This is a genomic window from Plantactinospora sp. A48, from assembly GCF_055793945.1.
On the sequence record NZ_JBTIXF010000006.1, the window covers coordinates 114,300 to 162,693 of the forward strand.

The 48,394-nt window shown below is 70.9% G+C and carries 24 protein-coding genes and 4 pseudogenes (1 of these 28 running past the window's edge); 21 read left to right on the forward strand and 7 right to left on the reverse strand.

What is annotated here, in order from left to right; all coding sequences use genetic code 11:
- Window positions 1–46, forward strand: the 3' end of a protein-coding gene (locus ACXN5W_RS05585) for a TIR-like protein FxsC (protein ID WP_473157059.1). 1,214 nt of this gene lie to the left of the window's left edge; the window shows 46 of its 1,260 coding nt (coding positions 1,215–1,260); its start codon lies beyond the left edge, outside the window; its stop codon occupies window positions 44–46.
- Window positions 30–3,905 (forward strand): FxSxx-COOH system tetratricopeptide repeat protein, encoded by a 3,876-nt coding sequence (fxsT, locus tag ACXN5W_RS05590; protein ID WP_473157060.1) that lies wholly within the window; start codon window positions 30–32, stop codon window positions 3,903–3,905. Before ACXN5W_RS05585 ends, fxsT begins: the two co-directional genes overlap by 17 nt.
- 60 nt (window positions 3,906–3,965) lie before the next feature.
- Here fxsT and ACXN5W_RS05595 read toward each other — a convergent pair whose 3' ends face one another.
- Window positions 3,966–4,883, reverse strand: coding sequence for an alpha/beta fold hydrolase (locus ACXN5W_RS05595; protein WP_473157061.1), 918 nt, complete (start codon window positions 4,881–4,883; stop codon window positions 3,966–3,968).
- 234 nt (window positions 4,884–5,117) lie between these two features.
- Here ACXN5W_RS05595 and miaB point away from each other — a divergent pair, with 234 nt between their 5' ends.
- Window positions 5,118–6,641, forward strand: a complete 1,524-nt coding sequence (gene miaB / locus ACXN5W_RS05600; protein ID WP_473157086.1) for a tRNA (N6-isopentenyl adenosine(37)-C2)-methylthiotransferase MiaB — start codon at window positions 5,118–5,120, stop codon at window positions 6,639–6,641.
- 55 nt (window positions 6,642–6,696) lie between these two features.
- On the opposite strand, the gene ACXN5W_RS05605 is transcribed toward miaB, so the two are convergent.
- The gene (locus ACXN5W_RS05605) at window positions 6,697–8,346 is read right to left on the reverse strand and encodes a cellulase family glycosylhydrolase (protein WP_473157087.1); all 1,650 of its coding nucleotides are present in this window, start codon (window positions 8,344–8,346) and stop codon (window positions 6,697–6,699) included.
- 78 nt (window positions 8,347–8,424) lie between these two features.
- Window positions 8,425–9,462, reverse strand: coding sequence for a LysR family transcriptional regulator (locus ACXN5W_RS05610; protein ID WP_473157062.1), 1,038 nt, complete (start codon window positions 9,460–9,462; stop codon window positions 8,425–8,427).
- 84 nt (window positions 9,463–9,546) lie between these two features.
- Between ACXN5W_RS05610 and ACXN5W_RS05615 the strand changes: the two genes are divergently transcribed.
- A complete protein-coding gene (locus tag ACXN5W_RS05615) occupies window positions 9,547–10,515 on the forward strand; it encodes a threonine ammonia-lyase (RefSeq protein WP_473157063.1) in 969 nt (322 codons plus the stop codon).
- A gap of 185 nt (window positions 10,516–10,700) precedes the next feature.
- On the opposite strand, the gene ACXN5W_RS05620 is transcribed toward ACXN5W_RS05615, so the two are convergent.
- Window positions 10,701–11,909 carry a DUF349 domain-containing protein gene (locus ACXN5W_RS05620; protein WP_473157064.1) on the reverse strand — a complete coding sequence of 403 codons (1,209 nt, stop codon included), beginning with the start codon at window positions 11,907–11,909 and terminating at the stop codon, window positions 10,701–10,703.
- Window positions 11,910–12,268: 359 nt separating this feature from the next.
- On the opposite strand from ACXN5W_RS05620, the gene ACXN5W_RS05625 reads away from it, so the two are divergent.
- From ACXN5W_RS05625 to dapF, 3 genes are all read left to right on the forward strand, one after another.
- On the forward strand, window positions 12,269–13,120 hold the full coding sequence (locus tag ACXN5W_RS05625) for a class III extradiol dioxygenase subunit B-like domain-containing protein (RefSeq protein WP_473157065.1): 852 nt from the start codon (window positions 12,269–12,271) through the stop codon (window positions 13,118–13,120).
- The gene (gene miaA / locus ACXN5W_RS05630) at window positions 13,117–14,028 is read left to right on the forward strand and encodes a tRNA (adenosine(37)-N6)-dimethylallyltransferase MiaA (protein ID WP_473157066.1); all 912 of its coding nucleotides are present in this window, start codon (window positions 13,117–13,119) and stop codon (window positions 14,026–14,028) included. Before ACXN5W_RS05625 ends, miaA begins: the two co-directional genes overlap by 4 nt.
- Window positions 14,029–14,234: 206 nt before the next feature.
- Window positions 14,235–15,215, forward strand: coding sequence for a diaminopimelate epimerase (gene dapF, locus ACXN5W_RS05635; RefSeq protein ID WP_473157067.1), 981 nt, complete (start codon window positions 14,235–14,237; stop codon window positions 15,213–15,215).
- Window positions 15,216–15,232: 17 nt separating this feature from the next.
- Here dapF and ACXN5W_RS05640 read toward each other — a convergent pair whose 3' ends face one another.
- On the reverse strand, window positions 15,233–16,711 hold the full coding sequence (locus ACXN5W_RS05640) for an NAD-dependent malic enzyme (protein WP_473157068.1): 1,479 nt from the start codon (window positions 16,709–16,711) through the stop codon (window positions 15,233–15,235).
- A 182-nt stretch (window positions 16,712–16,893) separates the two neighbouring features.
- Here ACXN5W_RS05640 and hflX point away from each other — a divergent pair.
- Both hflX and ACXN5W_RS05650 read left to right on the forward strand, forming a co-directional pair.
- A pseudogene (gene hflX / locus ACXN5W_RS05645) lies at window positions 16,894–18,321 on the forward strand (GTPase HflX); the annotation flags it as partial.
- Window positions 18,322–18,515: 194 nt separating this feature from the next.
- A complete protein-coding gene (locus ACXN5W_RS05650) occupies window positions 18,516–19,472 on the forward strand; it encodes a hypothetical protein (protein WP_473157069.1) in 957 nt (318 codons plus the stop codon).
- A 74-nt stretch (window positions 19,473–19,546) separates the two neighbouring features.
- Here ACXN5W_RS05650 and lexA read toward each other — a convergent pair whose 3' ends face one another.
- Window positions 19,547–20,341, reverse strand: a complete 795-nt coding sequence (lexA, locus tag ACXN5W_RS05655) for a transcriptional repressor LexA (RefSeq protein ID WP_473157070.1) — start codon at window positions 20,339–20,341, stop codon at window positions 19,547–19,549.
- Between the two features lie 260 nt (window positions 20,342–20,601).
- On the opposite strand from lexA, the gene ACXN5W_RS05660 reads away from it, so the two are divergent.
- The 12 genes and pseudogenes from ACXN5W_RS05660 to ACXN5W_RS05715 all read left to right on the forward strand — a co-directional run bounded on the left by ACXN5W_RS05660 (window position 20,602) and on the right by ACXN5W_RS05715 (window position 46,695).
- Window positions 20,602–21,282: a LysM peptidoglycan-binding domain-containing protein gene (locus tag ACXN5W_RS05660; RefSeq protein WP_473157071.1), complete on the forward strand. Its 681-nt coding sequence runs from the start codon at window positions 20,602–20,604 to the stop codon at window positions 21,280–21,282.
- Between the two features lie 337 nt (window positions 21,283–21,619).
- Window positions 21,620–22,072, forward strand: a pseudogene (gene nrdR / locus ACXN5W_RS05665) (transcriptional regulator NrdR); the annotation flags it as partial.
- Window positions 22,073–22,273: 201 nt separating this feature from the next.
- Window positions 22,274–25,195, forward strand: coding sequence for a vitamin B12-dependent ribonucleotide reductase (locus ACXN5W_RS05670; RefSeq protein ID WP_473157072.1), 2,922 nt, complete (start codon window positions 22,274–22,276; stop codon window positions 25,193–25,195).
- Window positions 25,196–25,309: 114 nt separating this feature from the next.
- Window positions 25,310–26,185: a barstar family protein gene (locus tag ACXN5W_RS05675; RefSeq protein ID WP_473157073.1), complete on the forward strand. Its 876-nt coding sequence runs from the start codon at window positions 25,310–25,312 to the stop codon at window positions 26,183–26,185.
- Window positions 26,186–26,566: 381 nt separating this feature from the next.
- The gene (locus tag ACXN5W_RS05680; RefSeq protein WP_473157074.1) at window positions 26,567–27,127 is read left to right on the forward strand and encodes a hypothetical protein; all 561 of its coding nucleotides are present in this window, start codon (window positions 26,567–26,569) and stop codon (window positions 27,125–27,127) included.
- Window positions 27,115–30,690: a S8 family serine peptidase gene (locus ACXN5W_RS05685; RefSeq protein ID WP_473157075.1), complete on the forward strand. Its 3,576-nt coding sequence runs from the start codon at window positions 27,115–27,117 to the stop codon at window positions 30,688–30,690. Before ACXN5W_RS05680 ends, ACXN5W_RS05685 begins: the two co-directional genes overlap by 13 nt.
- A 159-nt stretch (window positions 30,691–30,849) precedes the next feature.
- The gene (locus tag ACXN5W_RS05690; RefSeq protein WP_473157076.1) at window positions 30,850–31,830 is read left to right on the forward strand and encodes a DUF2332 domain-containing protein; all 981 of its coding nucleotides are present in this window, start codon (window positions 30,850–30,852) and stop codon (window positions 31,828–31,830) included.
- A 102-nt stretch (window positions 31,831–31,932) separates the two neighbouring features.
- A complete protein-coding gene (locus ACXN5W_RS05695) occupies window positions 31,933–33,795 on the forward strand; it encodes a LamG domain-containing protein (RefSeq protein ID WP_473157077.1) in 1,863 nt (620 codons plus the stop codon).
- Between the two features lie 187 nt (window positions 33,796–33,982).
- Window positions 33,983–37,588 carry a LamG domain-containing protein gene (locus ACXN5W_RS05700; protein ID WP_473157078.1) on the forward strand — a complete coding sequence of 1,202 codons (3,606 nt, stop codon included), beginning with the start codon at window positions 33,983–33,985 and terminating at the stop codon, window positions 37,586–37,588.
- Window positions 37,589–37,672: 84 nt separating this feature from the next.
- Window positions 37,673–44,653: a polymorphic toxin-type HINT domain-containing protein gene (locus ACXN5W_RS05705; RefSeq protein ID WP_473157079.1), complete on the forward strand. Its 6,981-nt coding sequence runs from the start codon at window positions 37,673–37,675 to the stop codon at window positions 44,651–44,653.
- Complete coding sequence (locus ACXN5W_RS05710) at window positions 44,565–45,020, forward strand: HEAT repeat domain-containing protein (RefSeq protein WP_473157080.1); 456 nt, start codon at window positions 44,565–44,567, stop codon at window positions 45,018–45,020. The genes ACXN5W_RS05705 and ACXN5W_RS05710 overlap by 89 nt, the downstream gene beginning before the upstream one ends.
- 280 nt (window positions 45,021–45,300) lie before the next feature.
- Window positions 45,301–46,695, forward strand: a pseudogene (locus ACXN5W_RS05715) (IS1380 family transposase).
- Window positions 46,696–47,025: 330 nt separating this feature from the next.
- Here the strand turns inward: ACXN5W_RS05715 and ACXN5W_RS05720 are convergent.
- Window positions 47,026–48,253, reverse strand: a pseudogene (locus ACXN5W_RS05720) (IS4 family transposase).
- Window positions 48,254–48,394: the final 141 nt, after the last annotated feature.

Consider the following 48,394-nt stretch of genomic DNA (forward strand, 5'->3'; position numbering starts at 1 on the left):
GCCGTTTCCCGAACCGGGAGGGAGGACCGATGGCCACCAAGCGTGAAGGCCAGGTCGTCACGTTCTATTCGTTCAAGGGCGGCACGGGTCGGACCATGGCGGTGGCCAACGTCGCCTGGATCCTCGCCGCCAGCGGCAAACGGGTCCTGGTCGCCGACTGGGACCTGGAATCGCCGGGCCTGCACCGGTTCTTCGCCCCGTTCCTCAACCTGGACGCCATCGAGGGCACCGGCGGGGTGATCGACCTGATCCGGGACTACGAGTGGGAGGCGGCCCGCGAGCGGGAGCTGGACCGTCCGACGCAACGCCCGGAGGGGTGGATCGAGCGGTACGCCCGGGTGGAGCTGCACGCCTTCTCGTTGCGCTGGGACTTCCCCGGCGGTGGCGGGCTCGACTTCCTGTCCGCCGGCCGGCAGAACACCGACTACGCGGTGACGGTCGGCGGGCTCGACTGGGACACCTTCTACAACCGGCTCGGCGGTGCGGAGTTCTTCGACGCGCTGCGGGCCGACATGAAGAAGAACTACGACTACACGCTCATCGACAGCCGGACCGGGCTGAGCGACGTGGCCGACATCTGCACGCTGCACCTGCCGGACACGCTTGTGGACTGTTTCACCCTGAGCGACCAGGGCATCGACGGCGCCGCCCGGGTGGCCCGCTCGGTGCGGGACCGCTACAAGCTGCGGGACATCCGGATCCTGCCGGTGCCCATGCGGGTCGACCAGGCCGAGAAGGAGAAGGCCGAGGCCGGCCGGGCGTTGGCGATGCGGCGGTTCGCCGGACTGCCCAGCGGACTGTCCGATGCGGACCGGCGACGGTACTGGGCGGCGGTCGAGGTGCCGTACCGGCCGTTCTACGCCTACGAGGAGACGCTGGCCACCTTCGGCGACCCACCGGGCTCGCGCACCTCGCTGCTGGCCGCGTTCGAGACGCTGACCGGGTTCATCACGAACGGTGAGATCACCACGCTGCCGCCGATGGACGAGACGCAGCGGCTGCGCGAGAAGGCCCGGTTCGAGCGCCGCGCCGAGGTCGCCGACGACGACCTCGTGCTGCGGTACGCGCCCGAGGACGCGCTGTGGGCTGAGTGGATCGAACGGGTGCTGGTCTCGGCCGGCGTCCGGATCGCCTCCCCACCGCCCCGCGGCGACACCCCCGAGGACACCGTCCGGCCCGCGCAGACCCTGACCGTCGTCTCGCCCCACTACCTCGGGGTCAGCACGGACGCGCTGCCGCCCCGGGACCCGGCCGGGCAGACCGTCCCGCTCGCCGTCTACGTGGCGGACCTGCGGCCGCTGGCCGAGTTCCCGGCGCACGCCTCGGCGTTCCTGGCCGGGCTCTCCGCGACCGCCGCCGCCGACCGGTTGCTGCGGCTGGTCGGCCGGCCCGGCCCGGCGCCGCTGAGCCAGGCACCCGGGCACGGCATGCGCTATCCGGGCACCGAGCCGGCGGTGTTCAAGGCGCCCGTCCGCAACGCCCGGTTCACCGGTCGGGAGGACGACCTGGCCCAGCTGCGTACGCAGTTGCAGTCCAGCGGCAGTGCGGTGGTGCTGCCGGTGGCGTTGCAGGGGATGGGCGGGGTGGGCAAGACCCAGCTTGCCCTGGAGTACGTCCACCGGTTCAAGGCCGCGTACGACCTGGTGTGGTGGATCGCCGCGGACCCACCGGAGTTCGTCGACACCTCGCTGGCGGACCTCGGCACCCGGCTGGACGTCACGATCGAGCCGAGCCTGCCGGACACCGTCCGGGCGGTGTTGCAGGCGTTGCACCGCAACGAGCCGTACGAGCGGTGGCTGCTGATCTACGACAACGCCGAGGAGATCGACCGGGTGGCGCCGTTCCTGCCGCAGGGCGGCGGACACGTGCTGCTGACCTCCCGCAACCGGGCCTGGGGCGACCACGCCCAACCGATCCCGGTCGACGTCTTCGACCGGGCGGAGAGCGTGGCGCACCTGCGGCGGCGGGTCAGCGAGATCAGCGTCGAGGAGGCCGACCGGGTGGCCGAGGCGCTGGGTGACCTGCCGATCGCGGTGGCCGCGGCCGGTGCCTGGCTGGCCGACACCGGAACGCCGGTGACCGATTACCTCCAGCAGATCGAGCGGCACGGACCCAGCGCCCTGTCCGTCGAGGCCACCTGGGACCTGTCGATCAACCGGCTGGCCGAGCAGGCGCCGGCGGCGTACCGGCTGCTGCAACTGTGCTCGGTGCTCGCGCCGGAGATCTCCCTCGACCTGCTCTACAGCGACGAGATGGCCGACCAACTGGTCTCCATCGACCCGTCGGTCTCGGAACGGCTGGTCCGCGGCGCCCTGGTGCAGCAGATCAACCGGCTGGCGCTGCTCAAACTGGATGTGCAGGGCGGCCAGATCCAGATCCACCGGCTGTTGCAGGCGGTGGTGCGCGACCGGATGACCGCCGCCGAGGTGGACGCCGCCCGGCACCAGGTCCACCTGGTGCTCGCCGCGTCCCGCCCGTCCGGCGAGGTCGACAACCCGGAGACCTGGCGCCGGTTCCGGGTGCTGTGGCCGCACCTGGAGGTCTCCCGCGCGGTGGCCTGCCCGGACGAGGGGGTCCGGCAGCTGCTCATCGACCGCGTGCGTTACCTCTGGCGACGCGGCGGCCTGGCCCAGGGCGAGGAGTTCAGCCGCCGGGTGGAGGCGCGCTGGGAGACGCTGCTGACCGAGACGAGCGACCCGCTGGACGTGACCGCCCTGCGTCGCCAGTTGCTGCACCTACGCAACCACCGGGGCAACCTGATGCGCGACCAGGCCCGCTACGAGGAGGCGCGGGAACTCGACCAGGCCGTCCTGAACGATCAGCGGGAACTGCTCGGCGTCCGGCACCCGCACACGCTGATGACCTCCGGCAGCCTCGCCGCCGACCTGCGGGCGCTCGGCCGGTTCGCCGAGGCGATGGAGCGGGACCGGGTCACCTACGCCGCCTGGTCCGAGGTGTTCGGTGAGGACCATCCCCGTACCCTCGCGGCGGCCAACAACTTGGCCGCCTCGTACCGGGTGATGGGAGACTTCCGGGCGGCCCGCGCCCGGGACGAGGAGGTGCTGCAACGCCGCCGCATCGTGCTCGGCCCGAACAACCCGTACACCCTGCACTCGGCGTCGATGCTCGGTCGGGACCTGCGCGAGGCCGGCGAGTACGAGAAGTCCGTGGAACTGCTGCGGACCGTCTACGACAGCTACTGCGAGGTGCTCGGGCCGGACGCGGGCGCCTCGTTGATCGCCCTGGCCAACCTCGCGGTGTCGGTCCGGGTCGCCGGGCGGCCGGGGGAGGCGGCTCCGCTGCTGGACGCGGCGTACGAGGCGCTGCGGGACCGGTTCGGCGCGGGCAGCCCGGACACCCTGGCCAGCCGGCTGAGCCGCTCGGCGAACCTGCTGGCGGTCAACGACATCGACCGGGCGGAGAGCGAGGCGAGGGCGGTCTCCGACTCGTACGAGTCGGCCCTCGGCCCGGACCACCCGCACACACTGGTGTGCGTGAACAACCTGTCGGCCATCTACCGGGCGGCGGACCAGCCGTCCATGGCGCGCCGGCTGGCGTTGCGGGCCGCCGAGGGCTTCGGCGCGACCCTCGGGCCGGATCACCCGTACACGCTGGCGGCCGGCACGAACCTCGCGGTCTGCCTGCTCGAGTCCGGTGAGGTGGCCGCGTCCCGGGTGATGTTCGAGGATCTGGTGGCCCGGCTGACCGCCTCGCGCGGCCCGGACCACCCGGACACCATCCGGTGCCTGGCCAACCTGGAACTCGCCGACCGGGCCTCCGGCATCGCCGACGCCCACCAGGCGATCGACCGGCTGGCCACCGTGATCGGGCCGGACCATCCGAGCGTGACCACCCTGCGCAAGGGCTCCGCCGCGCACCGGACGCTGGACCCGCACCCGTACTGACCGACCTCCGGCCCGCCCTGCGTCGGGCGGGCCGGCACGGCCCCGGCGGGCCGGGGGCGGTCAGATCGGCTCGGCGGTGGCCACCGGAGCCGACTCGGTGAGCCAGTTGAGGATGTCGGGCAGGATCACCACGGCGTCGAAGTGCGCCTTGCCGGGCTGCACCTCGATGGTCGCGCCGGGGATCTGCCGGGCCAGCCACTGGGTGTGCCGGACCGGGGAGAAGTAGTCGTCCGCGCCGTGCCAGAGCAGCACCGGCAGCCCGATGGTGGAGACCGGGAAGTTCCACGGCCGGCGGAAGGCCAGCACGTCGTCGATCCAGCCGTACGGGCCCTGCCGCAGCGCCTCGGCGTGGGTGCGTTGCAACTGCCGGCGGATCGCCGCGTTGGCGATCACCGGACGGTCCGCGTCGGCCAGGTCCGCGTCGAGCTGGTCGAGCAGCATCGGCCCGTCGGGGTTCCGGGTCATCGCCTCCACCCGGGAGATCAGGCTGTCCACCAGCTCCTGCGGGCGGGTGTCCGCGGTGGTGTACTCGTCGACGTTCGACGGCGCCATGCCCTCGTACCAGTCCAGGCCCGGCGCGTCGGCGGGGGCGAGGCCGACCAGCACGGCGGCCCGGGTCACCCGGTCCGGCAGCAGGGCCGCGCAGGCCAGCGCGTGCGGGCCGCCGCCCGACCGGCCGACCACGGCGAACCGGTCGATACCCAGCGCGTTGGCGATGGCGGCGGTGTCGGCGGCCGCGTCGGCGACCGTGCGGCCGGGGTGCCGGTCCGAGCCGCCGTAGCCCGGCCGGTCGTAACAGATCAACCGAACGCCGAGCCGGTAGAGGACGACCCCACGGGGCTTGGGGCCGCTGCGGCTGCCCGGTGTGCCGTGCATGAGGAAGACGGCCGGGCCGTCCGACGCTCCGGTGATCTCGACCGCCAGACGCCTGCCGTCCGGTGTCGTCACCACCTGATGGGCGGCCTGCTTCAGCGTCACCGTCGCGCCCTCCCGCGAGTCTGGCGTGTGCTTGCCCCGGGGAGAGCCGTGCGGCCCACCGCAACGCCCATCGGTAGCGTAATGGTTCGGAAGGCCACAACCTCCTCCGGGACACGGTCGCCCAATGTGCAGCGTACCGCCCGTCGGGACTTCGCCATAAGGGCCCGGGGAATCGCCGTGGTCGGGTTCCGCACTACGGGCACTACGCTGGGCGGGTTGACGGAAGGGGCGGGAATACCGGTGGCAAGGACCTACAACGTCGTCACGTACGGCTGCCAGATGAACGTGCACGACTCCGAGCGGATCTCCGGTCTGCTGGAGGACGCCGGGTACGTCCGGGCGGCCACCGCGGAGGACTCCGACATCGTCGTGTTCAACACCTGCGCGGTACGCGAGAACGCGGACAACCGGCTGTACGGGAACCTGGGCCACCTGCGGCCGGCGAAGACCAGGCGGCCGGACATGCAGATCGCGGTGGGCGGTTGCCTGGCGCAGAAGGACCGGGGCGAGATCGTCAAACGGGCGCCCTGGGTCGATGTCGTTTTCGGCACCCACAACATCGGCTCGCTGCCGGTGCTGCTGGAGCGGGCCCGGCACAACGCGCGGGCCGAGGTGGAGATCCTGGAGTCGCTGGAGGTCTTCCCGTCCACGCTGCCGACCCGCCGCGAGTCCACGTACGCGGGTTGGGTGTCGATCTCGGTCGGCTGCAACAACACCTGCACCTTCTGCATCGTGCCCTCGCTGCGGGGTCGCGAGCAGGACCGCCGGCCCGGTGACATCCTGGCCGAGGTCCGAGCGCTGGTCGCCGAGGGCGTGTTGGAGATCACTCTGCTCGGCCAGAACGTCAACTCGTACGGGGTGGCCTTCGGCGATGCCGGCGAACCGAGCGGCAACCGCCGGGGCGGCCGGTCCGCCTTCGCCGAGTTGCTGCGTGCCTGCGGCGAGGTGGACGGGCTGGAACGGGTCCGGTTCACCAGTCCGCACCCGCGGGACTTCACCGACGACGTGATCGCGGCGATGGCCGAGACGCCGAACGTGTGCCACTCGCTGCACATGCCGTTGCAGTCGGGCTCCGACGACGTGCTGCGGGCGATGCGCCGGTCGTACCGCTCCGACAGGTACCTGGGGATCATCGAGAAGGTCCGGGCGGCGATGCCCGACGCGGCGATCACCACCGACATCATCGTCGGCTTCCCCGGCGAGACCGAGGCGGATTTCGAGCGCACCCTGGACGTCGTCCGGGCCGCCCGGTTCGCCTCGGCGTTCACCTTCCAGTACTCGAAACGACCGGGTACCCCCGCCGCGACCATGCCCGACCAACTGCCCAAGCAGGTGGTGCAGGAGCGGTACGAGCGGCTGCTGGCCTGCGTCGAGGAGATCACCTGGGCGGAGAACCGCAAGCTGGTCGGACAGACCGTCGAGGTGCTGGTCGCGGTCGGCGAGGGTCGCAAGGACGACCGGACCGGGCGGCTGTCCGGGCGGGCCCGGGACGGTCGGCTGGTGCATTTCGCCGCGGGTGACCTGGCCGGGCAGATCCGGCCCGGCGACATCGTGCACACGGAGATCACCTACGCGGCTCCGCACCACCTGAACGCCGACGGAACGCCTGTCGCGCACCGCCGGACCCGGGCCGGAGACGCCGCCGAGGCCGGGCGGAACCCGCGTACCAAGGGGGTGGCACTCGGACTGCCCACGGTCGGCGTCCCGCCGGCGGCCCTGGCCCCCGCACCCCCCGGCACCAGCGCCTGCCACCAGTGAAAGGAAGGGCCCCTTCCTATGCAAAAAGCGATAAGAAGGGGCCCTTCCTTTCAGGTCAGCAGGCGGTGCCGGAGAGCTTCACCGAGCCCGGTGCGCTGGCGGTGCCGTTGGCGGTGAAGCCGACGGTGACCGACGCGCCGGCCGCGAGCGACGGCGCGTAGGTCGGCGCCGCCGCCGTCACGGTCGTTCCGGACTGGGTGACGGTGGCGTTCCAGCCGTTGACCAGGGTCACCCCGGAGGGCCAGGTCCAGGTGACAGACCACGGGTTGACCGCGGAGCTACCCGAGTTCTTCACGGTCAGCTCGCCCTGGAACCCGCCCTGCCAGGCGTTGACCTGCTTGTAGCTGGCGGTGCAGCCGCCGGTCGGACCACCCGTGGGACCGCCGGTCGGGCCGCCCGTCGGACCTCCGGTGGGGCCACCCGTCGGGCCGCCGGTGGGGCCGCCGGTGGGGCCACCCGTCGGGCCGCTCGTCGGTCCGCCGCCGGCCGGCGGGATCAGGTACGGCTGCAGAACGGACTGCTTGTTCTGGTCCACCGTGATCCAGTCGTCCTTCAGGATGCCGCCGGTGTCACCCGAGTCGGGGTTCCAGGACCAGTAGGTGAAGGACATCCCGTTCACGCCGCTGCCGGTGTAGGCCAGCAGGTTCTGCAACCACACCTTGTCCTTCGGGTCCTGCAGGGTGCTGCCGAACTCACCCATCATGATCGGGGCGATGTTCTGCTTGTAGAGGTAGCCCCAGTACTTGTCCCAGATCGCCGGCATGTTCGCCGGGAACGACGGGTCGTCGAACCACTTCTGGTGGTAGACCGACAACGCGTACTCGTGGGGCGAGTAGACCAGCCGGTTCGCCACGTTCAGCCGGACGGGGTACTGGCCGGCCTTGGACAGGTTGCCGCCCCACCAGCCGCAGTCCTCGTCGTTGCTCGGGTCGTTGTCCCAGACGTTGGACTCGCCGCCGCTCGGGCAGCTCACGCCCTCGACGAAGATCAGCCAGTTCGGCTGGACCGACAGGATGGCGTTGCCGGCCCGCTCGGCGGCCAGCCGCCAGTCCCGGGTCTGGTCCCCGCAGCCCCAGCACGAGCCGGTGGCGGCCGGGTTGGTGCCCGAGGCGTGCGGCTCGTTGTGCAGGTCCGCGCCGATCACCGTGGTGTTGCCGGCGTAGTGCTGGGCCAGCATCTTCCAGTCGGCGATCCAGGTGCTCTCCGGTACGCCGGAGGTGTACCAGAGCGCGGTCTGGCCGGCCGACGTCGGCCGGTGCCGGTCCAGGATGATCCGCATCCCCTTCTGGCCCGCGTAGCCCACGACCTTGTCGAGGATCTGCATCGGGCTGAGCCCGATCAGGTCCGGGTTGACGAAGTCGTTGATGCTGGTGGCCTGCGCACCCGGCTTGAGCGCGTCGTCGGAGAAGGGCACCCGGATCGTGTTGTAGCCCAGCTGCGCCATCTGGTCGAGCTGACCCCGCCAGGTGTTGCTGGACCACAGGCCGTGGAAGGTCCTGTTGTCGGTCTCCATGCCGAACCAGTTGAGGCCGGTCAGCCGTACGGTGGCACCGGTGCTGTCGACGATCTTGTTGCCGCTGGTGTGCAGGTATCCGGTGCCGGTGCCGACGGTGGCGGCGACGGCCGGTCCGGCCGCCGGTGCGACGATCGCGGCGAGCGCGCCGCCGGTGGCGGCCAGCGCCGCGGCGAGCAGGCCGGCGAGCATCGCCGACCGATGGTTGCGGGACATTGCCTCGAACTCCGTTTCAGGGATGCGATGCCCGGACCGAGCTTGAATCGGCGATCACCCACGTACGGAACGCCGCGACGGGGTGCCCTGTGATCTGATCCCCGGTTCGCGTGCTGTTCCGCTGCCCCTGCTCCGGGCCCCATTCTGATCGCCGTCGATGCCGGCGTCAACGGTTGCGTCCGGCGTGCCGCCCCGGCGCGGGGCGTCGGCGGTCGGAATCCGCCGGGCCGCGGCGACCAGATGGCGCAGCAGCGCGGCGGTGGCCGGCGGATCCGGTGGGGCACCGAGGACCGCGGCGCTCACCGCTCGGTCCCCGCCGGGCAGCCGGGCGGCACGCACCGCCGGATTGTGATGCGCCGCCAGGGCCAGCGCGGGCAGCGTGGTCACCCCGAGGCCCGCCGCCACCAGCGCCTGCACGGCCACGTAGTCGTCGGTGGTGAACGCCACGGCCGGGGTGAAGCCGGCCGATGCGCACTGCCGGACGAGGTGTTCCCGGCAGCGCTCGCAACCGGCGATCCACCGGTCTCCGGCGTGGTCGGCGAGCCGGGGCGGTTCCGTACCGCTCTCGCGGGTGACCAGGTACAGCGGCTCGATCAGCAACTCCGTCCGGCGCACGTCGGCCATGTCAGGCGGTGAACCGGGGTAGGTGAAGGTGAGCGCCACGTCCACCTCGCCGGCGCGCAGCGCGCGTACCGCGTCCGGCGGCTCGGCCTCGACGAAGGTCAGCTCCACCTCGGGGTGCTCGGCGGCGAAGGTCGCCGCGGCGGCCGGGACGAAGGTGCCCAGCGCCGAGGGGAACGCGGCCAGCCGGACCCGGCCGGCGCGCAGCCCGGCGTGCGCGGCCAGCTCCGCCGCGGCGGCGTCGAGGCGACCCAGGATCTCCTCGGCCCGTTCGGCCAGCAGCGCGCCGGCGGGGGTCAGCCGGACACCCCGCCCCACCCGTTGGAGCAGCGGGACGCCGGTCTCCGCCTCCAACCGGGCCAGGTGGTGGCTCACCGAGGGTTGGGCGTAGCGCAGCTCCCGGGCCGCCGCCGTGACCGACCCGAGCCGGGCGACCGTGGCCAGTACCCGCAACCGGGTCACGTCGAGCATCCAGCCAATATATAGACGGCGTCTATGATCGACGACGAACATTGGCATTGGACCGATGGGTTCTTTCCGACCAGCATCATCGGCATGGAGTCCGTCACCTTCGCCGACGTGCTGCGGGCACGTCGGCTGCTCGCGCCGCAACTGCCGCCGACGCCGATGTGGAGCTACCCGGCGCTCAACGCCGTGACCGGCGCCACCGTCCACGTCAAGCACGAGAACGTCCAGCCGGTCGGGGCGTTCAAGGTACGGGGTGGGCTGAACCTGCTCGCCGGGCTGACCGACGCGGACCGGGCGCGGGGCGTGGTGAGCTACTCGACCGGCAACCACGCACAGTCGCTCGCGTACGCCAGCTCCGTGTACCAGGCCCGGTGCCAGCTGGTGATGCCGGCCGGGGCGAACCCGGCGAAGGTCCGGGCCGCCCGCGCCCTGGGCGCCGAGGTCGTCCTGCACGGCGCCGACCTCGCCGACGCGCGGGGTGAGGCCGAACGGCTGGCCCGGACCGGGGGATCGTTGCTGGTGAGCCCCGGGGGGAGCCCGGCGCTGATCGCCGGGGTCGGTACCGCGTACCTGGAGATCATCGAAGCGGTGCCGGACCTGGACGCCGTCATCGTGCCGGTGGGCAGCGGCACGGGCGCCGCGGCGGCCTGCCTGGTGATCGGAGCGACCAATCCGGACTGCCGGGTCATCGCCGTGCAGTCGGCCGCGTCACCGGCCGCGCACGACTCCTGGCGGTTGGGTCGGTGCGTGGACCGACCCGACCAGACCCGGGTCGAGGGCCTGGCCACCGGGTCCGGTTTCGAACTGCCGCAACGGCTGATGCGGACCGGGCTGGCCGACTTCCGGCTGGTCACGGACGAGGCGATCACGACGGCCCAGCGGCTGTACGCCAGCCACGCGCACACCCTCGCCGAGGGCGCCGGCGCCGCGTCGCTGGCGGCGCTGCTCGACCTGCGGACCGAGCTGGCCGGGCGCACGGTCGCACTCGTCTGCACGGGTGGGAACGCGAACCCGGCCGAGCTCGCGGCGCTCGGCCGGGCCGAGAACGCCGGCTGACAGGTACCAGCCGGTGCACGGGGGGCCGCCGGCGCGTCTCGCCCGCCCGGGCGGCGCGTCGGCGGCGCACCCGGCGACACCATCGGGCTGGGCGGGCTGGGCTCAGCAGATCGGAAGGCGCGGCCGGCGACAGGACCCGGCGGGAGCAGCGCCCTCCTACCGCCGAGCCCTACCGCCGCCGGCGCTCAGCTGCTCTGTTCGGCCAGCCGGAGGAACTGCCGCTTCGACTCCAGGGCGCGCTCCGCCTCGCGGATCCGCTTGGCGTCCCCGGCCGTCTGAGCCCGGGCCAGCCGCTGCTCGGCCTCGGCCACCTGGTCGCGCATCTGCGCCAGCAGCGGGTTGGCCGACGGCTCGGTACGGCGCCAGGCCGAGTCCATGGCCTGACGTACCTTGTCGTCCACCGCCCGCAGCCGGCGGTCCAGGCCGGCGGCTGCCTCCCGCGGTACGCGCCCCGCCTCGTGCCACTGACCCTGGATCTCCCGCAGCCGGTTCTGCGCGCCGCGCGGGTCGGCCTCGACGTCCAGCGCCTCGGCCTCGGCCAGCAGCGCCTGCTTGCGGTCCAGGTTCGCGCGCTGCTCGCTGTCCCGGGCCGAGAAGACCTCACTGCGTCGGCTGAAGAACGCGTCCTGGGCACCCCGGAACCGATCCCACAGCCGCTGCTCGGCCTCCTTCGAGGCGCGCGGCGCGGCCTTCCACTGCACCATCAGGTCCTTGAGCTGGCCGGCGGCCGGACCCCAGTCGGTCGACTCGGCCAGCGCCTCGGCCTGGGCGACGAGGTCCTCCTTGACCGTCTGCGCCTGCTTGCGCTGGGCGTCCAGGCTGGCGAAGTGCGCGCCCCGCCTGCGGGTGAAGCCGTCGCGGGCGGCGGCGAACCGCTTCCACAACTCGCCGTCGGTCTTCTTGTCGACCCCGCGGATGGTCTTCCACTCGTCGAGGATCTCCTTGAGCCGGTCACCGGCGGTCTTCCAGCCGGTCGACTCGGCGGCCAGCTTCTCGGCCTCCTCCACCAGCGCCGTCTTGCGGGCCAGGGCCTCCGCTCGCGCCGCGTCCTTGGCGGCCCGGGCCTCGCCGGCCTTCTCCTCGGCCAGCGTGCCCAGCTTGTCCAGCCGGGCGGCCAGCGTGTCGATGTCGCCCACCACGTGCGCCTCGTCCAGCGTGGTGCGGATCCGGCGGAACGTGGACAGGGAGTGGGCCGGATCGGCGGCCCCCGAGTTCAGCCGGGCCTCGGTCAGATCGACCTCGGTGACCAGGTCGGCGAACCGGCGGGCGAAGTGCGCGAGCCCTTCCTCAGGCGAGCCCGCCTGCCAGGATCCGACCACCCGTTCCCCGTCGGTCGTCTTGACGTAGACGGTGCCGTCCGCGTCCACCCGTCCGAAGGCAGTCCAGTCAGTCATGTGCCCATCCTCGTTCTCCCGGAGCCGCCGCCCACCGGCGGGGCGCCGCCACAGCGCAGCCTTGTTGCACGGAAGTTTCCACCCGGCATTGTCACAGGTGTCACCCCGTTCCCGTCGAGCGCCTGTCGCCGACCGTGACCATATGGTGTCCTACGTCCGTTCGGGCGCACTGGACGCGCCACCGAACGCCCAGCCGAAGGCGATTTCCGCCAAGCTATTTCGTGACGATGGCGATGGTTGTACCCGATGGACGGAATTAGCGGCATGAATACCTGAAATCGACGTTGTCGGGCCGTGGTGTCCACCGGACCGGGTTTCGCGGCCGGGCCGGTGGCCGACCGACGAGCGCCCGATACGGTATGGGCGTGTCCCTGGTCGCCGCCGCGGTCTGTCCCCATCCGCCCATGATCGTGCCGGAACTGGCCGGCTCGGCCGCGACCGAGTTGGCCGGGCTGCGCGCCGCGTGCGACGCCACGCTCCGCCGGCTGCTGGACTCCGGTGCCCGGCGGCTCGTGGTGGTGGGCTCCGCCGACCGCACCGCCGAGCTTCCACCGCCGTACCGTGGCTCGTTCGCCCCCTGGGGGCTGGCGGTGCCGGTCGCCTGGGGGACCTCGCCGGCCGACACCGACCCGGCCGTCGCCGAACCGACCACCGCGCCGGCCGTCGCTGAACCGACCACCGCGCCGGCCGTCGCTGCCCCAACCGCCGCCGACCCGAGCGCCGCCGAACCGAGCGCTGCCGAACCGAGCGTCGCCGTCGAGTTGCCGCTGAGCCTGCTGGTCGGCGCCTGGTTGCTGGCCCGGACCGGGACCGATGATCCCCCGCCGACCAGGATGGTGGGGGTCGGGCGGGACGAACCGGCCGAGCGCTGCGCCGCGCTCGGTGCCCGGCTCGGCGGGGCCGAGCCGTGGGCGCTGCTGGCGCTGGGTGACGGCTCAGCGTGTCGGGACGAGCGGGCACCCGGATACCACGATCCCCGGTCGGTCGGGTACGACGACGGGGTGGCCGCGGCCCTGTCCGGCGCGGACGCCCGCGCGCTGCTCGACCTCGACCCCGAGTTGTCGGCCCGGCTCCAGGTGGCCGGCCGGACCCCCTGGCAGGTGCTCGCCGGGGCGGTACGGGCCACCGGTGGTGGCTGGCGGGGCGAACTCACCAGCTACACCGCCCCGTACGGGGTGTCCTACTTCGTGGCCAACTGGGAGCCGGCGTGACCAGACCGGTGATCGCCGTCGTCGGGCCCACCGCCGCCGGGAAGTCCGCGCTCAGCATCGAACTGGCCCATGCGCTCGGCGGGGAGGTGGTGAACGCCGACTCGATGCAGCTCTACCGGGGGATGGACATCGGCACCGCCAAGTTGACCACTACCGAGCGGGACGGTGTGCCGCACCATCTTCTGGACATCTGGGACGTCACCGAGCCGGCCAGCGTCGCGGCGTACCAGCGGTTGGCGCGGGCGGCGGTGGACGACATCCGCAACCGGGGTCGGGTGCCGCTGCTGGTCGGCGGCTCCGGCCTGTACGTCCGCGCCGTGCTGGAGGAATTCGACTTTCCCGGCACCGATCCCGTGCTGCGCGAACGGCTGGAACGCGAACTGGCCGAGGTCGGACCGGCGCCGCTGTACGAGCGGCTGCGTACGGCGGATCCGACGGCCGCCGCCGGCATTCTCCCGGGAAACGGCCGGCGGATCGTCCGGGCGCTGGAGGTGATCGAGCTGACCGGCGGTCCGTTCCGCTCGGTGCTGCCCGAGCCGCGCCCGTGCTATCCGGCGGTCCAGTTCGGGGTGGACCTGGACACGGCCGTGCTGGACGAGCGGATCGCGTCGCGGGTCGACCGGATGTGGCAGCAGGGACTGGTCGACGAGGTGCGCCGGCTGGCCGAGCGGGGCCTGCGGTCCGGACGTACCGCCAGCCGGGCGCTGGGTTACCAGCAGGTGCTCCGGGCGCTCGACGGTGAACTGTCGCTGGAGGAGGCCCGGGTCGAAACCGTCCGGGCCACCCGGCGGTTCGTCCGCCGGCAGCGCTCCTGGTTCCGGCGGGATTCCCGGATCCACTGGCTCGACGCGGGCCGACCCGATCTCGTCCGGGCCGCCCTCTCGGTGGTCGCGGCGCCGTCCGAGTGAGACGGGCGGCCCGGCATCACCCCGGGCGGGTGAGCGCCGTCGTCTGGCTGTGGGGCGGCATCACCCCGGGCGGGTGAGCGCCGTCGTCTGGCTGTGGGGCGGGGTCACCCCGGGCGGGTGAGCGGCGTCTCCCGGCTGAGGCGGCTGGTCGGGGTTGCGGTCCGGGTCACCCGCTCCGCGCCGACCGGCTGCGCGACAATGGGCGCGTGGAGTTCACCAAGGGCCATGGCACCGGTAACGACTTCGTGATCCTGCCGGATCCGGACGGTTCCCTCACCCTGACGCCTGGCCTGGTCGCCGGCCTCTGCGACCGCCGCCGCGGGCTGGGCGCCGACGGGGTGCTCCGGGTGGTGCGCTCGGCGAAGCATCCCGAGGCGGTGTCCCTGGCGGCCGAGGCCGAGTGGTTCATGGACTACTGGAACGCCGACGGTTCGGTTGCCGAGATGTGCGGCAACGGTGCCCGGGTCTTCGTCCGGTACCTGCTGGCCACCGGGCTGGTCACCGCCGGTACCGCCGGCGCGGCGCTGCCGGTGGCGACCCGGGCCGGCGTGGTGCGCGCGCGGGTCGACCGGGACACCATCTCCGTCGAGATGCGGCGTCCCCGGTTGTACGACGGGTCCACCGCGACGCTCGACGGTCGGGCGTTCCCCGGCGTCGCCGTCGATGTCGGAAACCCGCACCTGGTCTGCGCGCTGCCGGCGGGCGTCGAGCTGACCGGGCTGGATCTGACCCGGGCCCCGGGGTTCGACACCACACTCTTCCCGGCCGGCGTCAACGTCGAGTTCGTCGAGCCGGTCGGCACTGCCGAGCCGGTCGGCACCGCCGGCACCGCCGAGCTGGTCGGCGCTGCCAGCCTCGCCGGGCGGGTCGGCTCCACCGACTCCGCCGGAGCGGCCGGTCCCACCGCGGAGGAAACCGCCGCCCCGGCGTCCGGGCGGGCCGACGGGCACGTGCGGATGCGGGTCTACGAGCGCGGCTCGGCGGAGACGCTGTCCTGCGGCACCGGTGCCTGCGCGGTGGCCGCGGTGGCGCTCCGGGAAGCCGGCCGGGACACCGGCACCGTGGTGGTGGACGTGCCCGGCGGCCGGGTGTCCGTCACCGTCGACGCTACCTCGTGCTGGCTGTCCGGTCCGGCCGTGCTGGTCGCCACCGGTGACGTCGACCCCACCACGCTCGCCACCACCTGACCCGGCCGTACCAGGCGTCAGTGTGACAGTGGCTCGGTGGCGGTGTCCCGGGCGGCGATGTGTGGCAGGTCGGCCGGGCCGGGATCGGCCGCCGGCGGGGGAGCGGGCGTCTGGGCGGCGGCCCGCACCGCCGCCGCGACGGCCGGCGCCACCCGCGCGTCGAAGACGCTCGGCACGATCACGGTCGGGTTGATTCGGTCCTCGCCCACCACGTCGGCGATCGCCCGGGCCGCCGCGAGGGCCATCTCGTCGGTGAACTCCTCGGCGTGCGCGTCCAGCATGCCGCGGAACACGCCCGGGAAGGCGAGCACGTTGTTGATCTGGTTCGGTTGGTCCGACCGCCCGGTCGCGACCACGGCCGCGTGCTGGCGGGCCTCTCTCGGGTCCACCTCCGGGTCGGGGTTGGCCAGCGCGAAGACGATGGCGTCCTTGGCCATGGTGGCGATGTCCTCGCCGGTGAGCAGGTTCGGCGCGCTGACCCCGATGAACACGTCGGCGCCGCGCACGGCCCCGGCCAGGCCACCGGAGTACCCGTCGCGGTTGGTGTGCTCGGCGAGCCACTGCCAGGCCGGGTTCAGGTCGGGCAGCCCACGGTGCAGCGCGCCCTGCCGGTCGTACGCGATGATGTCGCCGACGCCCTCGCGGAGCAGCAGTTTCATGATGGCGGTGCCGGCGGCACCGGCGCCGGAGACCACGACCCGGACGTCCGCGAGCCGCTTGTCCACCACCCGCAGCGCGTTGGTCAGCGCGGCCAGTACGCAGATCGCGGTGCCGTGCTGGTCGTCGTGGAACACCGGGATGTCCAGCGCCTCGCGCAGCCGCGCCTCGATCTCGAAGCAGCGGGGAGCGGCGATGTCCTCCAGGTTGATGCCCCCGTACGCCGGGGCGATGGCCCGGACGATCGAGATGATCTCCTCGGTGTCCTGCGTGTCCAACACCACCGGCCAGGCGTCCACCCCGCCGAACCGCTTGAACAGCGCGGCCTTGCCCTCCATCACCGGCAGGGCGGCGGCCGGACCGATGTTGCCCAGGCCCAGCACGGCGGAGCCGTCGGTGACCACGGCCACCGTGTTGCGCTTGATGGTGAGTCGTCGGGCATCCGCCGGGTTCTCCGCGATCGCCAGGCAGACCCGGGCCACCCCCGGCGTGTACGCCCGGGACAACTCGTCCCGGTTCCGCAGGGCGACCTTCGGGGTGACCTCGATCTTGCCGCCCAGGTGCAGCAGGAACGTCCGGTCGGAGACCTTCCGTACGTCGACCCCGTCCAGTTCGCGAAGCGCCGCCACCACCTGGTCGGCGTGGCTGGCGTCGGCGGTGTCGCAGGTCAGGTCCACCAGCACCGAGGTGGGGTCGGAGTCGACCACGTCCAGGGCGGTCACGATGGCGCCGGCCATCCCCACCTGTGTGGTCAGCCGCCCGATGGCCGATGCGTCGGCCGGAACGCTGATCCGGACAGTGATCGAGAATCCGGCACTCGGCATTCGGCTGATCGCCACGAGATCCCTCCGTCGTCGATTCCGGCGGTCGACGGCGACCGCCGCCTCGGCATTCTTCCGGTCCGCGCCGGAGCGCCCGCCGGTGGGGGTGGGACCGGAACCCGCCGGGTATAGCAGGTGCGTCCGGCCGATACGCGTGTCACGATTGAGCGGTCACAGCCCTTATCGACGGGAGACACGGTTTGCGAGACCAGGAGAGCTTCGTCCGGCTGGCGGACGAAGACCTCGACGCCACCACTGGCGAGTTGGAGTTGGAGGACCGCCAGGCGCTGCGCCGGGTGGCGGGCCTGTCCACCGAACTCACCGACGTCACCGAGGTCGAATACCGGCAACTTCGCCTGGAACGGGTGGTCCTGGTAGGTGTCTGGACCGAGGGCACCGTGACGGACGCCGAGAACTCCCTCACCGAGTTGGCGGCGCTCGCCGAGACCGCCGGATCGCAGGTCCTGGAGGGGCTGATCCAGCGGCGCAACCGGCCCGACCCGGCCACCTACGTCGGTCGGGGCAAGGTTGACGACCTGAGCGCGGTGGTGAGCAGCACCGGCGCCGACACGGTGATCTGCGACGGCGAGTTGTCCCCGTCCCAGCTGCGCAACCTCGAGCAGCGCACCAAGGTCAAGGTCGTCGACCGGACGGCCCTGATCCTGGACATCTTCGCCCAGCACGCCAAGAGCAAGGAGGGCAAGGCGCAGGTCGAGCTGGCCCAGCTCGAATACCTGCTGCCCCGGCTGCGCGGTTGGGGCGAGACGCTGTCCCGGCAGACCGGCGGTAGTGGTCGCGGTGGCGGCGCCGGCGGCGGCGTGGGCCTGCGCGGCCCGGGTGAGACCAAGCTGGAGACCGACCGGCGCCGGATCCGCACCCGGATCGCCCGGCTGCGACGTGAGATCAAGGGCATGCGGCTGGTCCGGCACACCAAGCGGGCCCGGCGGGCCCGCAACGCGGTCCCCGCGGTGGCGATCGCCGGCTACACCAACGCCGGCAAGTCCAGCCTGCTCAACCGGCTCACCGGTGCCGGCGTCCTGGTCGAGGACGCGCTGTTCGCCACCCTGGATCCGACCACCCGACGGGCTCGGACCGCGGACGGGCGGGTGTACACGCTCTCGGACACCGTCGGTTTCGTCCGGCATCTGCCGCACCAGATCGTCGAGGCGTTCCGCTCGACGCTGGAGGAGGTGGCCGAGGCGGACCTGGTGGTCCACGTCGTGGACGGCGCCCACCCGGATCCGGAGGAGCAGGTCCGGGCGGTACGCGAGGTGCTCAGTGAGGTCGGCGCCGACCGGCTGCCCGAACTGCTCGTGGTGAACAAGACCGACGCCGCCGACGAGGAGACCCTGCTGCGGCTCAAGCGGACCTGGCCGGACGCCGTGTTCGTGTCGGCCCGTGCCGGTCGTGGGATCGACGGGTTGCGCGCCACCATCGAGTCCCGGCTGCCCAGACCGGCCGTCGAGGTCCGGGCCGTCGTGCCGTACGACCGGGGAGACCTGGTCGCCCGGGTACACCGGGACGGTGAGGTGCTCAGCTCCGCACACACCGGGGACGGCACGGTGCTGCACGTACGGGTCACCCAGGCGCTCGCCGCGGAACTGGTCCCGTACCGCACCGGACCGGGCGGAACGGGCCGGCTCGCCGATGCGGGCCCCGGGCGGTCCGCTGATGCCGGGCCCGCCAGGGACGCCGACGCCGCCGTCGAGGGTGGGGATTCCGCCGTCGGTGGCGATGCCGAGCGGGACGCCGCTGGCGCCCGCCCTGCGTGAACGCCGCCGGCGTTTCCGGGGCGGTAACGAGGGCATGCGACACTGACCGGATGCGGCGTGCCCTCTCCTCGATCGCGGTTGCCCTCGGTGTCGTGGGCACGTCATGCCTGCTCGCTGGTCCGGCCTTCGCCGACGTGGGCGCGCGGCCAGGTGGTCCGGTGCTCGGTTCGGCCGACCACGGGGCCCGGACCGCCGCGCTGAGCCTGGACGACTACACCTACCTGATCGGTGCGGTCGGCGTGGTCGGGCTGCTGTTCGTCGGCGCGGGCGTGGTCGGGATCGTGATCGCCCGCCGTCGGGCGGCGGCCGAGGCGGGCCGTGCCGCCGGGTCAGCGGCGCGGAACCCGACGCAGGACGAGGGTCCGAGCACCGGCTGGGCCGCGCCGCCTGCCGTGGCGGACCCGGGCTGGGAACAACCCGCTGCGGGTCCCGGCGGCGGTCCCTACGGCGGCGAATCCGGTCAGCGACGCCCGCAGGGCGGGGTCTACGGCGGTGGCGGCGGCCGGGCCGGCGGTGGCGTGTACGGCGGTGGTCCCGGTGGCGGGCCGGCCCCGGCCGGTGGCCCCGGCCCGGCGCGGCCCCCCATGGGTCGGCCGATCCCGCCGGACCGCCCCGCTGGAGCACCCGGTTCCCGGCCGGGCGGCGGCCCCGCCGCCCGACCCGGCGGCGGCGTGTACGGCGGCGCGGGTGGTCAGCACGGCGGTGCGGGTGGTCAGCACGGCGCCAACGGCAGTCCGTACGGCGGTCGCGGTGGCACTCCGTACGGCGGCGGCGCCAACGGCTACGGCGGCGGTGGCCCCGGCGGCGGTGGTCCCGGTGGCGGTGGCGGGTACGGCGGGGGATATGGCGGCCCCGGTGGCGGATACGGCGGTGGCGGCGGATACCGCGACGGAACCGAGGAGCCGGGTCCTGACCGCCGGCGGCCCGGCCCCGACCAACCGCGCCGCGGCTACCCCCAGCCGCCCGCCGGCGGGTACGGCGACGAGGGATACGACGACTACCGCTGAGCCGACCCGCCGCCGCTGAGCGGCCCCGGTTACCGCGCCCGATTCCCGGGGCCGATCATCTGGGCCGGTCTCGTTCAGATCCGGCGCAGCACCGCGACGACCCGGCCCATGATCGTCGCGTCGTCACCGGGGATCGGGTCGAAGGCCGGATTCTGCGGCATCAACCAGACATGCCCGTCACGCCGCCGGTAGGTCTTCACGGTCGCCTCGCCGTCCAGCATGGCGGCCACGATCTCGCCGGCGTCGGCCGTGGGCTGCTGCCGGACCACCACCCAGTCGCCGTCACAGATCGCCGCGTCGATCATCGAGTTGCCCTTGACCTGGAGCATGAAGACCTCGCCCTCGCCGACCAGCTCGCGGGGCAGCGGGAAGACGTCCTCGACCGCCTGCTCGGCGAGGATCGGGCCACCGGCCGCGATCCGGCCCAGCATCGGAACGTACGCCGGCTTGGGACGCATGCCCCGGGTCGCCTCGTCGTCCACCAGATGGTCACTGGGCGGTCGGACGTCGACCGCGCGGGGCCGGTTGGGGTCGCGCCGCAGGAAGCCCTTGCGCTCCAGTTCCTTGAGCTGGTACGCCACGCTCGACGGCGAGACCAGGCCCACCGCCTCGCCGATCTCCCGGACGCTCGGCGGGTATCCGTAGCGCTCGACCCAGTTGCGGATGAACTCGAGGATCCGCCGCTGCCGGGCCGTCAGGTCGACGGTCGCGGGATCCGGGAACGTGCTGACGACCGGGGTGACCGCGCGCAGTCCCGGCTCGCCGGTGCGGGACCGCGAGGTGGCCCGACGTCGGGTCGCGGACCCGCCGGCGCTGGCGATCCCCTTCTGCGGGTGCTTCTGCCGGTTGGTGCCCTCGTCGGTCGACACGTCCGTCCTCCCTGGTCGACGGTGGTGTAACGGCTGGTGCGAGTGCCCGGATAGGCATGGTTCCACCCGGGTGCGGTGTTCCACCCGGTGCGATCACCGGTGGTTGGTGACGACGGTATCGGGGGGATCGGACAGTTTCAAACATCTGTACGACCTCCGCCCGGCGTGTCGCGGCGATTCTCCTCGACATCCGTACGCCTGTTCTGATACACCATCGTACGTCCGTACTATCGAACTGGCGTTCGATCTTGGAGGTCGCGGTGGGTGCGACGGGGTTGTCGGGGGCGTTCGGCACCGCGCGGCAGGCTGGCCGGGCCCCCTCCGGCGGGACGCGCGGGACCCATCTGCGACTGGTGCGGACCACGCCGGATGGCGCCGAGCCGTCGTCGACCCGCGAGTCCGTGGGCCGGTTGGCCCCGCCGCGCCGATCCGCGGTCGACCCGGGCCCGACCCGCCGACCCACCGGCGTTCCCGGCCCGGTCCGTCGGTCCGCCGGCTTTCCCGGTCCGACCCGTCGACGGGCGGGTGATCCCGGTGACCCGGACCGGGGATTCGTGGATCATCGCGACCGGCTTCCGGTTTCCATCGCGCCGATCGGTCCGACGCCCCAGCGGTTGGCCCGGCGGGGCCGGCCGGGGGCTGGGTCCCAGCCACCGCTCCGGCTGACCCGACGCGGCCGGATCGTGGTGGTCGTCACACTGCTGCTTCTGCTGACCGGGCTGGTGTCCCTGCTCGCCCCGGCCTCCCGCGCGGCGGACCCGGGGAGTGGTGCCCGGGCCGCCATGGTGGTCCGGCCCGGCGACACGCTGTGGTCGATCGCCGAGCAGCGGCTGCCCGGGCACGATCCGGGTGCCGCGATCGCGGAGATCCGCCGGCTCAACGGGTTGGACGGCTACACGATCTACGTGGGCCAACAGCTGATTCTGCCCGTCCGGAGCTGACCCGACCCGCCGGGGTCGGCCACTTCGCGGGCCCGGTGGTAACCCACCGCCGTCGCTTCCGGTTGGCAGGGTGACGGTGCGCCCACGGGGGCCTGTCGAACTTGACCACGGAGCCTGGTCGGCATACGGTCGACCCCTAGATGTAGTAGTGACAAGGGTGTAAGTCGTCCATAGGTTGGGGTTCGACTACGCACCGCTTCCCGGTATGCTCCGCGCTGCGACGGGCCTGTCCAGGTCCGCCGCAGGCTGTTTCGTGCCCGGGTGGCGGACTGCGTCGATTCCCGATCGCACGGTGGTCGACCGACCCGACGGAGACCGGCACGAAGGGAGAACGGCGATGCGGTGCCCGTACTGCCGGCACGCCGACTCACGGGTGGTGGACTCCCGGGAGGCCGACGACGGCCAACTGATCCGGCGGCGGCGCTCCTGCCCGGAGTGCGGCAAGCGGTTCACCACCGTCGAGGAGGCCGTGCTGGCCGTCGTGAAGCGCAGCGGGGTCACCGAGCCGTTCAGCCGGACGAAGATCATCGGCGGGGTGCGCAAGGCGTGCCAGGGCCGGCCGGTGGACGAGGACGCGATCGCCCTGCTCGCCCAGCGGGTTGAGGAGACGGTCCGCGCCAAGGGCGCGGCCGAGGTGCCCAGTCACGAGGTGGGCCTGGCGATCCTGGGGCCGCTGCGCGATCTGGACGAGGTCGCCTACCTGCGGTTCGCCAGCGTCTACCGGTCGTTCGACTCGTTGGCCGACTTCGAGCAGGAGATCGAGACGCTGCGGGCGGCGGCCCGGGACCGGCTCACCGCGCGGACCGACGGCGACCCCGCGACCGGCGCGGACGCGCGGACCGACGGCGCGGGGACCGATGGCGCGCGAACCGACGGGCCGCGGACACCTGCCGGCCGGACCTCGGGCCGGGCCGAGCTGAGGCAGCCGAACTTCAAGTAAGTGGACAACCGGACGCGTCGCGGTGGCGGCGCGCGTGAGGGGGCGGATGAGATGTCGGGGGAAGGCGTGACAGCAAGCAGCAAGGGCCGGGCCCGGGGGGCAACGGCGGCGGGGCTGACCGTGGGCCGGGTGTGGACCACCGAGGGCGTCCACCCGTATGACGAGGTGACCTGGGAACGCCGGGACGTCGTCATGACCAACTGGCGGGACGGCTCGATCAACTTCGAGCAGCGCGGGGTGGAGTTCCCCGATTCCTGGAGCGTCAACGCGGCCAACATCGTGACCACCAAGTACTTTCGGGGTGCCGTCGGCACCCCCGAGCGGGAGTGGTCGCTCAGGCAGCTCATCGACCGGGTGGTGAAGACGTACCGGGCGGCGGGGGAGAAGCACGGCTACTTCGCCACCTCGGGCGACGCCGAGATCTTCGAGCACGAACTCACCTGGATGCTGCTGCACCAGGTGTTCAGCTTCAACTCGCCGGTCTGGTTCAACGTCGGCACCAGCTCACCCCAACAGGTTTCAGCCTGCTTCATCCTGTCGGTCGACGACTCGATGGACTCGATTCTCGACTGGTACAAGGAGGAGGGGCTGATCTTCAAGGGTGGCTCCGGCTCCGGGGTCAACCTGTCCCGGATCCGCTCCTCGCGGGAGTTGCTCTCCAGCGGTGGCACCGCCTCCGGCCCGGTCAGCTTCATGCGCGGCGCCGACGCCTCGGCCGGGACCATCAAGTCCGGCGGCGCCACCCGGCGCGCGGCCAAGATGGTGATCCTGGACGTCGACCACCCGGACGTCGAGGAGTTCGTGGTCACGAAGGCGCGCGAGGAGAACAAGATCCGCGCGCTGCGGGACGCCGGGTTCGACATGGACCTCGGCGGATCGGACATCGTCAGCGTCCAGTACCAGAACGCCAACAACTCGGTCCGGGTCTCCGACGAGTTCATGCGGTCCGTCGAGGACGGCGGGACGTTCGACCTGCGGGGCCGGCTGGACGGCGCGGTGATCGACACCATCGACGCCAAGAAGCTGTTCCGGACCATCTCCCAGGCCGCCTGGGAGTGCGCCGACCCGGGCCTGCAGTACGACGACACGATCAACGACTGGCACACCTGCCCGGAGACCGGCCGGATCACCGCGTCCAACCCCTGCTCCGAGTACCTGCACCTGGACAACTCCTCGTGCAACCTCGCCTCGCTGAACCTGATGAAGTTCCTGCGCGCCGACGGCGGCTTCGAGGTGGAGAAGTTCGTCCGGTCGGTCGAGTTCGTGATCACCGCGATGGACATCTCGATCTGCTTCGCCGACTTCCCCACCGAGAAGATCGGCGAGACCACCCGGGCGTACCGCCAGCTCGGCATCGGGTACGCCAACCTGGGCGCCCTGCTGATGGCCTCCGGCCTGCCGTACGACTCGGAGCAGGGACGTTCGGTGGCAGCCGCGATCACCTCGTTGATGACCGGCACCGCGTACCGACGGTCCGCCGAGCTGGCCGGCGTGGTCGGCGCGTACGACGGTTACGCCCGCAACGCCGAACCACACAAGCGGGTGATGCGCAAGCACGCCGCGGCGAACGACCAGATCAAGCCGGCGGGGTCGGTGGCCACGACGATCGTCCGGGAGGCCACCCGGCAGTGGACCCAGGGCAACAAGATCGGCGAGAGGAACGGCTGGCGCAACTCGCAGGCCAGCGTGCTCGCGCCTACCGGCACCATCGGTTTGATGATGGACTGCGACACCACCGGTGTGGAGCCGGACCTGGCGCTGGTGAAGTTCAAGAAGCTGGTCGGCGGCGGTTCGATGCAGATCGTCAACCAGACGGTACCGCGGGCGCTGCGCAGCCTCGGCTACCCGGAGGAGCAGGTCGAGGCGATCGTCGAGCACATCGCCGACCACGGCCACGTGGTGGACGCCCCGGGGCTCAAGCCGGAGCACTACCCGGTCTTCGACTGCGCCATGGGCGAGCGGTCGATCGCCCCGATGGGACACGTCCGGATGATGGCCGCGGTCCAGCCGTTCATCTCGGGAGCCATCTCCAAGACGGTGAACATGCCGGAGGCGGCCACCGTCGAGGACGTCGAACGGATCTACTTCGAGGGCTGGAAGCTCGGCCTCAAGGCGTTGGCGATCTACCGGGACAACTGCAAGGTGGGCCAGCCGCTGTCCGTGGCGAAGCCCAACAAGGCGACGGAGACCGCCGCTGCAACCGTCGCCGCATCGGCCGCCGGTTCGGCGTCCGCCGAGGTGGAAAAGGTGGTCGAGAAGGTCATCGAGTACCGCCCGGTCCGCAAGCGGCTGCCCAAGAAGCGGCCGTCCGAGACGGTGTCGTTCTCGGTGGGCGGCGCCGAGGGCTACCTCACCGCGTCGTCGTACCCGGACGACGGCCTCGGCGAGGTCTTCCTGAAGATGTCGAAGCAGGGCTCGACGCTGGCCGGGGTGATGGACGCCTTCTCGGTGGCCATCTCGATCGGCCTCCAGTACGGGGTGCCGCTGGAGACGTACGTCAGCAAGTTCACCAACATGCGGTTCGAGCCGGCCGGGATGACCGACGACCCGGACGTCCGGATGGCCGCCTCGGTGATGGACTACATCTTCCGCCGGCTGGCGCTGGACTTCCTGCCCTACGAGACCCGCGCCGAGCTGGGCATCTTCACCGCCAAGGAGCGGGCCGCCCAGCTTCGCGCCGAGGCCGAAGCCGAGAGCGGGGTGGACCTGACCGCGATGGCCGCGTCCGCCCCGGTGGAGACGCACAGCGAGCCGGAAACCGTCACCGGCGCGGACGCGCGGGCGGTCACCGGCGACGCCGACGTGGCGGCGGCCAAGCCGGCGCCGTCGGTCGGTTCGTCCACCGAACTGCTCGAGGCGGTCATCGGCAAGGCCGCCGACGCGCCGCTCTGCTTCACCTGCGGTACGAAGATGCGCCCGGCCGGCAGCTGCTACGTCTGCGAGGGCTGCGGCTCGACCAGCGGCTGTAGCTGAGACCGTGAGCTGTTGCACCAGATGCGACCTGGCGGGAAGCACTAGATAGCCGAAAAGAAGGGCGGTCCCGGGTCATCCGGGGCCGCCCTTCGCTCACGCTGCGGGGGGACCCGGATGGCTGATGCCGAGACGAGCCCGCTGGACAGGCGGTGGCGCTGGGACAAGAGCGTCCCGCTTCGCTGGCTGCTGGTCGACGAGTACACCATGGGCGAGCCGGACGGTTCGATCGCGGCGTGTGCTGACATCGAGGGCCTGTTCACCGATTCGCCGTCCTCGGACGACGGGACGATGCTCCTCGGCTGCATGCCCCACCCGCCGCTGCGCCGGGCCTTGGACGCACTGGCCAAGGGCACAGGCAATCCGGGTGGCGCCATGCGTCGTCGCTCGATCGATGCTGCCATCTACAGCGTGGATCGGCACGGTGCGGTCACCCGGGTGACCGGCGCCCATCTCCGAGCGTCGGTGACCGGAGTCCGTCCCTCGGCGATTGGCCCTGACCTCGTCGATGTCGCCCTGGACGGCAGGGTTTCCACGCCGATGCCGGTCGCGGCGCGGCAGATTTGGGAGCTGTGGCACGTTGGCCGCCCGGCCCAGCCAGGACTCTGGGCAGGCTACGGTCGGGAACTCCGGCATCTCTGGTCCGCGGCGGCCTTGGCCCACCATCGGGCCGATGCCCCGGACAAGCCGGCTGGCAGCACCTACCAGCTCGACGGCCGCGACATAACCGACGTCGAAGGCTTCTACTGCGCCATCGGCGAGGCCGTCAACGGACCCGGCGGCTATTTCGGCTGGAACGGCGATGCGCTACACGACTGTGTGACGGGAGGGTGGGGCGCCGAGTGGCCGTTCCGCCTGGTCTGGCGTGACGCCGGGGTGGCGCGCTCCCATCTGACTGCAGCGGCCGGCCCTGGCGCCCTCGCCTCGCTCACCGGGTTCGACCAGATCCTCCACTGGCTCGCTGAAGATCAGATCGAGGTCGAGTTGCGGTGATCAAAAGCCGTGGCCGGGAGCCAGGGCTTCGGCTCGGCGCCGTCGGGTCGAAATTTCCTGGCCTCCAGCTCCGGCAGTTGGCTGTCGGCTGTGTCGGTCGGCTGGCACGAATCCCTGGCGTCGTTTCGCGGCAGGTGCGCGAAAAGTTTATTTCGCTGGAGGTGCTTCCGGATTCCTGAATCCTTGGTGACCGTGTCAGGTTGCGAGGTCTCCCGGTCGGCCGAGGTGCACGCCGCCGGTGTCGATTGTCCGTCCGACCCGGAGCCTCCGCGGCGGTACGCGCTCTCGGTCAGACCCGTGGGCCAGCGACAGCAACAGTGATCTGCGGGACGCGGTGCCGGTCAGCCCGGACTCACGGCACCGTCAGGTGGGGAGGGAACGATGTCCGTCCGACCATCGGAACGGCGATCCCGGAGTGCGTGGCTGCGACGGCAGGTGGCTGGGCTGGCGATCGTGCTTCTCGGCCTGACCGCCCAATCCGTCGTGCCGGGCGTCGCGGGTGCCGCTCCGGACGGTCGGCGGGCCGCCGTGAGCAGGGACCTGCTGACCGAGCTGACCACCAAGGGCCGGACGAGCTTCATCGTCTACCTCCGGGAACGGGCCAGCCTCAGCGGCGTGGCCACGCTGCGGAACCCGGACGACCGGGCCACCGAGGTGTACCGGCGGCTCACCGCGACCGCCCAACGGACCCAGGCCGGACTGCGGTCGCTGCTCGACGCGCGGCGGGCGCCGTACACGGCGTTCTGGATCGCCGACGCGCTGCGGGTGACCGGTGACAAGACCCTGGTCGACGCGATCGCCGCGCGCTCCGACGTGGAACGGATCGAGCCGGCCCGGACTTACCAACTGGTCGAGCCGAACCGCGGCAAGCCTGGCAGGGCGGGGTCGACCGGCAGGGCCGGCGTCCGCGCCGGAACGGACACCGCCGAGTGGGGGGCCTGACCAACATCGCGGCGCCCCGGGTGTGGAGCGAGTTCGGGGACCGCGGTGAGGGCATCGTGGTGGCCAGCGTCGACAGCGGGGTGCAGTACGACCACCCGGCCCTGGTCGGCAGGTACCGCGGCAACCACGGCGACGGGACCTTCGACCACAACTACAACTGGTACGACCCGACCGGGATCTGCCCGAGTGCCGCGCCCTGCGACAACGCGAAACGCGGCACGCGCACGATGGGCACGATGGTCGGCGACGACGGCGCCGGCAACCAGATAGGTGTCGCGCCCGGCGCGAAGTGGATCACAGCCAAGGGCTGCGAGAGCTACGACTGCTCGGGCACCTCCCTGATCGCGGCCGGGCAGTGGATCCTCGCCCCGACCGACCTGGACGGCCGGAATCCCCGGCCAGACCTGCACCCGGACATCGTGAACAACTCCTGGAGCGGTGAATCGAACGACCCGTGGTTCCATCAGATGGTCGACGCCTGGCGGGCCGCTGGAATCTTCCCGATGTTCGCCAATGGCGACACCGGCCCCGGGTGTGGCAGCGCGGAATCACCCGGGGACTATCCCGAGACGTACTCGACCGGCGCGTACGGAAGCGACAACGTCATCGCGCTCAACTCCGCCCGAGGCGCGTCCCGGGTGGACAACGGGTTGAAGCCGAACATCTCGGCGCCCGGCGTCGACATCCGGTCCAGCGTGCCGGGCAACCAGTACGACTCGTCCAGCGGCACCACCATGGCCGCGCCACACGTCTCCGGCACCGTCGCGCTGATCTGGTCGGCCGCCCCGAGCCTGCGCGGGGACGTCGCGGCCACCATGAGCCTGTTGGACCGGACCGCCACCGACGCGAACGACACCACCTGCGGTGGCACGGCGGACGACAACAACGTGTACGGCGAGGGCCGGCTCAACGCGTACCGGGCGGTCGAGGCCGCGCCGCGCGGCCTGGCCGGCCGGGTCACCGGCACGGTGACCAACGCCGCCGACGGGTCACCGATCGCGGGCGCCACGGTCAGCGCCGAGGGGCTCGCCAGCACCACCGGCGCCGACGGGCGGTACACGCTGGCGGTGCCGGCCGGCGACCGCGTCCTCACCGTCTCGGCGTACGGCTACTCCACTCGGACAGCCACCGTCACGGTGCCGGCGGGCGGCGCGGTCAACCACGACTTCGCCCTGGCCGCCCTGCCGCTGGTCACCGTCTCCGGCGGCGTCACCGACGGCTCCGGGCACGGCTGGCCGCTGTACGCGAAGATCGACGTCTCCGGCCGGCCCGGCGGCCCGGTCTTCACCAACCCGGTCGACGGCAGGTTCTCGTTCACCGTGCCGGGGAACGCCACGTACACGCTCAGTACCACGGTCCGGTATCCGGGCTACCGGACGGTGACCACCGGGGTGGCGGTCGGGACGGCCAACAAGCCGGTGCACATCGCCGTACCGGTCGACTCCTTCAGCTGCACGGCGGCCGGTTACTCGGGCAGCCTCGGCCAGCCGCTGCTGTCGGAGTCCTTCGACGGTACGGGCACGCCGGCCGGCTGGTCCGTGGTGGACCGGACCGGGGGCGGCGGGTGGCAGTTCGACGATCCGGGCGACCGGGGCAATCGCACCGGCGGCAGCGGCGGCTTCGCCATCGTGGACAGTGACGCTCTCGGCGGGCAGAACAGCCAGGACACCGACCTGCGTACCCCGCCGATCGACCTGGCCGGCACCACCAGCCCGCTGCTGCGTTTCAACAGCGACTGGCACGCGCTCGGCGACGGCGACGCAGCCAACGTGGACGTCTCCACCGACAACGGGTCCACCTGGACCAACGTCTGGCACCAGCTGGCCAGCCGGCGTGGGCCGCGTGTGGAGGAGGTGCCGCTGCCCTCGGCTGCCGGCGTCCTGGTGCGGTTCCGCTACACCGGCCACTGGGCCTATTACTGGGAGGTCGACAACGTCCAGGTCGTCAACCGCACCTGCGCGCCCACGCCCGGTGGCCTGGTGGTCGGCTTCACCACCGACCAGAACACCGGCACCCCGCTCAACGACGTGACGGTGTCCAGCGTGGACGCGCGGACCGACCGGGGCGTGTCGGCGGCCACGCCCGACGATCCGAACCTGCCGGACGGCTTCTACCGGCTGTTCTCCGGCCGGGTGGGCGCGCGCACGTTCACCGCCAGCAGACCGCTCCACCAGGATGCGGTCAGGTCCGTCACCGTGCCGGCCGACGGCACCAGGCGGGCCGACTTCGCGCTGCGGGCCGGCCGGCTGACGGTGACCCCGACCAGCATCGGGACACACCAGCCTTACGGCAGCACCCGGAACGTCACGCTGACCGTCACCAACACGGGCAGCGCGCCGACCCAGGTGCAACTGCGGGACCGGCCCGGCGGCTTCGGTCCGCTCGACCGACAGGGCGCGGGGCCGGCAGAACCGGTCAGCTCCGCGCGCTCGCACAACTCGACGGACGACACGTGGGTGCGGCTCGCCAGTCTGCCGGACGGGCTGACCGACAACGCCGCGGCCACGCTGGCCGGCAAGGTGTACTCGGTCGGCGGAGGCGCCTACGGCGGGGAGATCGGGAGTGATCTGGCCCGGAAGGCGTACGTCCACGATCCCGCCAAGGACGCCTGGACCACCCTGCCCGACCTGCCGACGGCCCGGTCGAAGCCGGTGGCCGCGGCCGTGAACGGCAGGCTCTACGTCCTCGGCGGTTGGGGCGGGAACGGCACCGCCGTGCCCACCGTGGACGTCTTCGACCCGGCGGCCGTGTCGTGGAGCACGGTGGCCGGCGCCACCAACCCGGCCCCACAGGGGGCGGCCGGCGGCGCGGTGCTGGACGGCAAGGTCTACCTGGTTGGTGGCTGCGCCGACGCCGACGCCGACAACAACGCCGTCTGCGCCGACTCGGCCTCGATGGTGGTGTTCGACCCGACGACCGGTACCTTCGGGACCGGGCCGGCCTACCCGCACCCGGTCGCCTGGCTGTCCTGCGGCGGTATCTCCGGCGGCCTCTACTGCGCGGGCGGGGCGGTCAACGGGTCCGCATACCGGGACACCTACCGCTACAACCCGATCGGAAAAGCCTGGGAACGGCTGCCGGACATGCCCATCGACATGTGGGGCTCGCAGTACTCGACGGCCAACGGGCTGCTCGTGCTGGCCGGTGGGCTGACCGACGACTCGATGCTGACGACCAGCCGGACCATCGCGTACGACCCGGCGGCCAGCGCCTGGCAGGTCCTGCCGAACGCGAAGTTCAGCCGGTGGCGTGGCGCCGGCGCCTGCGGGGGATACAAGATCGGTGGGTCGGAGGTCAGCGACGGTAGCCAGGAGGTCGAACGGCTGCCCGGCCTCGACCGGTGCCCCGATGAGGGCGATGTGCCATGGCTGTCGGCGACCCCGGTCTCCTTCACTCTGGCACCCCGGGCGTCCCGGACCGTGACGGTCACTCTGACCGCCACGGCGGCGGCCGGGGTGGCCCAGCCGGGCAGGTACACGGCCGGACTCGGTCTCCGCTCGGACAGCCCGTACCCGGTGGCGGACGTGCCGGTCACCATGCACGTCCAGCCACCCGCGAGCTGAGGCAAGGACGGCTGATCCCCGAAGCCGTCCGGAGCAGGATCGAGAGCCGGGTCGCGCAGACCCTCGACCCGGTCCCGTCAGGCGACAGCCGGGCCAGCGGCAGGTGATCCGGCAGGAGGCGACAAACAGCACCACGGCACCGGCTGAGATCATGAGGGCGTGACGACCGCCGAGTGGTACGCCGAGTTCGCCGCCCGGGAGGCGCGCGGGGTGTCGCCGACGTACGAGCGATTGTCGGCGGCGGTGTCCCGGGACGGTGAGCTGCTGACCCTGCTAGACACCCTCCCGCCGGCCAAGCGGCAGCCCAACCTGCTGTTCGGCGTCGTACGCCTGCTCGGCGGCCCGGTCGACGACCCGGCGGCCTTCCACGACCACGTCGTGACGAACTGGCCGTCGATCGCGACCGAGCTGCGGCACCGGGCCACCCAGACCAACGAGGCTGGCCGGTGCGCCGTGCTGCTGCCGGTGCTCGCCAGGCTGCCCCAGCCGCTCGCGCTGCTGGAGGTCGGCGCCTCCGCCGGGCTGTGCCTCTATCCCGACCGGTACGCCTACCGCTACGGCGACCACCCGCTCGACTCCCCGGAACCGGTGCTCGACCACACGCTCGGCGCCGGGGAGCCGGTGCTCGACTGCGCGCTGACCGGGGCGGCGCCGCCGGACCGCGTACCCGAGATCGTGTGGCGGGCCGGCCTCGACCTGAACCCGCTCGACGTGACCGACCCGACGGACGTCGCGTGGCTGGAAGCGCTTATCTGGCCCGAACACGCCCACCGCCGGGCCCGGCTGCGGGCGGCGGCCGCCGTGGCGGCGGCCGAGCCGCCGCTGCTGGTCCGCGGTGACCTGGTGGACGACCTGCCGGCGCTGGCCGCGCGGGCACCGGCCGGCGCGACGCTGGTGATCTTCCACACCAGCGTGCTCTACCAGGTGCCGGCGCCGCGCCGGGACGCCTTCGTCGACCTGGTACGCGAACTGCCGGCGCGATGGATCTCGATCGAGGCACCCGAGGTCCTGCGCCACGACGGGCTGCCGGAACCGCCGGGCGCCGCGCTGCACAACGTGCTCGCCCTGGACGGGCGGCCGCTGGCCTGGACCCGCGGTCACGGTCAGGCGATGACCTGGTTCGGTCCGCGGATCGAATAAGGTCTTTCCGCGAAGCTGGAAGATCGTTAATGTTCCTCCTGCGCTGAACGTGACGGCCTCCGTACGGGGAGTGCCGCACGGGGATTCGGGAGGCTCGGACTCGTGTCATCGCACCGACGTGGTTCTTCGCGGCTGCTCGCGATCGTCACCGCCGGACTGGCCGCGGCGCTGGTCGCGGCACCGGCATCCGCCGCACCGGCTTCGGTGGACGGGTCGCCGGCCCGTGCCGGCCAGGTCGTGCCGCTTCCGCCACCGCCGCCCGGGGTGTCCTCGACGGCGTACCCGGCGGACGGGACCGCGCACGGCGGACCGGGCGTGGCGGGCGACTTCACTTTCACCGCCGGCTCGCCAGAGGTGGTGAAGTACGTCTACGGGTGGGTCGGCTCTCCCACCCCGCTCAAGACCGTCACCGTGCCGGCCGGCTCGTCGTACACGGTGACGCTCACCCCGCCGAGGTACGGCCTCAACCGCCTGGAGGTCTACAGCCTCAACGCGATCAACCAGCGCAGCGGGACCACCAGCTACAGCTTCATCGTGGACTCACCGTCGGCGCCTGTCGCGCACTGGCCGCTCGACACGGTCGACGGGCACAACCTGGTCGACCAGATCAGCGGCGACTCCCTGACGGCTGACGGGACGCTCGGGTGGACCTACGACACCCGGCTGATCGGCGAGGCCACCGCCTCGTTCGCCGGCGCCACCCAACTCTCCGCCCCGGTGCCCACGGTGGACACCGGCGGCTCCTACAGCGTCGCGAGCTGGGTGCGGCTCACCGACGCCGACCCGAGCGACCCCGAGCCGGACCTGCCGACCCGGAACGAAACCGCCGTGGGCCTGTCCGGCGCCAGTCGGAGCGCCTTCCACCTCGGCTATCGGCTGGTCAACGGGCAACCCAGGTGGGCGTTCTCGCTGCCGGCCGCGGACACCGGATCGGCCACCACCTGGACGGTGGCGAGCGCCGCCACCACCCTGACCACGGCCGACATCGGCGTCTGGACCCACCTCGCCGGCTCGTACGACGCGGCCACCGGGGCCCTCGGGCTGTACGTCAATGGCGTGCTGGTCGGCAGCAAGAACCGCACCACCGCCGGGTGGTCCGCCACCGGACCGGTGACCATCGGCGCCGCCCGGGTCGCGGAGGCCGACGGTACCTCCCGACGCGGCCAGACCTGGATCGGCCAGCTGGGCGACGTACGGCTCTGGAACCGTGCGCTGACCCTGGATGACCTGTTGGGGACGGATGACAACCCGGACACCGGACAACCGGGAACGAGCGGCATCTTGGCGCCCGTCGTAGCCGCAGCCTGGGACTTCAACGGCGGCCTCTACTCGGGCTGCAGCTCGGTGCTGAGTGGCACCTACTGGGCGCAGACGTTGGACCTGACCGGCTGCATCGACCCGTACTCGGCCGAACAGAGCGCCGGGTTCACCCCCACCGGGCACGACGACAACGAGGCGCTCTGGCTGAACCACCCCACCGACGGCTACGGCACCGCCCCGGCCACTCCCGGCTACGCCGCCACCGCCGGGCCGATCGTGCCCACCGACCAGTCGGTGAGTGTCACCGCCTGGGTGCGCCCGGCCTCCGTCACCGGGCCCGAACAGGTGGTGCTGCGTACAGGCCCGGTCACGCTGTCCCGGGTCCCGGACGGGACCTGGCGGTTCGCGGTGTCGGCCGCCGACGGAACCACGGCGGTGGCCACCTCGGACGCGCCGGCCACAGCCGGCGCCTGGGTTCACCTGACCGGTGTCTTCGACACCGCCACCCACGAGGTCCGGCTGTACGTCGACGGTGCGCGCCAGTCGGCCACCGGTACGGGAGCCGTCGGGGCCGCGTCCACCTCTCCGCTGTACGTCGGTGCCGGCTCGCCCGACACCGGCCACTTCACGGGCGATCTCGATCAGCTCAAGGTCTATGCCGGCGCCCTGTCCGAGCGCGAGATGCGGCAGCTTTACGCCGATTGACGGTGACCTCCGGTAGTTCCCTCCCGGCGTCTTGTCCCCTTACTGGCGATGCGTCCTCGCAAACTGTGACGGCGCTTTACGTGAATCTGAAAGATCGTTTAATGTATCGCCGGCGCGTTCCGTGACGGTGTCCATACCGCTTGTGTTCATTGCTGGGTTCGGGGGGTCGTGGGTGATGGGCTTCAACATGCGACGGCTGGGTGTCGGCGCGATGGCGATAATCACCGGCATCGCTGGTCTGGGCGCACTGGCCGGTGGGCCTGCGGCCAGCGCGGAGCCCGGATCGACCTCGGCCAGTTCCGTCGACTGTGGAAAGACGGAGGCGGCGGACCCGGCCGCGGCGGGCAGGCTGGCCGGGGCGTGCGGCCGGTCCATCGAGGATCTGAGCGCTCGGACGGAGTACCAGCAGGTGCTGGTCAACCCGTCCGGGACGCGGACGCTGCGGGCGTCCGTGGTGCCACAGCGGGTGCGCCGGCCGAACGGGTCGTGGGCGACCATCGATCCCAACCTGCGTCCCGCCGCCGGCGGGCTCGCACCGGTGGCCTCGGCGGCGGACCTGACGTTCTCGGCGGGCGGCTCGGGCCCACTGGTCACTTGGCGGGAGAGCGGGTCGACCTTCACCCTGGCCTGGCCGCTCGGCGCGTTGCCGGCTCCCGAGGTGCACGGTGGGACGGCCACCTACCGGAACGTCCTGCCGGACGTGAACCTGCACGTGACGGCAACCGCCGACGGCTACACCCACGTGGTGGAACTGCTGTCCGCGCGGGCGGCGGCGAACCCGGCGGTGCGGTCGCTGCGGTACCGGACCGGTGGCGACATGCGGGTGGTCCCGAACGGTGCGGGAAAGATCCGGCTGGTCGCGGCATCCGGCGCGGTGGTGGCGACCTCGACGCCGGCGACCATGTGGGACTCCTCGGACGACCCGGCGCGGGCCGGTGAGGTGCTGCCGGCGGTGGCCGCGGCGCGAGCGGCCGGCCGGGTTCAGCCGGGGGAGCGGTCCACGGCGGTGGAGCCGGCGGTGACCGCCCGGACCGCGTCGGTGGCGGTGGCGGCATCGGGCGGGGAACTGCGGGTGACCCCGGACGCCGCACTGCTGGCGGATCCGGGACTGACCTATCCGGTGTTCGTGGATCCGACGCTCGAAAAGCTGCGGAACCGGTGGGCGTACTCGACCAGCAACGGCGAGAACAACGACAGCACGGCGGCGCGGGTCGGCCGACAGCCGTACGTGGAGGACGGCAACGGGGAACTGTACCGGTCGTACTACGACTTCCCGCTCAGCGCGTTCCGTGGCAAGAAGGTGCTGGCCGCCACGGTCCGGGTGACCCTGGACCATTCGTTCTCCTGCACGCCCACCTGGGTACACCTTTACCGGGTCGGCGCCATCACGGTGTCCAGCGGCGGCCGGATGGGTTGGTCGACCAGACCGATGCCCGGCAGTGGCACCAAGTGGCTGGACTCGTGGGAGGGCAACGCGAACGAGGCCGGCGGCTGTGGATCGGTGCAGCCGGACACCGACGCCGAGTTCTCCAGCTCCACCCTGAAGGACGACGTGCAACTCGGGGTGAACAGCAACTGGCCGACGTACACGGTCGGGCTGTGCGCCTGCAACAGCTCGGGTGACCTGGAGTCGGAGCAGGACCGGTGGAAGAAGTTCTACCCCAACAAGGCGTGGCTGGAGGTCACCTACGACACGCCACCCTCGACCCCGACCGACCTGCGGACGTCCGGACAGGCGTGTGGGTCGACGATCGGCACCTCCTCGCCCGTGCTGAAGGCGTACTACGGGGACGGCGACGCCCAGAACGACAGCCTGGTGGGCTACTTCGAGTACCAGGAGCTGCCGTCGGGGTCGATCGTCGCCAAGACCGGCCAGACCAAGCCGGGCAACAACTACGGCGAGTCCGGCACGATCACCCTGGGCAGCTCGGCGGAGGGCAAGACGTACCAGTGGCGGGTGCGTACCCGGGACGCCGCCGGCGTCGAGTCGGCGCGGACCGCCTGGTGCGCGTTCACCGTCGACGTCTCCAAGCCGGGCATGCCCGGCGTGGCGTCGACCGCCTACCCCGCCGACGGCGTGGCGCACGGCGGGCCGGGGGTGTCCGGGTCGTTCACGTTCACCGCGGGCGCGCAGGACGTGGTCAAGTACGTCTACGGCTGGGTCGGGCAGACCGCACCGCTGACCACGGTGACCGTGGCCGCGGGTGGCTCGTACGCCGTGACGCTGACGCCGCCGCGATTCGGCCTGAACCGGCTCGAGGTCTACAGCCTCGACAAGGCCAACAAGCGCAGCGACACCAACGCCTACAGCTTTCTCGTTGACCGGCCTGCCCCCGCTGTCGCTAATTGGCCCCTCGACACGATTGCCGGACACAATTTCAAGGACCTGGTCAGCGGCACCAGCCTCACCCCCACTGGGACGGTGACCTGGGCGACCGACAGCCGCATCATCGGCGAAGGCACCGCGTCCTTCGATCAGAACCAGTACCTGTCCGGAAGCGTTCCGGCGCTGGACACCAGCAGGTCGTTCAGCGCCTCCGCCTGGGTGCGTCTCGCGGACTCCGATCCCGGCGACCCGGATCCGGATCTGCCAACCGGCAACTGGACAGCGGTGAGTAAGTCGGGTACCCAGCTCAGCCCGTTCTACCTCGGATACCGGTTCGTCGCGGGAGCTCCACGTTGGTCCTTCTCCTTGCCAGGGGGCGACGTCGAGCAGGGCTTGTGGGTCCACGCCTACTCAGCGAAGCCCCTGGTTACCAGCGACGTCGGCAGGTGGACGCATCTCGCCGGCTCGTATGACGTCGACACCGGAGAGATCAAGCTGTACGTCGACGGCCAACTCGCTGGCAGCGCGGTCCAACGAAATCTGTCCTGGAGGGCCGATGGGCCCGTGGTCATCGGTGCTGGCCAGTACACCGAGCCGGGTGGTAGGCCATACATGGCCGTCAAGTGGCGCGGACAGATCACCGACGTCAGGGTCTGGAATCGGGTCCTGACCACGGACGACCTGTGGGGCACCGACGAGGATGCTGCGGCCGGTACGCCGGAGACCCCTGGCGTCCTGTCACCGGTACCGGTGGCCTCCTGGGACTTCAACGGCGCGTTGGCAGCCGGCTGTGGTTCGGTGCGGAGCGGTGGTCCCTGGGCAAACCGGTTGACCCTGTACGGCTGCACCGACCCGTACTCCGCAGCCCAGAACGTCGGCTTCACCGGTGACGGCCACGACGACAACGAGGCTCTCTGGCTGAACCACCCACAGCCCGACGGATACGGCAGTACGGGCGACAAGACCGGCTACGCCGCCACCAGCGGCCCGGTCGTCAACACCGGACAGTCCTTCACCGTTTCCGCCGCCGTTCGCGTGGCGGAGTTCACCGGTCAGGACCAGGTGTTCGTCCGGCAGGGCGCGGCCAACTCGGCCGAGGGCGCCGGCAAGCTGTACCTGAACCAGTACGGCGAACTGTCCTTCGCGGTCGCCACACCGGACGGTGTGGGGGGAGTGACCTGGGCCTCGACGAAGTCCGACGCCAAGGTGACGGCGACTGACCTGGGCCAGTGGATCCACCTGGTCGGTGTCTTCGACGCTGGTTCTCACGAGGTCCGCCTCTACGTCAATGGTGTGCGTCAGCAGGTGGTGGCGACGGGCGTCCTCGGTGCTGCCTCCCCGCAGCCGCTCTATGTCGGTGGCAACGGGGCCTGGGGCAACTATCTCCACGGCGACATTGACCAGGTCCGGGTCTATGCGGGTGCGATGTCGGACCGCGAGGCCAGGGCCCTCTACGACAACTCCTGATCGACGGGCGCGGCGGCGGCCCGACCGGAGTCTCCGCGCCCACCCCGAGCTTCCTGGTGAAACCCCTGACGACGGAGGTCGTTGATGCTCGCTCGTCCATGGCAGGTCCGGCCGGCCGGAGTGCCCCGCCGGGTCCGCCGCGCGATCCGGTTCTGGTCGCGGCGGCTGCGCCGGGCACGCCGTCCGGGCCTGGCCGGGGCGGTGGTCCTGTTCGTGCTGGCGTCACTGCTGGTCACGATGCCGGAGCAGGCGACGGCGACCCCGTTGCGGCTGAAGGTGACCCAGCCGAAGCCGGTCACCGCGAAGCCGGTCACTCCGAAGCCCCGGCCGGCCGACCTGTCGCAGGGTGCCAACGGCCGACCGGCCAGCGCGGCGAGCTGGCCTACGCCGGAAAGCGCCGAGGTCGCCCTCGGGGCGACGCCGGCCGCTGCCGCCGGTGGCTCGGCCCGGTCGACCAAGCCGGCAGGGCCGGTCCGGGCCGGGAAGACGCCGGTCTGGCTGGCGCCGGCCGGAACGTCGGGCGGCACGGCGGCGAGGAGTGAAGGAGCGCCGGTCACCCGGGCCCGAGTAGAGGTCCTGGACCGGGCGAAAACACCGGCAAGCCTCCGCGACTCCCTGCTGCTCCGGGTCGGACGGGCGGATGCCGCCGCGGCCCCCGGCCGGGTAAGCCTCGCCGTTGACTACAGCGGCTTCGCGGGCGCGTTCGGCGCGGACTGGTCCACCCGGCTCCGGCTGGTGGCCCTGCCCGAGTGCGCGCTGGCCAATCCGACCAACCAGACCGGCGGTGGATGTGCGCCGACCCCGCTGGCCAGCCACAACGACGTCAAGCACCACCGGGTCACCGCGGACGTCGACCTGCGGGCCGCCGGAACCCCTTCGGCCACCGCCGAGGCCGCTGACTTTACCGCCCTGGTGGCCCTGCAGGCGGCCCCGAGCGGGCCGACCGGCGACTACCGGGCCACCCCGTTGCAGGCGTCGTCCACCTGGTCGGCCGGGGGTTCGACCGGCAACTTCTCCTGGTCGTACCCGGTCCGGGTGCCCCCGGCGCCCGGCCTCACCCCGAAGGTGGAGCTGTCGTACTCGTCGAGCAACGTCGACGGCCGCAGCGACGCCTCGAACAACCAGCCGTCCTGGCTTGGTGAGGGCTTCGAATACGCGCCCGGCTTCATCGAGCGCCGGTACGTGTCCTGCGCCGACGACACCGCGAACGGCGCCACCAACAACGACCAGGTCGGCGACCTGTGCTGGGGCACCGACAATGCGGTGCTCTCGCTCAACGGCAGTTCCACCGAACTCGTCCGGGACGGCGCCAGCGGGACCTGGCGGCTCAAGGACGACGACGCGTCCAAGGTGGAAAAGCTGGCCGGCGCATCGAACGGGGACGACAACGGCGAGCACTGGAAGGTCACCACCGCCGACGGTACGCAGTACTACTTCGGCCTCGACGACCTGCCCGGGCAGGGTTCCGCGACGAACTCCACGAACACCGTCCGGGTCTACGGCAACCACCTGAAGGAACCCTGCTACAACTCGTCGTTCGCCGCAGCCCACTGTGACCAGGCGTGGCGGTGGAACCTGGACTACGTCGTGGACACCCACGGCGGGACCATGTCGTACTGGTACAGCAAGGAGACGAACAAGTACGCGGCCAACGTCACCGACTCGGACGACGTGACGTACGACCGGGCCTCGACGCTGACCCGGATCGACTACGGCACCTGGGACCGTGGCACCGGGGACCGGTCCGTGACGCCGGTCGGCCAGGTCCTGTTCACCACCTCCGACCGCTGCGTGTCGAGCTGCACCACCCACGACGAGGCGCACTGGCCGGACGTGCCGTGGGACCAGGAGTGCACCGGCGCCGACTGCCACGGACAGTACTGGCCGACGTTCTGGTCGAAGCGACGCCTCACGAAGATCACCACACGGGTCGCCGGGGTTTCCGGTGATGTCGACTCCTGGACGCTCAACCAGAACTTCCCGCCGAACGGCGACGGCTCCCGGGACGGCATGTGGTTGGACAGCATCCAGCACTCCGGGCCGATCGGTGAGTCGGCGAGCGTCCCCGAGATCAACTTCGACTGGGTGCAGCGGCCCAACCGGGTCGACCAGACCAACGACGGCAAGCCGCCGATGTTCTGGATGCGGCTCGGCGTCATCTGGACCGAGACCGGCGGCAAGATCTCGGTGGTCTACTCGAATCCCGAGTGTGTCAAGGACAGCGTCATGCCCGCGTCGCCGGAGACGAACAGCCTGCGCTGCTACCCGGTGCTCACCGAGGACCCGTACACCAAGAAGACGGTCACCGACTACTTCAACACGTACGTTGTCAAGCAGGTCATCGAGTCCGACTGGACCGGTGGCGCCACCGATGTGATCACCTCGTACGAGTATCTGGACGGGGCGGCCTGGCGGCACGCGGACGACGACGGGCTCACCAAGGACAAGTTCCGAACCTGGTCGGACTACCGCGGTTACGCCCGGCTGCGGGTCCGCAAGGGTACCGACGGCAAGGAGACCCTCACCGAGACCCGGTACTACCGGGGCATGCACGGCGACAAGCAGTCGCCGACCAGCGGGACGCGCAGCGTACAGTTGCCGGCCATCGACCTGAACGGCGACGGCGACACGGCGGATGCCGCGGACGCGCCCCAGGTCAACGACGACAACGCGCTCGCCGGCCAGGTCCGGTCGGAGACCGTCTACAACGGTGTGGACACCGACGTGGTGTCCCGGACCGCGAGCCAGGGCTGGCAGTCCGGCCCCACCGCCACCCGCGACATGGGGGACACCACCACGTACGCCCGGTACACCGGCACGCAGACGACGTGGAGCGCCGTGAAGCTCGATGGCGGGCGAGGCTGGCGGGTGACCCGCAAAGACAACACCTTCGACGAGTACGGGATGGCGGCGACGACCACCGACCAGGGCGACCTGGCCAGGAGCGACGACCAGACCTGCACGAAGACCAGTTACGCCCGTAACACCGACCTCAACCTGCTGTCGTTGACCGGTCGGATCGAGGTGTACGCGCTGCCCTGTGGGACCAACCCGACCAGCACCGACGATGTGATCAGCGACGCCCGGACCTTCTACGACAAGCAGGAGTCGGGCGAGCAGCCGACCAAGGGCGACGCCAGGAAGACGCAGGTCCTGAAGGACTGGACCGCCGCGTCCGGCACCGTCTGGCTGACCACCGCGACGTCGACGTACGACCCGTACGGCCGGGCCACCGGGACCACCGATGTCCGCAACAACACGACCACGGTGGATTACACGCCGAAGACCGGCGGGCCGGTCACCAAGGTCACCACCACCAACCAGCTCGGCTGGATCTCGACCCAGGAGCTGTCCCCGACGCTCGGCGTGCCGACCAGGACCACCGACCAGAACGGGAAGATCACCGACCTGCGGTACGACGGCCTGGGCCGGCTGCGAAAGGTGTGGCTGCCGAACCGGTCCATCGGCATCGACCCGGCGAACCCGTCCAGCACACCCTCGATCGAGTACGTCTACACGATCCGCAACACCGGCGGAGTCAACGCGGTCACCACCAAGACCCTGAACGCCGAGGGCAACTACGTCACCTCGTACGCGCTCTACGACGGCCTGCTGCGACCCCGACAGACCCAGGCGCCCGCCGCGTCCGGCGGCGGGACCGTGTTCACCGAGACCGTGTACGACGCCGCCGGCCGGACCGCCTACACGAACGCGAACCACCACGACCCGAAGCTGAATCCGGGCACGTCGCTCAAGTCGATCGCCGAGTGGGAGAGCATCAGCCAGACGGTCAGCGAGTACGACCGAGCCGGCCGGCTCACCGCGACGGTGCTCAAGACCAGCGGCGACGAGCAGTGGCGGACCACCACCGGCTACGGCGGCGACCGGGTGTACGTCACCCCGCCACAGGGCGGCACGCCGACCACCACGATCAGCGACGCCCGGGGCAATACCGTCGAGGTGCGGCAACATTCCGGCGGGTCCACCAGCGGGGCGTACGACGCCAGCACCTACACCTACAACCGGAAGAACCAACTGGTCGAGGTGAAGGACCCGGCCGGCAACCCGTGGAAGTACGGCTACGACATCCGGGGCCGGCAAACGTCGGCGGACGACCCGGACAAGGGCCTGACCACATCGACGTTCAACGACTACGGCGACCTCACCACCACCAAGGACGCCCGGAACAACACGCTGGTCTACGAGTACAAAGACCCGCTCGGCCGGAAGACCGGTGTATACGACGGGTCCATCGCTCCGGCCAACAAGCGGGCCACCTGGGCGTACGACCCGAGCGGCGCCAAGGGCCAGCTCGCCTCCAGCAGCCGGTGGACCGGCTCGGGCGCCAACGAGTACAAGACCACCATCAACGGCTACAACGCCCTCTACCAGCCCACCGGGGAGACCTACACCATTCCCCCGGTGGAGACCGGACTCAGCGGCACGTACACGTACTTCCGCAGCTACAAGGCGGACGGAGTCAGCGTCGGCGTGGCCCAGTTCCCCGAGAACGACGGGCTGGGTTTCGAGCAACTGACCTACACCTATGACATGGTCACCGGACTCGCGGACAAGGTCAAGACCGATTGGATAGGAGCCGGCCAGTACGTTTCCGGTACCGAGTACACCGCGTTCGGCGAGCCGGGCGTCGTGACGTTCCAGCAGGCGGGTCAGCACTATCTTCAACGCGGCTGGACCTACGACGACGTCACCCGGCAGCTCAAGCGGGCCACGACGGCCCGGGAGGTGGCTCCGCAGTCGGTCGCCGACGTCAACTACAGCTACGACCCGGCCGGCAATGTCACGGGCATCGCGGACAGGCCCGCCGGCGGTATCGCGGACAACCAGTGCTTCGGCTACGACTACGCCCGCCGGCTGACCGAGGCGTGGACGCCGTCGTCCGCCGATTGCCAGGCCGCGCCGTCGGTGTCCGGGCTCGGCGGACCCGCCCCGTACTGGCACTCCTGGTCGTTCGACCCCGTGGGCAAGTCGGTGGGCAACCGGGTCACGGAGACCCAACACGGCACGGTGACGACGCAGGCGACGTCCAGGTATCCGGCAGCCGGTGCCGCCCGACCGCACGCCGCGACCTCGGTGACCACGACGGGCAACGGGGCCGGGACGAAGAACTACGGGTACGACGCTGCGGGCAACACGACCTGCCGGCCGAGCCCCACGGCCACCGGCAACACCTGCCCCACCGGGACCGGGAGCCAGGCGCTCACCTGGGACAGCGAGAACCGGCTCACGGGCCTGACCGACAACGGCAAGAACAATTCCTACCTGTACGACGCGAACGGCTCCCGGCTCATCGCGCGCGACTCGACGGGTGCCACGCTGTACCTGCCCGGGACCGAGATCCGGTACACCACCAGCACGGCATCGAAGACGACCACCCGGTACTACAGCCACCTCGGTCAGACCGTCGCGATGCGTAAGACTGGCACCGAACCGGTTTGGCTGGTGAACGACGCCCAGGGCACCCAGCAGATCGCGGTGGACGCGGGAAGCCAGACGATCACGCAGCGACGGCAGACGCCGTACGGCGGTCCGCGTGGGACCGGCGCGGCGCCGGCCTGGCCCAACCAACTCGGCTTCGTGGGCGGCACCATCGACGGCGGCACCGACCCGACCGGGTTGACCAATGTGGGCGCCCGTCCGTACGACACCATGCTGGGCCGGTTCGTGACCGTTGACCCGGTGATGGACCTGGCCGATCCGGAGCAGTGGAACGGCTACGCCTACGCCGGCAACTCCCCGGTCACCTCCTCCGACCCCTCCGGCCTGATGCCTCCCCCGGACCGGGAAACAGGTTCCGTCTGTGACCAGAAGTGTCAGGACGCTCTCGACGACTACTTCGGCAATGGTGGCGGAGGCACTTTCTATCTGGTGCCGGCCGTGTGGCAACCAACTGCCGAAAAATTCGGGAGTTTCGCCCTTGGCATGAAGGCCGGCGCTGACATGTACGTCCCCGACCGTCTGCTTGGTGCGTGGGCGGCAGTGAGGCATCCGCGTCAAACGCTGGTGGCCATCGTGGAGGAGGTGAACTACTGGGACCTACGGTATCCGAGCGCGACCGGCAAGGCGGCATGGGCATGTCTCGTGAGTGGGCTATGCCGAGCCTACGACAATTGGAAAGCAGGAAAACCCTTTGAAGCAGGGTACGACGTAAGCCAATTCGGTGTCGACATTGTCTTCGGCGCCGCAACCGCTGGCACGGGCGAGGTGGCGGCCACAAGCCGTGCGCTCGATGTCCTCGGTGAAGCTGCAGAAGCCTCACGTCCGGTAAGGAAAGTCCTGGGATGCCGCAAAAGTTTTGATCCCGCCACGGCGGTCTTGATGGCAAACGGCACAACCAAGCCAATCGTGGATGTCAAGGTTGGCGATGAGGTACTGGCCACCGATCCCGAGGCGGACGTGACAGCGGTCGAGAAGGTCACCGCCGTCCATCGGAACAACGACGCGGATCTAGCGGACCTGACCGTCAAGGACGACACCAGCGGGGCAACCGCCATCCTGCACACGACCTGGCTTCACCCCTTCTGGAGCGTCAATCGGCACGCATGGGTCGACGCCGCCGACCTGATTGCAGGAGACCAACTCCTTGACGCCGACGGCCGCACCACCCAGACCGTGGTCGCGGTGAAGACCTGGACCGGTCTGCGGTGGATGTACAACCTCACCGTCACCGACCTTCATACGTTCTATGTGGTAGCCGGTAGTACGCCGGTGCTGGTTCACAACGACGACTCAGGAAGCGGTCTACGATGGGAACCGAACCCTAAGCATGGGGTTGTCGCCCGAGGTAGCGCCAACGCTGAGCCAATGGATCCTGAAGGAACGCTTGCTCGATCAGTACAGATCGGCCCCAATTCCAGTCGACGTATCGGCGTTGACCCTACGAACGGAGAGTTTGCGATCTTCGATGAGACCTACCCCGATAGCGGTGTGTTCCATGGCCACGCAAGATCATGGGATGAGCTTAACCCCAAACAGCAGAGTGCCGCGATTAAGGCGGGAATGGCTAATCGGAGAGGGAAGATTCTTGGATTCGGCGGATGTTGAGGGCGGCGGAACGGTACCAGGGCGGCCTAGATATCACAGCCCTGACTACCCGGATCTAGCTACGGCCAAGTCGGTGCTTACTGGCGGTGACGGGAGACGGGTGGCTGAGGTGCTGACGGGCTTGGCATTGCATCACACTAATAGACGATGGATTGAAGCTGAGGCGGTTAGACTTGCGGGGCACTCGGACCCTAAGGTGAGAATGGTGGCGGCCACTGCCCTTGGGCATTTAGCTCGGCGGTTTGGCAAAATAGATGAAGAGACTGTTTTGCCAGCCTTGCGTCGCCTGTTGAAGGATCCTCAGGTAAGGGGTCGGGCTGAGGATGCAATGGACGACATAGCGATGTTTTGCCGCGTTGCGGATTAGTGCGTCGGGCCGGCTAAGGTCGGCGTAGGGTATTGCGGGCTGTGCGCTTATGTTGCCGTCACGATTGCCGTCATAGTAACCTTCATTGACAGTGGTGAACTGGTCTGTTGTGTCGGTGGAGCCGGAGTTGCGGAGCCCTGGACCCAATGCCGGTTACTTAGCCTCGGCCCTTCGTTAAGGGGTGTCCAAGGGCTGGGCAATAACGAAGAAGTGCCTTCTGATCAGGGAAAATAGGGCTTGTCGAGAGTCCTGTTAACCCGCCACGGAAGGCACTTGCAGGGTGAAGGTTACCGCAACACGTCCGAAGATCACGGTGGCCGGGGACGGGCGGGGTGTGGTCGGTCATGCCGGTACCCGGCTACTCGCCGATCTCGCTGACGCGACCGGGCTGACCAGTGCGTTCAGTCAAGCCCTCGTAGCGCTGCGGCAGCCTCAGCGCGGGCATGACCCGGGCCGGATCGCCGTCGATCTCGCGGTGATGCTGGCTGATGGTGGTGAGGCCATCGCGGATCTGGCCGTGCTGCGGGATCAGCCGGCCCTGTTCGGGCCGGTCGCGTCCGACCCGACCGCGTGGCGGCTGCTGTCCCGCCTCGACGACAGTGTGTTGGCCGAGCTGCGTTCCGCCCGGGCTTATGCCCGTGAGGTCGCCTGGGCCCAGCACGCCGAGGTTCGCGGCGACCTACCGCGGCCGATGGTGGCCGGCCAGCCGGTCGATGGCCTGGTCCTGGACATCGACGCGACCATCGTGATCTGTCATTCCGAGAAGGAGTCAGCGACCCGTACCTGGAAGAAGACGTTCGGGTTCCATCCGCTACTGTGCTTTCTGGACAACACCGGCGAAGCGTTGTCCGGGCTGCTGCGTGAAGGCCGGGCCGGATCCAACACCACCGACCACATCACCGTCGTCGACTAGGCCTTGGCCCAGATCCCCGACGTTCATCGGCATGGCACCCCGATCCTGCTGCGTTCGGACTCGGCCGGTTCCAGCCACGGCTTCCTCGCCCACATCCGATCCTTGCGCGATCAGCACCTCGACATCCGATTCAGTGTCGGCGCCGCGATCACCGAACCGGTCCGGGAAGCGATCCGGGCCGCGCCCGGCTGGATCCCCGCCGTCGACACCGGCGGCGATCCTCGTGACCATGCCGAGGTCTGCGAGATCACCGGCCTGTTCGACGCCACCTGCTGGCCGGACGGCACGAGGTTCCTCGTCCGCCGGGAACGCCCACACCCCGGCGCCCAACTGTCGCTGTTCGACACCATCGAAGGCTGGCGGCATCAGGTCGTCGCCACCGACACCCCCGCCGGAAACGGCAGCATCCAATTCCTGGAGGCCCGCCACCGGGCCCACGCCCGCGTCGAGGACCGCATCCGCTGCGGCAAGAACACCGGCTTCGGCCGGTTCCCCTCCCGCGTCTTCGCGATCAACCAGGCATGGCTGCAACTCGCCCTGACCGGTATCGACCTGCTCGCCTGGACCCAAACCCTGCTCCTGGACGGCGAACTGGCCACCGCCGAGCCCAAGAGACTGCGTTACCGACTGCTGCACGTCGCCGCCCGGATCACCCGCACCGCCCGCCAGACCCGCCTCGCGATCGCCGTCAACTGGCCCTGGACCGACGCCTTGACCAGCGCGTTCAGCCACCTCGCCGCGCTACCCCGACCCACCGGCTAACCCCGCAGCTCACACACCAACCAGCAACACGGAGGAACCTGGCCGAGCGCCGGGCCCTCAACATGCCCACAAAACAGTGACAAACACACGAATCACATTCATCGAAAAACAACTATGAACCGACAGCCAAACGAAAGACTGAGGTTAGGTGTCTTCGCCTGCGGTTTTGTGCGTGCGGGTTTGGTTGCGGTGACGATGGTGATGGCCGGGTGGGGTGGTTCGGGCGGGTTGTCATGCTCGGCGTGTTTGAGTGCCCAGTTCGACATCTTGCGTTTGATGACGCGGGGGTTGGTGCGCCGGCGGCGTGGTGGCAGGAGCCGTTCGAGGATCTCAGCCAGCGTTGTGGTGATCGCGTGGGCGAGTCTGCTGGGGGGAAAACGCCGCCTGGGCGGTGACCTGGCGGCGGACGATGTTGAGAGTGCGAGTGAATGACATCCGGTCGGGGTCGTGCTCGGAGCTGGCGGCGGCGTGGTGCATCAGGGTCCGGATCGCGTGGTGTGACAGCAGCAGTCCGTAGAGTTCCTGCTCGACGCCGAGGGGATGCTGTGACCGTAGGATCATGCCTGGACCGCCCTGGTGGGTTTTGAGTTCGTCGAGGGTCGACTCGACCTCCCACCGTTGGGCGTAGAGCGCGGCGACCTCTTCAGCGGGCGCCATGGTGTGGTCCAGGATGGTGGTGATCAGCCGGTAGACGGTGTCACTGCCGTTGATCGTGTACTCCACGACCCGCACGGTGATCGCATGCTGGCGGCGGTAGTGGTCGGCGGTCGAGGCGATGTTCGACAGGTATGAGCCGTCGGGAAGTTGCGCGTCAACGGGTAGCCGCGATGAGGCTCTGGTTCGCCACAACAGGTCCGCGCCCGTCGCGCAGGCGGCCTGCCACAGGTCGTAGCCGGGAAAGCCGCGGTCGGCCAGCAGCAGCATCCCCGGTGACAACGCGGGCAGCAGGTCCAGGGTCAGCACCCGTTCATGCGTGGCCAGCGGCCCGATCGCCGCGGCGAATACGGCGTGGGTGCCGCACTCGACCAGCACCGCCATCCTGGCCTGCGGATACGCGGCCCTTCCGTCACCACGGGCCGAGCCGGGACGCCCGAAGTGGTCCACGTTGGAGACGGTGTCGGGGATGTCGAACGTGGTGCCGTCCACCGCGACCAGCCGCCACCGCCGGTAGAACGCCCCCACCGTGTCGGCGGCCGCTACCGGCCGGCAGACCCGGTCGAACAACACCCGAAACGGTTCGACGCCCACCCTTGCCCGGGCCTTCCAGATCGCCGCGCTGGTAGGCACCCGCCACACCCCCTCCCACCGGCGCTGACCAGGCAAACCCTGCGTCAGCAGCCGAAGCACCTCCTCATAGCCCTGCCCGAAGAACAGGCATCGCCAAAACGAAGTACACGACCACCCGAGACGGCAACAACCGTGACCGCTGCTGCACCCGGCCCGTCGACGCCAACACCTCGTCGATCAACCCCGGCGGAAACATTCGGGTCAACACCCCGATCGCGATCCGATCCGACAAACGCTCACCCGACGACTTCACCTGACCAGCACGCGGCACACCCCTACAACGACCCCAAACGGTCAAAGTGGGACTGTACAAATAACGGCTGATCGACCGATCAAGGGAGAGACGCCAGATGATGACCGAGACCATCGTGGAACAGCCGGCCGTGGAGCCGTCGGGTGTGGTCACGGATGA

Excerpts from the sequence above, each read along its gene's own strand:
- ACXN5W_RS05615 (WP_473157063.1), top strand. The coding sequence starts at position 9,547 with ATGGAGTCCGTCACCTTCGCCGACGTGCTGCGGGCACGTCGGCTGCTC.
- ACXN5W_RS05670 (WP_473157072.1), top strand. The coding sequence starts at position 22,274 with ATGTCGGGGGAAGGCGTGACAGCAAGCAGCAAGGGCCGGGCCCGGGGG.
- ACXN5W_RS05625 (WP_473157065.1), top strand. The coding sequence starts at position 12,269 with ATGGGCGTGTCCCTGGTCGCCGCCGCGGTCTGTCCCCATCCGCCCATG.
- ACXN5W_RS05650 (WP_473157069.1), top strand. The coding sequence starts at position 18,516 with ATGCGGCGTGCCCTCTCCTCGATCGCGGTTGCCCTCGGTGTCGTGGGC.
- ACXN5W_RS05675 (WP_473157073.1), top strand. The coding sequence starts at position 25,310 with ATGGCTGATGCCGAGACGAGCCCGCTGGACAGGCGGTGGCGCTGGGAC.
- ACXN5W_RS05610 (WP_473157062.1), bottom strand. The coding sequence starts at position 9,462 with ATGCTCGACGTGACCCGGTTGCGGGTACTGGCCACGGTCGCCCGGCTC.
- ACXN5W_RS05710 (WP_473157080.1), top strand. The coding sequence starts at position 44,565 with ATGAGCTTAACCCCAAACAGCAGAGTGCCGCGATTAAGGCGGGAATGG.
- fxsT (WP_473157060.1), top strand. The coding sequence starts at position 30 with ATGGCCACCAAGCGTGAAGGCCAGGTCGTCACGTTCTATTCGTTCAAG.
- ACXN5W_RS05700 (WP_473157078.1), top strand. The coding sequence starts at position 33,983 with ATGCGACGGCTGGGTGTCGGCGCGATGGCGATAATCACCGGCATCGCT.
- ACXN5W_RS05605 (WP_473157087.1), bottom strand. The coding sequence starts at position 8,346 with ATGCTCGCCGGCCTGCTCGCCGCGGCGCTGGCCGCCACCGGCGGCGCG.
- ACXN5W_RS05620 (WP_473157064.1), bottom strand. The coding sequence starts at position 11,909 with ATGACTGACTGGACTGCCTTCGGACGGGTGGACGCGGACGGCACCGTC.
- ACXN5W_RS05705 (WP_473157079.1), top strand. The coding sequence starts at position 37,673 with ATGCTCGCTCGTCCATGGCAGGTCCGGCCGGCCGGAGTGCCCCGCCGG.
- ACXN5W_RS05680 (WP_473157074.1), top strand. The coding sequence starts at position 26,567 with ATGTCCGTCCGACCATCGGAACGGCGATCCCGGAGTGCGTGGCTGCGA.